Origin of the sequence: Bacillus sp. FSL R7-0685 (assembly GCF_038002425.1) — a bacterium.
Lineage (GTDB): Bacteria > Bacillota > Bacilli > Bacillales > Bacillaceae > Bacillus > Bacillus subtilis.
This window is the reverse complement of record NZ_JBBOCN010000001.1, coordinates 3,082,672-3,140,342: the sequence shown is the minus strand read 5'-3', so window position 1 is coordinate 3,140,342 and position 57,671 is coordinate 3,082,672. Positions and strand designations below refer to the sequence as shown.

The following is a 57,671-nucleotide window of genomic DNA, read 5'->3' as shown; positions in this document are numbered from 1 at the left end:
GGCAGGGCATATTACGATGCATAATTTATGCGTAGATGGCGGCGCGACCTTAGGCGTGTAACTGAATTTAAAGGAGGTTCATGAGAATGTTGGATCAAAACGTTATAACAGAAACAAAAGCGGAGCATTTGCTTCATGAATATCAGCCGGGCGCCTTTTTCTTAGCGTCTCCTCATCGTGTACTGTTAGCGAAAGGTATATGTGAAATCGTACCGGAGGCAGACGGGCAAAACCAAATGGAAACCCTTTCTGGCCGAATTGCAGAGGCGTTACGTCAGGCAAAACAATCAGGGCAAAGCCGGCCGCTTGTTGTCGGGGCCGTTCCTTTTGATCAAGTAAAAGCAGCGCGGCTCGTTGTACCTGAAGAAGTGCGCTGGTCAGGACCGCTTCAATTTGATCATGAGGAAGAGGAACAGCAGGCTGGGCATACATACCACATAAAGCCTGTTCCTGAACCTGAGGATTATAAAAATGGTGTTGAACAAGGGCTGGCACGCATTGCCGATGGAACACTCAGCAAAATCGTTCTGTCCAGGTCGCTGCATTTGACATCGCCTGAACCGATTCAGACGGATGAATTGCTTCGCCATCTGGCTCAGCATAACTCGCATGGCTACACGTTTGCCGCAGACGTGTCCAGTCAGGAGGAAACGTCTCCCCACCGAACATTGCTCGGAGCAAGTCCGGAGCTTCTCGTTTCAAGGATGGGAACACAGGTCGTTTCCAACCCATTAGCCGGCTCAAGGCCGCGCAGTAATGATCCTGTTGAAGACCAGCGCCGGGCAGCTGAATTGCTTTCTTCCGCAAAGGATCTTCATGAGCACGCGGTTGTCGCTGACGCGGTTGCGGCAGCGCTGAGACCTTTCTGCCGGACGCTGGAGGTTCCGGAGAAGCCTTCACTGATCAAAACGGAAACGATGTGGCACCTGTCCAGCGTGATTAAGGGAGAGCTTTCCGACCCGTCTGTAACCGCACTTGAATTGGCGGCGGCGCTCCACCCGACGCCAGCCGTCTGCGGAACACCGACTGATCTTGCAAGAGAAGCGATTCTCAGCATTGAACCATTTGACCGCGGTTTCTTTACCGGCATGGTCGGATGGTGTGACGATGCCGGTGACGGAGAATGGATCGTGACCATCCGTTGTGCAGAAGCAGAAGAACGCTCACTCCGCCTGTATGCTGGAGCTGGTGTTGTGGCCGGTTCAAAGCCCGAGGACGAGCTTCAGGAGACGTCCGCAAAGTTTCGGACAATGCTGCGGGCAATGGGCGTGGATCACATATGAACAGAATGAATTGCTGGAGGGATACAACATGCTGAAAGGATTTACGCCTTGGCCTGATGAGTTAGCTGAGACCTATCGAAAGAACGGTTGCTGGGCCGGTGAGACGTTTGGAGATTTGTTAAGGGACCGGGCAGCCAAATATGGTGATCACATTGCCATTACATGCGGAAACACCCATTGGAGCTATCGAGAGCTGGACACAAGGGCTGATCGCCTGGCTGCCGGATTTCAAAAGCTCGGCATTCAACAGATGGATCGTGTTGTGGTGCAGCTGCCAAATATCAAAGAGTTTTTTGAAGTCATTTTCGCGCTTTTCCGTCTGGGGGCGCTTCCAGTCTTCGCACTGCCTTCTCATCGAAGCAGTGAAATTACATATTTTTGCGAGTTTGCTGAAGCGGCTGCATATATCATTCCCGACGCTTATTCCGGTTTTGACTACCGTTCGCTTGCCAGACAGGTTCAAAGCAAGCTGCCGACTTTGAAAAACATCATTGTCGCAGGTGAGGCAGAGGAATTTTTACCGCTGGAGGATTTGCATGCAGAACCTGTAAAACTGCCTGAAGTCAAATCATCGGATGTGGCGTTCCTCCAGCTTTCTGGCGGGAGCACCGGGCTATCGAAACTGATTCCGAGGACCCACGATGACTACATATACAGCCTGAAGCGGAGTGTGGAGGTCTGCTGGCTCGACCACAGCACGGTGTACTTGGCCGCGCTGCCGATGGCACACAATTATCCGCTGAGCTCACCCGGCGTTCTCGGCGTATTATACGCTGGAGGAAGAGTGGTATTATCTCCTTCTCCAAGTCCAGATGACGCATTTCCTTTAATTGAACGGGAAAAGGTCACGATAACCGCTCTTGTTCCGCCTCTTGCGATGGTATGGATGGATGCGGCATCCTCACGCCGTGATGATTTATCCAGCCTTCAAGTGCTGCAGGTCGGCGGTGCCAAGTTTAGTGCTGAAGCCGCGCGCAGGGTAAAAGCTGTTTTCGGCTGCACGCTGCAGCAGGTGTTCGGAATGGCAGAGGGTCTCGTCAATTATACGAGATTGGATGATCCTGAGGAGATCATTGTCAACACCCAAGGAAAACCGATGTCTCCATATGATGAAATGCGTGTTTGGGATGATCATGATCGCGACGTAAAACCTGGTGAAACAGGCCATCTGCTGACGCGGGGGCCGTATACAATTCGAGGTTACTATAAGGCAGAAGAGCATAACGCCGCTTCATTTACTGAGGACGGTTTTTACCGTACGGGTGATATCGTCAGGCTGACACGAGACGGCTATATTGTCGTTGAAGGCCGGGCGAAGGATCAAATTAACCGTGGAGGAGAAAAGGTTGCGGCTGAAGAGGTAGAAAATCATCTGCTGGCGCATCCGGCTGTCCATGATGCGGCAATGGTCTCCATGCCTGATCAATTTCTTGGCGAAAGATCTTGTGTGTTCATTATTCCCCGGGATGAAGCCCCAAAAGCCGCAGAGCTTAAAGCATTTTTGAGAGAGCGCGGACTGGCGGCATATAAAATCCCTGATCGAGTTGAATTTGTCGAATCCTTCCCGCAGACAGGAGTAGGAAAAGTCAGCAAAAAAGCGCTCCGTGAAGCCATTTCCGAGAAGCTTCTTGCAGGATTTAAAAAATAAAACAACAATTTGAGAGGAAGTGTTCATATGGCTATACCTGCCATTCAGCCGTATCAAATGCCGACAGCATCTGATATGCCGCAAAACAAAGTATCATGGGTGCCTGATCCGAATCGGGCTGTCTTGTTAATACACGATATGCAAAACTATTTTGTTGATGCTTTCACAGCGGGAGCGTCTCCGGTAACAGAGCTTTCAGCGAATATACGAAAGCTGAAGAATCAATGTGTTCAGCTTGGGATTCCTGTTGTCTATACCGCACAGCCGGGAAGCCAAAATCCGGATGACCGTGCGCTGCTGACAGACTTTTGGGGCCCGGGATTAAACAGCGGTCCTTATGAGGAGAAAATTATAACCGAGCTGGCACCAGAGGATGATGATCTTGTGCTGACAAAATGGAGATACAGCGCGTTTAAGAGAACGAATCTGCTTGAAATGATGCGCAAAGAGGGACGCGATCAGCTGATCATTACAGGAATTTACGCCCATATCGGCTGTCTTGTTACAGCATGTGAAGCATTTATGGAGGATATTAAAGCCTTTTTTGTGGGAGATGCAGTTGCTGATTTTTCATTAGAAAAACATCAAATGGCGCTGGAATATGCGGCTGGACGCTGTGCGTTTACCGTGATGACTGACAGTCTTCTTGATCAGCTGCAGAATGCGCCGGCAGACGTTCAAAAAACGTCAGCAAACACTGGCAAAAAGAACGTGTTTACATGTGAGAATATCCGTAAACAAATTGCTGAGCTTCTACAAGAAACACCAGAAGACATCACAGATCAAGAGGATTTGCTCGATCGTGGTCTTGATTCGGTAAGGATCATGACATTGGTGGAACAATGGCGCCGTGAAGGGGCAGAGGTGACTTTCGTGGAATTGGCTGAACGCCCAACGATCGAAGAATGGCAGAAATTGCTCACAACCCGCAGCCAGCAAGTGCTGCCAAACGCGGATTATTTATAAAAGGAGGGTAAACAAACGGATGCCTGATACAAAAGATCTTCAATATTCTTTGACCGGGGCGCAAACTGGCATATGGTTTGCTCAGCAGCTTGATCCGGACAATCCAATCTACAATACAGCGGAATATATAGAAATCAATGGACCAATCAATATTGCTCTTTTTGAAGAAGCTTTGCGGCACGTGATCAAGGAAGCGGAATCGCTGCATGTCCGCTTCGGTGAAAATATGGACGGGCCTTGGCAGATGATAAACCCGTCTCCGGATGTACAGCTGCACGTCATTGACGTCAGCTCTGAGCCTGATCCGGAAAAAACAGCATTAAACTGGATGAAAGCTGATTTAGCAAAGCCGGTTGATTTAGGGTATGACCCTTTGTTCAATGAAGCTCTGTTTATTGCCGGGCCTGATCGTTTCTTTTGGTATCAGCGCATTCACCATATAGCGATCGACGGCTTCGGTTTTTCCCTGATAGCCCAGCGTGTGGCAAGTACATATACTGCGCTTATAAAAGGACAAACAGCTAAAGGCCGTTCCTTTGGGTCTCTCCAGGCCATTTTGGAGGAGGATACAGATTATCGCGGATCAGAGCAGTATGAGAAGGATCGTCAATTCTGGCTGGACCGTTTTGCAGATGCACCTGAAGTTGTGAGCTTGGCTGATCGGGCGCCAAGAACATCTAACAGTTTTCTTCGTCATACGGCATATCTGCCTCCGTCTGATGTAAACGCGTTAAAAGAAGCGGCGCGCTATTTCTCAGGAAGCTGGCATGAAGTCATGATTGCGGTGTCAGCTGTTTATGTGCACCGTATGACCGGCTCTGAGGATGTTGTGCTCGGCCTGCCCATGATGGGTCGGATAGGGTCCGCGTCACTGAATGTACCGGCTATGGTGATGAACCTTCTCCCGCTCCGGCTGACGGTAAGCTCTTCGATGAGCTTTTCTGAACTGATTCAGCAAATTTCCCGGGAAATCCGCAGTATTCGGCGACATCATAAGTATCGCCATGAAGAGCTTCGGCGCGATCTGAAATTGATAGGAGAAAATCATAGATTATTTGGCCCTCAAATCAATCTTATGCCGTTTGATTACGGTCTCGACTTTGCCGGCGCCCGGGGCACAACGCATAATCTTTCAGCAGGTCCTGTTGATGATCTATCAATCAATGTATATGACAGAACAGACGGCAGCGGGCTGCGAATTGATGTTGATGCGAATCCCGAGGTATACAGTGAGTCTGATATTAAGCTTCATCAGCAGCGTATCCTGCAGCTGCTGCAAACGGCTTCTGCCGGAGAGGACATGCTGATTGGGCAAATGGAGCTTCTGTTGCCAGAGGAGAAAGAAAAAGTCATTTCTAAATGGAATGAGACGGCAAAATCCGAGAAGCTGGTCAGCCTTCAGGACATGTTCGAAAAGCAGGCAGTTCTTACGCCAGAACGTATCGCTCTCATGTGTGATGACATTCAAGTCAACTATCGAAAGCTCAATGAAGAGGCAAACCGCCTCGCGCGTCTGTTGATCGAAAAAGGGATTGGTCCGGAGCAGTTTGTCGCTTTGGCGCTGCCGCGTTCCCCTGAGATGGTGGCCTCAATGCTTGGTGTGCTCAAGACTGGTGCGGCGTATCTCCCCCTTGATCCGGAGTTTCCAGCCGACCGCATTTCTTACATGCTGGAGGATGCGAAACCTTCATGCATCATAACGACTGAGGAAATAGCAGCCAGTCTGCCTGATAACCTGGCTGTACCGGAGCTTGTGCTTGATCAGGCTGTTACACAGGAGATTATAAAACGCTATTCGCCGGAAAATCCGGATGTATCGGTTTCTCTTGACCATCCTGCGTATATCATCTATACCTCAGGATCAACAGGAAGACCGAAGGGAGTCGTTGTGACACAGAAAAGCTTAAGCAATTTTCTGCTGTCCATGCAGGAGGCATTTTCTCTAGGAGAAGAAGACAGGCTGTTGGCTGTGACGACTGTCGCTTTTGATATTTCAGCATTGGAGTTATATCTTCCGCTGATTAGCGGAGCGCAAATCGTGATCGCAAAGAAAGAAACGATCCGTGAGCCGCAGGCATTAGCTCAAATGATTGAAAATTTCGATATTAACATCATGCAGGCGACACCGACACTGTGGCACGCTTTGGTAACGAGTGAACCTGAGAAACTTCGGGGGCTTAGAGTGCTTGTAGGAGGCGAGGCGCTGCCGAGCGGTCTTTTGCAGGCGCTTCAAGATCTTCATTGTTCAGTCACGAACTTATACGGTCCCACTGAAACAACGATTTGGTCTGCCGCAGCTTTTCTTGAAGAAGGGTTGCAGGGCGTTCCTCCGATTGGGAAACCGATTTGGAACACGCAGGTGTATGTGCTTGATAATGGATTGCAGCCGGTGCCGCCGGGCGTTGTCGGAGAGCTTTATATTGCAGGCACCGGCTTGGCCAGAGGTTATTTCCATCGCCCTGATTTAACGGCGGAGCGCTTCGTTGCAGATCCATACGGACCGCCGGGAACTAGGATGTATCGGACCGGAGACCAGGCCCGCTGGCGTGCCGATGGGTCTTTGGATTATATCGGGCGGGCGGATCATCAAATCAAAATTCGCGGATTCCGAATTGAACTTGGAGAAATTGATGCCGTGCTTGCCAATCACCCGCACATTGAACAGGCCGCGGTTGTCGTACGGGAAGATCAGCCGGGAGACAAACGATTGGCGGCTTATGTAGTCGCTGATGCTGCTATTGATACTGCAGAGCTTCGTCGTTATATGGGGGCCAGTCTTCCTGATTATATGGTACCGGCGGCGTTTGTGGAGATGGACGAGCTGCCGTTAACACCTAATGGCAAGCTTGACCGGAAAGCACTGCCGGCACCAGACTTCAGCACATCTGTCAGTGATCGGGCCCCGCGGACTCCTCATGAAGAGATATTGTGTGACTTGTTTGCAGAGGTTCTCGGTTTGGCACGCGTCGGTATCGATGACAGTTTCTTCGAGCTTGGGGGCCATTCTCTCCTTGCAGCCCGTCTGATGAGCCGCATTCGCGAGGTAATGGGAGCCGAACTTGGTATCGCCAAGCTCTTTGACGAACCGACAGTAGCCGGACTCGCTGCCCATCTTGATTTGGCGCAGAGTGCACGTCCCGCTTTGCAGAGAGCTGAGCGGCCTGAAAAGATCCCGCTATCATTTGCCCAGCGCCGGCTATGGTTCCTGCATTGTCTGGAAGGACCGAGTCCTACTTATAATATTCCGGTTGCTGTCCGTTTGTCAGGTGAGTTGGATCAAGGATTGCTGAAAGCGGCACTTTATGACCTCGTCTGCCGTCATGAAAGCCTTCGGACGATCTTCCCTGAATCACAGGGGACATCCTATCAGCATATTTTAGATGCCGATCAAGCCCATCCTGAGTTACATGTTACTGAAATTGCTGAGAAGGAGCTTTCTGATCGGCTTGCCGAAGCTGTACGCTACAGCTTTGATCTTGCAGCTGAACCTGCTTTTCGTGCCGAGCTTTTTGTGATCGGTCCTGACGAGTACGTGCTGCTTCTTCTCGTACATCATATTGTCGGGGACGGCTGGTCCTTAACACCGCTGACCCGAGACCTTGGGACGGCTTATGCGGCTCGCTGCCACGGACGATCTCCCGAATGGGCGCCTCTTGCTGTGCAGTATGCAGACTATGCGCTTTGGCAGCAAGAACTGCTTGGAAACGAGGATAATCCAAATAGCTTGATTGCCGGTCAGCTTGCTTTCTGGAAAGAAACCTTGAAAAACCTGCCTGATCAGCTTGAACTGCCAACCGATTATTCACGTCCGGCTGAGCCGAGTCATGATGGAGATACGATTCATTTTCGTATTGAGCCCGAGTTTCACAAGCGATTGCAGGAGCTGGCTCGCGCAAATAGGGTGAGCCTGTTTATGGTGCTTCAATCCGGTCTTGCCGCTTTATTGACAAGGCTCGGGGCGGGCACCGACATTCCGATCGGCAGTCCGATCGCGGGACGGAATGATGATGCGCTGGGCGATCTTGTAGGGCTGTTTATTAATACATTGGTGCTCAGAACTGATACGTCCGGTGACCCAAGCTTTCGTGAGCTTCTAGACAGAGTACGGAAAGTGAACCTGGCCGCCTATGACAATCAGGATCTGCCGTTTGAGAGACTTGTAGAGGTGCTCAATCCGGCTCGTTCGCGTGCGACGCATCCTTTATTCCAAATCATGCTTGCGTTCCAAAACACACCGGACGCTGAACTGCATCTTCCTGATATGGAGAGCAGCCTGCGAATCAACAGTGTCGGTTCTGCCAAGTTTGATTTGACGCTGGAAATCAGTGAAGATCGCCTTGCTGACGGGACACCAAACGGGATGGAAGGACTGCTTGAATACAGCACTGATCTTTTCAAGCGGGAAACTGCTCAGGCTCTTGCTGACCGATTGATGCGCCTGTTGGAGGCTGCCGAGTCTGATCCTGACGAGCAAATCGGAAATCTGGATATTCTTGCACCAGAGGAACGCAGCAGCATGGTGACAGATTGGCAAAGTGTATCTGAAAAGATTCCGCACGCAAGTTTGCCAGAGCAGTTTGAGAAGCAGGCTGCTTTACGTCCTGATGCTATTGCCGTTATATATGAAGATCAGGCACTGAGCTATGCAGAGCTGAATGAAAGAGCAAACCGGCTTTCCCGATTCCTAATTAGTGAAGGTGTCGGGCCGGAGCAATTTGTGGCATTGGCACTGCCCCGATCGTTGGAAATGGCTGTCGGCCTATTGGCGGTGCTAAAGGCCGGGGCAGCTTATCTCCCTCTTGATCCGGATTATCCGGCTGATCGAATTGCTATTATGCTAAAAGATGCCCAGCCTGCGTTTATCATGACGAACACTAAAGCTGCAAATCACATTCCGCCAGTTGAAAACGTGCCGAAAATCGTGCTGGATGATCCCGAGCTGGCAGAGAAACTAAACACGTACCCTGCAGAGAATCCAAAAAATAAGGATAGGACTCAGCCGCTTTCGCCTTTGAATACGGCATATGTCATTTATACATCCGGCTCAACAGGTGTTCCAAAAGGTGTGATGATTCCTCACCAAAATGTAACACGTTTATTTGCAGCGACCGAGCACTGGTTCCGTTTCAGCTCAGACGATATCTGGACCATGTTCCATTCCTATGCGTTTGATTTTTCGGTGTGGGAGATCTGGGGTCCTCTGCTGCATGGCGGACGTCTTGTGATCGTGCCTCACCACGTCAGCAGATCGCCAGAAGCGTTTCTGCGCCTGCTTGTCAAAGAGGGTGTGACTGTTCTGAACCAGACACCGTCTGCTTTCTATCAGTTTATGCAGGCGGAACGGGAACAGCCGGATCTCGGACAGGCACTCAGTCTGCGCTATGTCATTTTTGGCGGAGAAGCGCTAGAACTCAGCCGTTTAGAGGATTGGTATAACCGCCACCCTGAAAATAGACCGCAGCTTATCAATATGTATGGTATTACAGAAACGACGGTGCATGTGAGCTATATCGAATTAGACCGAAGCATGGCAGCTTTACGGGCAAACAGCTTGATCGGCTGCGGCATTCCCGATCTTGGTGTATACGTGCTGGATGAACGCCTGCAGCCGGTTCCGCCGGGTGTTGCCGGAGAGCTGTATGTATCAGGAGCGGGGTTAGCACGAGGTTATCTAGGCCGGCCTGGTTTAACATCTGAACGCTTCATAGCTGATCCGTTCGGTCCTCCAGGCACCCGGATGTACCGCACTGGGGATGTGGCCCGCCTCCGCGCTGACGGTTCCCTCGACTATGTCGGCCGTGCAGACCATCAAGTGAAAATTCGGGGATTCCGAATTGAATTGGGAGAAATTGAAGCCGCACTTGTTCAGCATCCGCAGCTTGAAGATGCGGCAGTGATCGTTCGTGAGGATCAGCCGGGAGATAAACGGTTGGCAGCTTATGTCATCCCTTCGGAAGAAACATTTGATACGGCGGAACTGCGCAAATATGCTGCGGAGAGACTGCCGGATTACATGGTGCCTGCTGCCTTTATGACGATGAAAGAATTGCCGCTGACACCGAATGGAAAGCTTGATCGTAAAGCGCTGCCCGCTCCGGATTTCGCAGCGGCAGTGACAGGACGAGGACCGAGAACGCCGCAGGAAGAAATTCTCTGTGACCTCTTTATGGAGGTGCTTCACTTGCCGCGTGTCGGCATTGATGACCGTTTCTTTGATTTAGGCGGACATTCCTTGCTTGCTGTACAGCTCATGAGCCGCATTCGTGAAGCGCTCGGCGTTGAACTCAGCATCGGCAACTTGTTCGAAGCACCTACTGTAGCCGGGCTCGCTGAAAGACTTGAAATGGGATCAAGCCAAAGCGCTCTTGACGTTCTGCTGCCGCTCCGAACAAGCGGAGACAAGCCTCCTTTATTCTGTGTTCATCCGGCAGGGGGGCTCAGCTGGTGTTATGCCGGTTTGATGACCAATATAGGAACAGATTATCCGATCTACGGCTTGCAGGCACGGGGAATCGGGCAGCGCGAGGAGCTTCCGAAAACACTTGATGGCATGGCTGCTGATTACATTAAACAAATCCGAACGGTTCAGCCGAAAGGCCCGTACCATCTGCTAGGCTGGTCTCTGGGCGGGAATGTCGTTCAAGCGATGGCGACCCAGCTGCAAAATCAAGGAGAAGAAGTTTCCCTATTGGTGATGCTGGATGCCTATCCAAACCACTTCCTTCCTATAAAAGAGGCGCCGGATGATGAGGAAGCGCTTATTGCCCTTCTGGCGTTAGGCGGGTATGATCCAGACAGCTTAGGGGAAAAACCGCTAGATTTTGAAGCGGCGATTGAGATTCTTCGCCGTGACGGCAGTGCGCTTGCGAGCCTGGATGAAACGGTCATTTTAAATTTGAAGAATACGTATGTCAATTCTGTCGGCATTTTAGGTTCCTATAAGCCGAAAACCTTCCGCGGAAATGTTTTGTTTTTCAGATCAACAATCATTCCTGAATGGTTTGACCCGATTGAACCTGACTCGTGGAAGCCTTATATTAACGGACAGATTGAACAAATCGACATCGACTGCCGTCATAAAGATTTATGTCAGCCGGAACCTCTGGCTCAAATCGGCAAGGTTCTCGCTGTCAAATTGGAAGAGTTGAATAAATAAGGGAGGAGAAATAGAATGGCAAATCCTTTTGAAAATGCGGATGGCACATATTTGGTGCTGGTCAATGAAGAAGGCCAATATTCCCTATGGCCGGGTTTTATAGATGTGCCGAGCGGCTGGACAGTCGTTCATGAGCAAAAAGGGCGTGAAGCTTGTTTGGACTATATCCAATCGCATTGGAGCGATATGAGGCCAAACAGCCTAAAGACTGTTGAAAATGTGTAATCGTATCAAAAAGAGACTGCTCGCCGCAGTCTCTTTTTCTAATCTTACGCAGACGTTTGGGTATGATCACAATCTCTGACCGGGTTTCCGTTTTCATCGGTACACCAAGATTGGGATAAAAACGCTAAAAACACAGCGGCCCACTGATCTGCAAACTGAATCAGAATACCCCCGTCATGCCAAGAGCCGTTGTCTTTTTTCCAGCGCGTATCCATTGCATTCCCTTGATTCATATGGATATTGTGCATTCCGTTAGTCGGGGTAAAGCCGAATATTTTATCTGCAGCCTGTTCAGGGCCGAATTTTGAACCGAATATATAAACCGGCGCTTTCTCATCTTGTGCTTTCTTCATATAGGTTTCAATAAAATCATTTAAATCATTATCAGGTCCTGTGATTTCATGAGGCAAAGGCTTCATTTCCCGCGGGTCAAACAAATTGCCCCGCACATAATCCAGTGCCACTTCACGGTTTGCTTCATTGATCCTTGTATATCCATACGGCATGTTCGGAAGGATGGTAATTGAGCCCGAATCAAACTGATCGTCAGCCAAATACAATACTTCAGATTCCTCAGAACTGGACATCACATTGATGGCGCACCTGTAATACGTATTCTCTTCACCGAGCATTTTGACTTGGAAATGAGGACTGTCATCATCTGTTTCCCGCTTCATGTCTAAGACTATGCCTTTTAACACGCCATATTGCTGAACAGCCATATGAATCCTCCTTTATGATCAACTTCATAGTCATAATTCGTGAAATGGTCTCTTTTTTCCTTTTAAAAAATAAAAAAGCCTGCAGAAATCTTTCTGCAAGCTCATTGTGAATTAAGCACCCGCCACAGATGATTCATCCTGTAAAGCTTTCTCGGCAGGAACATACTCATAGCCCAGATCTCTTGCTACAGCTTCATAGGTCACGTGTCCGTTTGCGGTGTTTAAACCCGCTCTCAGTGCCGCATTGTCTGCGAGCGCTTTTACTGCCCCTTTGTTCGCGATTTGCAGTGCGTATGGAACAGTAACGTTAGTCAGGGCGATTGTTGACGTACGAGGGACTGCGCCCGGCATGTTCGCTACAGCATAATGCACAACCCCGTGTTTTTCATATGTTGGCTGATCATGTGTTGTGATATGGTCGACAGTTTCGACGATGCCGCCTTGGTCGATCGCTACATCAACAATGACTGAACCAGGTTTCATTTGTTTTACCATTTCCTCAGTGACAAGAGTCGGAGCTTTAGCACCCGGAATTAATACCGCGCAAATGAGGAGATCCGCTTCCGCCACAGCATCAGCAATATTGACCGGATTAGAAATTAACGTTTTAATCTGATGGCCGAAGATGTCATCCAGCTGGCGCAAGCGGTCTGCGTTTAAGTCAATGATCGTCACATCTGCACCGAGGCCGACAGCCATTTTCGCCGCGTTTGTCCCGACAACGCCGCCGCCGATAATCGTTACTTTTCCGCGAGAAACGCCCGGCACTCCGGCAAGCAGAATGCCTTTTCCGCCTTTAGGCTTTTCTAAGAATTGAGCGCCGATTTGCGCCGCCATTCTGCCCGCAACCTCTGACATTGGCGTCAGAAGAGGCAATGTCCGGCCTTCACTGACCGTTTCATATGCGATGGCAGTTACTCCTTTATCCTTCAAGGCCTGTGCAAGCTCAGGCTCAGCTGCTAAATGAAGGTACGTAAACAGCACAAGTCCTTTGCGGAAATAAACATATTCTTCCGGCAGCGGTTCTTTTACCTTCATGACCATTTCGGCGTCCCAGACCTGTTTCGGATCAGCAATGATTTCCGCTCCTGCTGACTCATAGGCTTCATTTTCAAATCCGCTTCCAAGGCCCGCGCCTGTCTCAACCAGCACCCGGTGGCCGTTTGAAATGAGCTGAGAAACGCCCCCGGGTGTTAATGCGACACGGTTTTCATTGTTTTTTATCTCTTTAGGAACCCCTATGATCATATCTGTCTCCTCCTGTATCCTGTGATATTTTTAGTGTAGCTTGATATTTTGGAAAATTCTTTGTTTGATTAAGAAAATAAAAAAACATGAATTTGTGAAATTTCACAAATCCATGTGCCGAAGTTTGATATCTAAATAGATGGTGAATTTTTGATTCACATTTTTCAAATCAATTTCAGCGATCTGGCTGATCCGCTTGAGGCGGTAATTCAACGTATTAACGTGTATATTTAACAGCTTAGAAGCGGTATTCACGTTGCTGTCTGCTTCAATAAAGCGCTCTAGTGTTTCTACCATATTTGACTGGTGATCCCGGTCATATTGTTCCAGTTTGGAAAGCGAGTAATTATAATGGCCCGCCTGTTTCCGTTTTTCATATAAGACATCTAAGTATTGATAAATGCCTAACTCAGAAAAGCTGAAAAGATGTTTGGTCTCTTCAGTGAACCGTTCCTTCGTTTTTAAGACGGACAATGCTTCCTGATAGGAGCGGGAGACAAAAGAAATAGAGTTGTATATTCCGCCAAAAGCGATAGAAACGTCTTCTATTTTATACCGCTCCTTCAGCTGTTTTTGCGTACTTAAAGCAAACTGTTTTAAATCTTGAAAAGGATGATCTGTTTTGGGTGAGGTTAATATAATAAGTTCATTGGAATCTACGGTCGCCAGCAGCACGTAAACCTGCTGGGTCGTTTCCTGTAAATATTGCAGCTGCTGTTCGATTTTTTCAGTCAGCTCACCATTTATGCGGATGATCATAACGGAAAACTCTGAAGGAGCGGCCATTCCAAGCTTATGGAACCCATCCGCCATATCATCCTCCTGATGGATGTGTCCGGTCAGCATTTTCCAGAAAAATTCTTGGCTGCGTTCTTCATTTTTCGTTTTTCTGATTTGAAGTTTGAGAAGCTTGTTTTTCACTGCTTTTGCTGCCATTTGCAATGTCAGCAGATCTTCATCGGACAATGTTTTTTGGATCTCAAGCGCCCATATGAAGCCAAGTACTTGCTTGTTTTTCCAAATCGAAATAGCGACGCGATTGCTCAGCCCGACTTCATCAATTTGCTTGACTCTGATCGGCTGGTCCGTTTTTAAGAGAGCTGGAATTGTCCCGTCTTTCCACAGCTTGTTAATCACCTTCTCCGGTACCCTTCTGCCAATAATGGTAGACGTCCGGGCAGGGTCTGTGCAGTCGCTGTGTGTACTGTAGGCAAGCAGTTTGTGGTTAACATCCTCTATGGTGATCGGGCACCGCAGAACGTCGCTGATATGATCAGCCACATCTTCAAGTCTGTCAAAACTATATTTAAACGGATCATTCGGCATGGTCATAAATCTCCCTACTTTTCGTGCTTGATTTCTCTTTGACATCTCATCCCCTTCCTTTTATTATGATTGTTGTTGTTTGTGAAAATCAACAACAAAGAACAGAAGCAAAAAAACAATTTCATGAGAGAAACGTTCTATATACATTTGGCGGTGTAATCGCCTTTTTGCAGGACAGTTGTATGCCTCATATAACGACAGCTTATCCTATTAATCTTCTAAGAAAGTCATCGGAGGCGAGACTAATTAAGGAAAGAAAAAACTGAACCTTTCAGAAATGGTGCTGTAGCATCAAATTTTCTGAAAGGTTTTTTTTGGGAGTTGGAGAGTTATTTGGGTCTTTTGGATTATTCGGAGAATGAAGAGAAGATTAAGAAAATAAACCTATTTACTTTACATTATATGTCATTTTTAAGGGATTCGGTGTAAACCATTGGACTCATTTTGTAAAATTAAAACATATTTGTTTGACTATGCCGAAAAACTGTTTTTATAATAATGACGTTCTAAAAATAAGTGAATTAGCCCATATTTAGGCTGATGGCACAGGAGGTAATGAGGAATATGGCAGGATTAATTCGTGTCACACCCGAAGAGCTAAGAGCGATGGCGAAGCAATACGGCGTTGAAAGCCAAGAAGTATTAAATCAGGTTGATCGTTTAAACCGAATGATCTCTGATTTGAAAAGCATGTGGGAAGGTGCTTCAAGCGAAGCGTTCGCAGATCAATACGAGCAGCTCAAACCTTCATTTATCAAAATGTCAGATTTGCTTCAAGATGTGAATCAGCAGCTTGATCAAACAGCAAATACACTTGAGTCTACTGACCAAGACATCGCAAATCAAATCCGCGGATAACAGTATGAAAGGGAAGGAGCGCCTGATTCAAAAGAAGACGGCGCTCTTTCTATGTAAGGGTGATCCTAAATGTATATTGATATTACAATAGATTTGAAACATTATAACGGCAGTGTCTTTGATCTCAGATTGTCAGATTACCACCCGGTGAAAAAAGTAATTGATATTGCTTGGCAGGCCCAAAGCGTATCTATGCCTCCGCGCGAAGGGCACTGGATCAGAGTGGTGAACAAGGATAAGGTGTTTTCCGGAGAATGCAAGCTGTCTGATTGCGGCATTACAAACGGAGACCGGCTTGAAATATTATGAAAGGATCTGGTTGAATGTCAGGTAAACAAAAATCATATTTAGAAAACCAATTAGAAGCTGTTGCCGAGAAAACAGATGCCGGCTATACATTTACCTTTCAACGGGAAAAAATAAAGCTTCTCGACGGTCTTGAAGCTAACGTGATCAAAGATATAAATCCATTTTTTCATAAAGAAATCGATGTGACGGATGATGAAGTAATCATCACAATCCAACCTCCCTCCTCCTATAAAGCATTCCGCTTCATGAAAGCTAAGGATAAAAAAAGTAAATGGCAGTTTGCCTATCAGCTTGTTCAAGCCGTACAGCAGCACAATCTGTCGAGGCTGAATTTGATTGTCGCTCCTGAAAACATTGTATTCGATAAAGGGCTTACGCCTTATTTTCTCCATTATGGAGTAAAAGAAAGCATTCCTCCTTACGAGCGTGATGAGGAAAGAGTATGGCAGGAGCTGAAAGCGGCAGCGGCTTTGGCAGTTGACGGCGCTTTTGCGTTTGAAGACTACCTGAAATTCAATGAAACGCTGACGTTTTCCGCAGAGGCAAAGGCGATATTAGATGCTGAATCCTATGATGATTTGCTCGAGCTGATTCAAACCCATATTGATGAGCTCGAAGCCAAAGCAAAAACATACATACATATCCCGAGAAAGAAGTGGAACATCCAGCGATATATCGGCCTGGGGCTCATTGTTTTGCTTGTACCGGCACTTATTTATTCGATGTACGCCTTATTTTTCGCGCAGCCAAAGCACCAGGCGATAGTGGACAGCAACCGTGCGTTCTTAAACAAGCAGTACAGTGAAGTCATCAGCACACTGTCCAAGTACGATGCGGAAAGCCTGCCTGAATCGGTGCAGTATCAGCTGGCGACGTCCTATGTTGAGGTCGAAAACCTGGGGAGTGCAAAAACCAAAAATATAGAAAATAATTTAGTCACCCTTCAATCAGACCCTCAGCATTTCTTATATTGGATTGATTATGGTCGAGGAGAATACAAAGAAGCGATCAGTATCGGCCGCAAGCTGGAATACAATGATTATATTTACTTTGCCCTAGCTAAATATAAACAGCAGCTTTTATCTGAGGATACAAATGATGAAGATATACAAAAAGAACTTGATTCAGTAAATAGTGAGCTTGAAAAAGCCCAAAAAGAACGTCAAGAAAATAAACAGTCTAATTCTGAAACATCGTTAGTCGATACAAGCGAAGAACAGACACAAACAGACGAAGAAAAACAAGCAGAAGAGAAAGCGGCGGAAGAAAAAGCCACAGCCCAGGAAAAAGCGAAAAAAGAAGAACAGAAGAAAAAAGAAGACGAGAAAAAAGAAACAGAAAAGAAAGATGAGAAAAAAGATGACAAATAACGTGAGACATGAAGCACAGGTCATCGCATGCTGCCATTCGGCCGTAAGGGGGTTCGCCATTTGAGTCTATTATGGGTTTTTTACCAAAATAACGTTCAAAAATTAAATCTGTCTAACCTCCCGTCGTCTCATCCGGTGACTATAGGGCCTGATGTGAAGGATTCCGTTACGATCAGCTCCATTCCATTTAATAGCGGAGTGGTTTCTCTTAAAAGAAAGGAATCCGGCGGCAAATACGAAGTTTTCCTGGGAAATGATTGTCTCGGCACGATTGAGACGGATATATCATTTACTCTCCAAATGGATCAGCAGGATATACGCTTGATATTGACGGGCAGTGAACCTGAGAAATCCGTTTATTTTACGGGAAATCGGGATGAAATTGTATGTTCCTCAGAAAAAACGAATGCAGATATTTATCTGAATCCGCAAGATTTTGCATTTGCAGAACAAAGCACGTTTTCTTTGCTTCGTGCAGGCGGCAGCTGGTCGGTCCGCCCTGAAAGCGGAACGATCTTCTTGAACGGAGAGAAAATCAACGCCAATACGCCGCTCAAGCCGGGGGATGAAATATTCTGGAACTTCACGCAAATGAGGGTGACGGAACAAGACCTTTTAGAAATTGTTCATTATGCCCAGTTTGAAACAGCGTTAACAGAAACGGTCAAACCGAGTACAGAGATGCAGAAAAAATATCCGCAGTACAGAAGAACGCCGCGGATGGTATACGATCTGCCGGATGACCGCGTTTCTTTCAGTTTTCCCTCTCAGGAGAGCGATCAAACCAACAGAGGGCTGTGGCTCGTCATCCTGCCTCCGCTTGTGATGCTGATCGTGATGGGCGTAGTTGCCATCATCCAGCCGCGCGGCATATTTATACTCGTTTCTTTGGCCATGTTTATGATGACTCTCATTACCTCGACAGTGCAATATTTCCGGGATAAAAACCAGCGGAAAAAACGCGAGGAAAAACGGGAGCGTGTATATAAGCTTTACTTAGACAATAAGCGGAAAGAGCTTCAGGCACTTGCTGAAAAGCAAAAGCAGGTTCTTGAATTTCACTTTCCTTCATTTGAACAAATGAAATACTTAACAAGTGAAATCAGTGACCGGATCTGGGAAAAATCACTTGAAAGCAAGGATTATCTCCAGCTGCGGCTTGGGACGGGAACAGTTCCGTCAAGCTATGAAATCAATATGAGCGGCGGAGACTTGGCGAATCGTGATATCGATGACCTCATGGAGAAATCGCAGCACATGCAGCGCGTCTATAAAGATATCCGCAATGCGCCGGTGACGGTCGATTTGGCAGAAGGTCCGATGGGGCTTGTCGGTAAATCGCAAATTGTGAAAAATGAGATTCACCAGCTGATCGGACAGCTGTCGTTCTTTAACAGCTATCACGATTTGCGTTTTGTATTTATTTTTCATGAAGAAGAGTATAAAGACTGGGAGTGGATGAAGTGGCTTCCGCAATTTCAAATGCCCCATATTTATGCAAAAGGATTTATTTATAATGAGCAAACCCGAGATCAGCTCCTGTCTTCACTTTACGAATTGATCAGAGAGCGTGATCTCGAAGATGACAAAGAAAAACTGCAGTTCAAACCGCATTTTGTATTTGTCATCACGAATCAGCAGCTGATCTCCGAGCATGTCATTCTCGAATATTTAGAAGGACAGCATGAGCATCTGGGCACCTCGACAATTGTCGCTGCGGAAACAAAGGAAAGCTTGTCGGAAAACATTACGACTCTTGTCCGCTACATTAATGAGCATGAAGGCGACATTTTAATACAAAAGAAAAAAGCGGTAAGAATACCGTTCCGTCTCGATCATCATCAGCGTGAGGACAACGAACGGTTTTCACGCACACTGCGGACGCTGAACCACCAGGTCGGCATTACGAATTCCATTCCGGAAACGGTATCGTTCCTGGAGCTTTTTCATGCGAAGGAAGTAAAAGAAATCGGCATTCAGCAAAGATGGCTGACAAGTGAATCGTCGAAGTCGCTGTCAGTGCCGATCGGTTATAAAGGGAAAGATGACATTGTGTATCTGAACCTTCACGAAAAAGCACACGGTCCGCACGGCTTGCTTGCGGGGACAACGGGATCAGGGAAAAGTGAATTTCTCCAGACCTACATCTTGTCACTTGCAGTGCATTTTCATCCGCATGAAGCGGCTTTCTTACTAATTGACTATAAAGGCGGAGGAATGGCGCAGCCGTTCCGCAACATTCCCCACCTCCTCGGCACGATCACAAATATTGAAGGAAGCAAAAACTTCAGTATGCGTGCGCTTGCTTCCATTAAAAGCGAGCTGAAAAAAAGGCAGCGCCTGTTTGACCAGTATCAAGTCAATCACATCAATGACTATACAAAGCTGTACAAGCAAGGGAAAGCAGAAGTGGCGATGCCTCACTTGTTCTTAATTTCTGATGAGTTTGCCGAGCTGAAAAGCGAGGAGCCTGATTTTATCAGGGAGCTTGTCAGTGCCGCGCGTATCGGACGAAGCCTCGGCGTTCATTTGATTTTGGCGACACAGAAGCCAGGCGGCATCATCGACGACCAGATCTGGAGTAACTCGCGCTTTAAAGTAGCGCTCAAGGTCCAGGATGCCACCGACAGTAAAGAAATTTTGAAAAACAGCGATGCCGCAAACATTACCGTAACAGGCCGCGGCTATTTGCAGGTCGGAAACAATGAAGTGTATGAGCTTTTCCAATCTGCATGGAGCGGGGCGCCTTACTTAGAGGAAGTCTACGGTACCGAGGATGAAATCGCGATCGTTACAGATACGGGTCTGATCCCGCTTTCTGAGGTTGATACCGAAGATAACGCGAAAAAAGACGTTCAAACCGAAATCGAAGCTGTAGTTGACGAAATTGAACGCATCCAAGATGAAATGGGAATCGAGAAGCTGCCAAGCCCTTGGCTTCCGCCGCTTGCGGAACGTATTCCGCGCACTCTTTTCCCTTCAAACGAAAAAGACCATTTCCACTTTGCGTATGTCGATGAACCTGATCTGCAAAGACAAGCGCCAATTGCTTATAAGATGATGGAAGATGGAAATATCGGCATCTTCGGCTCTTCGGGCTACGGAAAATCGATTGCAGCCGCAACGTTCCTGATGAGTTTTGCGGACGTATACACACCTGAAGAGCTTCATGTCTATATCTTTGATTTCGGAAACGGAACGCTGCTGCCATTAGCGAAGCTCCCGCATACCGCGGATTACTTCCTGATGGACCAGTCAAGAAAAATTGAAAAGTTCATGATTCGCATCAAAGAAGAAATTGACCGCCGTAAACGTTTGTTCCGGGAAAAAGAAATCAGCCACATCAAAATGTACAATGCGCTGAGCGAAGAAGAGCTTCCATTCATTTTTATCACCATTGACAACTTTGACATTGTCAAGGATGAGATGCATGAGCTTGAATCGGAATTTGTCCAGCTTTCCAGAGACGGACAAAGCTTGGGTATCTACTTTATGCTGACAGCAACGCGGGTGAATGCTGTCCGCCAGTCATTGTTAAATAACTTGAAAACAAAGGTTGTCCATTATCTCATGGATCAATCAGAAGGATATTCCATTTACGGCCGTCCGAAATTCAATCTTGAGCCGATTCCGGGACGCGTCATCATTCAAAAGGAAGAGCTTTATTTCGCGCAAATGTTCCTGCCTGTTGACGCCGATGATGATATCGGCATGTTCAACGAGCTGAAATCAGACGTACAGAAACTTCAAGGGCGATTTGCTTCATTGGAGCAGCCGGCACCGATTCCGATGCTGCCTGAGAGCCTGACAACGAGAGAATTTTCTCTCCGCTTCAAGCTGGAACGCAAGCCTTTATCTGTACCGATCGGGCTTCATGAAGAAACAGTCAGCCCAGTCTATTTTGATTTGGGCAAGCATAAGCACTGCCTGATTTTAGGCCAGACTCAGCGCGGGAAAACAAACGTCCTAAAAGTCATGCTCGAACATCTGATTGATGATGAAACCGAAATGATCGGCCTGTTTGACTCGATTGACCGCGGCTTATCTCATTATGCGAAGGAATCAGATGTTTCATATTTGGAAACGAAAGAAGATATTGAGCAGTGGATTGAAACAGCAGAAGACATTTTCAAAACAAGAGAAGCCATGTATGTAGAAGCCGTCCGCCAAGGAGACGCGCAAAATCTTCGATTCTCACAAGTGGTGCTGATGATTGACGGGATAACGAGATTCCAGCAGACGATTGATACGAGAATACAAGACCGTCTCGCTAACTTCATGAAATCATACGCTCATCTTGGCTTCAGTTTTATCCCGGGTGGTAACCACAGCGAATTCTCAAAAGGCTATGACTCCTTGACGACTGAGATGAAGCAAATCCGCCACGCGATTCTGCTGATGAAAAAGTCTGAGCAAAATGTCATTCCTCTCCCGTACCAAAGACAGGAGCCGGAGATTCAGCCGGGCTTCGGATATGTTGTGGAAAACGGGAAGGAGCAAAAAGTTCAAATTCCTTTATGTTCTGCTGAAAGGGAGAGTGCTAGATGACAGAACAACGAAAAAGCTTGATCAAGTTAATATCCGCCGTCATCATCATTTTGCTGCTGCCGGTGTTGTTTTTCCGATTTATCGGAGACGATCCGACGAAAAAAGCAGTCAATTCCACCCGGCAAATCGCGGTGGTGAATGAAGACACAGGCGTATTGAGTGATGAGGTAAAGTCTGATGAAGAGGACAAATCCGCCCAGTTCGGCAAGGAAGTAGCGGCTGTTCTGGGTGAACGTCCTGATTATTCGTGGACGGTCGTAAACCGAAGCGCGGCCGAGACCGGTCTCGCTTCAAAGAAATATGATGCGATCGTCTACATTCCCTCAGACTTCTCAAAAAACATTTTGAGCTATGACAAAGACCATCCTCAAAAAGCAACGCTCGAATTCAGCATTCAAGATAACCTGAATGCGGTTAACAAAGAAAAAGTTCAGCGGGAGCTTGAGGATGCCCAAAAGACAATGAACAAAAAAATGTCGGCCTTATACTGGAACTTTGTTTCGCAAAAAGTGGACAACATCAGAGGAGAATTTGACAAGATCGTCAATAAAGAATCTGAATTCCAGAATGTCATGTACAACTTTTACAAACCAAGCTCTAATGATTTAGCAGGTGAAATCAAACAGCAAAAAGACTTAATCGATGAGCTGAAGAAATCAATGAATGAAGCGCAAGGCACGACAAAAGAAAAAGCTACTACGGCGGAGGAAGCCAAAAACACGCTGAAAGAATTCATTGATACAGTTGAAAGGTACAAAGAATATCAAGAGAATCAGAAAAAGCTGCTTTTGGCAGCCCAGGATTCAACACAGCAGCAAATCCGGACAGGTCTGGATGCCATCCAGGCACAGCAAAAGGCGAATCAGTTCAGCGAACGCATGAGCGGGTTGGCAACCGGGATCGGCCAAGCGAAGACACAGCTCGGACAAACCAGTAATGTGCTGGCAAACGCCCAGCAAATTAGGGAAGGGCAAGTGTCCCAGCAGGAACTTGGCATGGCAAAAATCCAAAGTGATTTAATCGAACAATATCAGGCCGCATCAAGACAGGCTGCACTAAATCAGGTGTATGAACTGCTTGTTTTGACGCGTCCGGCGCTAACTGTTGAGAAAGGGGACGACCCAGTCATAGACGATGGCTCTGACAACAATGATAAAGATAAAGACCCTAAAGAAGATGATCCTGAAGAACTCAAAATTGATCTTGAAAAACAGCGTGAAGAACTGAAAAATATCGCTGCTGATATTCAGGATATTTCAGACAATCTGAAGGAGCCTGAAAAAGAGGACCCTACTCCAGAGCCGGATACAAATTCCGGAAATAATGATGGAGACGGGACGATTCCAAATGATCAAAATGATAATTCTGGAGAAGACAATAACAGCAGTGATACCGGAAATGACGGACAAACGGACGGCAGTACTCAGGATCAAGACCAGCAGAAGGGAACAGACGGTCAGGAGCAGCCCAGCGATGCGTCAGACAGCGGAAAAACTGAAACGGGCACATCTGCCGAACAGACTGCTTCATCTGACTCAGCCCTTCAATTTATCAAGCTGGCAAATGAAGACGGTACCGGAGATTCAGGAGATACCGGCAGCGGCGGAGATACGACGGAGCCCGGGGACCAAGATCAACCAGGAAACGGCGACATTTCTGATATCGCCAAAGCAAAAGAACAGCTCAGCAAAGCGTCTGAGCGAATCAAGCAAATTGAAGAAGAGCTCAAAGAAAAAGAAACTGCTCATAATGAAGAGTTGAAAAAGAAGTTAGAGGAACTAACAGAGCAAATGAATGGTCTCACTGATGAAATTGATGACCTGAAAGACAAAGTGAAAAAGCTCGAAGGTAAACTTGAAAATCTCGAAGCGAAACGGAAGCGGGAGTTTGAAGGGATTTACAGTGCGATTCGCGAGCTTGAAAATAAAGATCAGCTTCAATTTTCAGGAGAAATCAATACAGAAAGCATCTCCGCTTTAATGAGATACTATAAATATTTGTCTGTTTATGACTCTGTATTATCCGGTACGATTGACAGTGCTGCGAAAACCAATGCCATTGAAGGCCAGCAGGGCAACGTCAAATCAGTCCTGGCTCTCACACCTGAAGAATCAGCCAGCTGGGAAGCTCTCAAAAACAACACGATGCAAACTGATGAAGATATTAACAGCTTCATCGACGGCATGACCAAATTTGCGGACGACTACAGCGGCTATATCCGTGACTCTCAAGCAGGTGTTCTCGACGAACTGACGAAAATCTCTGAAAGTGCCGCAAAAGCGTCAGAACAGCTTGTAACGGGCGCAACACAGGAATCTGCGACATTCAGCAACGATGGGCTGTCTGGCACCATGGCACTGAGTGTCCAAGATACGGTCGGCCAGGAAGTGCTGCAAATGTCAGACATGATGGGTTCATTGTCTGATCGCCAGTCAGGCATCATTGATTACACAACCAACATGCAGCAAAGCGTCAATGATGTTCAAGCGAAAGCCGACACCTTAAACAACAACTGGGGGAAAAATGTCGCCTCCACGAAACTCGTGCGAAATGACGTATACGGCATACTCGGAAATACATTAGTAGACGGGCAAAACAATGGCTATGTATATGATTACTTAGCGAATCCGCTTAAAATCAGCGGAGAGGTTCCGGAAGAAAAAATTCAGACGGTACCTCCGGTTGTCATCCTTGTCATTGTGTTGATCAGCAGTCTGTTAATCGGCTATTTCAGCTCGTATTACCAAAACGCACCGCTTCTCGTCAAAGGAGCGTTATTCGGAATTCTGAATATCCTTGTCGGACTTATGATCAGCTTGTTCGGTTTGAATATTTATTCACTGCCGGACGATCAGACGATTAAGTGGTCGGTGTTTACGATTCTATTGCTGGTCGCAAGCTCTGCCTTCATCCGGACGGCATTCAGATTCGGATCAATCCCTGGCTGGGTTGCTTCAGCGGCAATGATCCTATTCTATGTCGCACCGCTTATTGATTTGATCATGCCGAACTTTACATTTGAAGATCCGGTTTCGAAAGTATATATCGACATCCAGTACGGTACTGGGCACTTGTTTACAATGGGAATAACAGTTCTGCTGATCATTACGGTGATTGCCGCGGCTCTGCCGCTGATTATCCGGCTGATGGCTGAACACACAGCAGAAAGCGATGAAACGTATGAAGCGTGATCGCAGCATGGAAAAGGGGATCATGATTTGTATGCTCTCCTTTTCCCTTTTCATACCCTCTGCAGCTGCTGCCCAAACTGAAGAAAATACAGATGTCGCGCCAAACCAGTATGAGAAAAAAGACATCGAAATCGATACGAATTATTTGCATGAAGATACCTACTATGAAGAAAAAACAGAACTGCCTGAGGAACAAAAGGATATCACTTTTGATAAACCGAAGGACAAGGACGCCGAGCTGATAAAAGATTTGTTTACATCAACAAATGCCGAGGATTCCAACACGATTGCGGCCCAGTCGAAACAGCTTGGAATTACATTTGCAGAAAAACCAATAACAAAGACATCATCAACGGAAACAGAAGATGAACAAGAAACATCATCATTGCTGCTGCCGATGATCTATGTCGTACTGATCCTGCTCGGAATTGCAGGCATCGTGTTCCTCATCCCAAAAGTCACAGCGCAGGAAAACAAGAAGGCGTAGGCCGCGTGCTTGTGTTGTGTAAAAGCGGTGCCGTACAATAATAACGGAAAAGGAGGTTTCCAATGGAACTTTATATCATCACCGGAGCGTCAAAAGGGCTGGGTCAAGCCATTGCATTACAGGCTTTAGAAAAGGGGCATGAAGTCCATGCCTTATCCAGAACGAAAACAGATGTCTCTCACAAAAAACTAACGCAGCATCAAATAGACCTCATCAATCTCGAAGAAGTTGAACAGCAATTTGAAACATTGCTCTCATCCATCGATCCATATCGTTATTCTGGTATTACCCTGGTCAATAACGCCGGAATGGTAACGCCGATCAAACGTGCCGGCGAAGCGTCTCTTGACGAGCTTCAGCGCCATTATCAGCTGAACCTGACTGCGCCCGTGCTTTTGAGTCAGCTGTTTACAAAACGGTTTGCTCCATACAGCGGCAAAAAGACGGTTGTCAACATTACTTCAGGAGCCGCCAAAAATCCATATAAGGGATGGAGCGCGTATTGCAGTTCAAAAGCCGGGCTCGACATGTTTACGAGGACATTCGGATTTGAACAGGAGGATGAAGAGCTGCCGGTGAACATGATTTCGTTCTCACCTGGAGTGATGGACACTGAGATGCAGGCAGTCATCCGTTCTTCATCGAAAAAGGATTTCCACCACATTGAACGATTCCGGAAATTAAATGAAACAGGAAGCCTTCGCAGTCCGGACTTTATTGCCGGCACGCTGCTTTCTTTACTAGAAAAAGGGACGGAAAACGGCCGCATTTATGATATTAAAGAGTTTTTGTAGAGCAGATATTTTCTGCTCTTTTTTTTATACAAAAGGCTACAGCCAGCGCATTTTATTGAACAGCCGCATATACTGACTGAAACGTTGCTTTTAGGGTATAACAATGATGATAAGAAGATCAAAATGATGTGACATAAGAATTGAGTTTCTCTGCAAATTATGTTAGGATTCTAAAAATATCTAAAGGAGGGGTTTCCATGAGAAAGGTTACATTAATGGATGTTTTCACCCATCCAATTGCACAAAAATATCTTCAGCGTTCCGGCGTGGCACATGCGATTGCCTGCGCTTATCATGCATACAGGCTGTCTGTGAAGGCTGACATTAATCCTGATTTAGCAGCAAAAGCGGCACTGCTTCATGACATTGGCCATTATGAATGGTATACAGACGGAAAGTGGGATTATGAGAAATACAAAAGAAATGACATTCATGCCATTAAAGGGGCGGAACGGGCGCATAAACTTCTGATTCGGCTTGGCGAGGAACCGAAAGCAGCAAAAGAGATTGCACTAGCCATTTTGCTTCATACAGATTCCTATTTGCCTGAAGGCGAATTAGATAAAAATACACTGCAGCAGATTGTCAAAAAAGCGGACGAACTGGATGAAGAGCCGGGCGGCCACCATCATTACCGCCAAATTGATCCTTCAACCGCACGAAAAAAAATAGAAAAGCTGGACCAATTAATCGACCAAGCCCAGGCATCCGTGATAAAGCCTGTATAAGTACGGAACAGCGCCAGCTTTCTTCGCTGTCTCCGCTTCATCGATACTTCCTTTACACCCGCTTCCAAACGTATTCTCCTAAAATCTCCGCACCCCTTTGTTTTATCAGGTAAGCCTGTGTCATTATCCATAAGCGCGGCATAAGCTGAGATAAAACACACAAAGGGGATAAAAGTATGGTCAACCAAGGTAGTCCGCAACTGGTCTCTTTAGTCGATCCTTATGTCTATCAGACCATTAAAAAGCTCATCGGCTCAAGGTTCGTTATACAGACAGTACGAGATACGGTCAGAGGCAGACTGATTGATGTAAAACCTGACCATATCACAATTGAAGGAGCCCGAAATTCTGTTTGTTTGATCAGAATCCAGCACATGATTTCCGTCACCCCAGATTACAGTGAGCGGGTCTAACAGTGCTTGCGCATGAAAAATAGGCGTACACCGGGACGTCCTATTTTTCAGTTAAGCGCTGTAAAAACGCACTATGATACATTGTTCCATCAAGGTCAAAGCCGGCAAATTCCTGATCGTCACCATCTGAAAAACAGAAAGTGACACCGTACACCGTATAGCAGGAACGGACTGAAGCATGCTGGCAGACCCGAAAATGATAACCGTCTGAAACTTTTACATATAGCCGGTATTTCCCGGCAAATGGGGCACAGAGGTGTGCTGCCTCACCAAAACATTCGAATCCGGCAATTTTGCCGTCTTGGTCGATATCCAGCAGGATACAATCATTGACTTTAAGCTCCTCAGACCGTATATTCCTGTTCCTTTTCGGAGGAAGAACATAGATATAAGCCAGTTCTGAATCTGTATCGTATGTCATGGCCTTCATCACCAACACTCCTTTCATTATATTAAGAGTTCTGATATGGGTTCATTTTTGTTACAATGATGGGGTATAAGTTCTTTTATCTGACAGACAAAGAAAAACTAGGAGGAACAAAGCTTGTTGAAATCAAAAGTCCATTTTTGGACATTGCAGATTTTATTTGTTTTGCTGATTATTTATGTAGCAACAAAAGTTTCATTTGTATTTCAGCCGTTTATTGTTTTTATCTCGACATTGTTTTTCCCGATGCTGATTGCGGGAATTTTGTATTTCATATTTAATCCGGTCGTCCGCCTGCTTGAGAAAAAAATTCCGCGGACATTATCCATCCTATTGATCTATTTACTGTTTATCGGTTTGCTTGCCTTTATTTCAGCGTCAGTCGGACCTATCATCACCTCACAGGTGACAGGGCTGTTTAACAACCTTCCTGATTATATAAAACAGATTCAGGCGCTGACAAAGGATTTGTCCCATTCTCAATGGTTTACCTGGATGATGAACCAGGATTATGTATCGATATCAAAAATTGAACAGTCATTGACAAGTTTTCTCCAAAACCTGCCGCAAAATATCACGTCCAGTTTATCTGCGGTGTTTGGTGTCGTGACAAACATCACGCTTGTTATTATTACTGTTCCATTTATCCTTTTTTACATGCTGAAAGACGGACACCGCTTTCCACATTTGGCAGTAAAAATTCTACCGGCTTCTTATCGGACAGAAGGCTTAAAGATTTTTAAAGATTTATCCGATACGCTTGCGGCATATTTCCAGGGGCAGCTGTTAATCTGTCTTTTTGTCGGAACAGCGTGTTTTATCGGCTATTTAATTGCCGGACTGCCGTATGCCCTGATTCTTGGGATTGTCATGGCGATTACCAATATCATTCCCTATGTCGGGCCTTTTCTCGGTGCCGCGCCGGCTGTCATTGTCGGTTTTATGGACTCGCCGGCCAAAGCGCTGTTTGCGATTATTGTGGTCGTCATCGTTCAGCAGCTGGACGGAAACCTGCTGTCTCCTCTTGTGATCGGAAAGCGGCTGAATACCCATCCGCTTACGATTATTTTGCTATTAATCGGAGCGGGAAGCTTCGGCGGAATTCTCGGCATGATTTTAGCGGTGCCGGTTTATGCGGTAGTGAAGGCGTTCTTCCTGAATATTGTCCGCTTGATCAAGCTGCGCCAGCGGTCACGACTCGAGGAAAACGCAAAGCCAGCTGAATAGGCGGGCACCATTATCGGCTCCTTGCATATGATGCTGTAAATCAATGCGGAGGTGGGGAAATGCCTGCAATTGTGGGGCCGATTTATATCATGTCAGTTACGGGTAATGCCGCGGCAAGCTTTGGAGACGTATTTGCGATTTCGCCCAAAAGCGTCGCTCATTCAGGGGCGGGGTCAGGCACATTTCAGCTTGGTGATTTTGTGAAGATTAACAACCAAACGAGTAAAACTCTCTTCAAAGATGCCGATATCACTGATGAAACAGTTTCGTTTAACGGGTAACAGCCTTTTCACAAGAGGCTGTTGCTTTTTTATTGTATAATATGGGTAGTCTTTAAATAGAGAGGTCATGTTATGAAAATCAGAAAAGCAAATATCAATACGCAAACCGGAATGATCACGGACGTGTATCTGCATGAAAACAGAAAAGAACTGCGCACGCTTGTAGCGGTACCGCAGCTGGAGTGGAGCACGATCATTTCCTATGAAGAAGATAAAGCAACTCTGCCTGAACGGCTGGAAGCGTCGTTGCGCCGGCATACAGAGGAAACCCCTGCTGGTGAGCTGGCCAAAAAAATCATTCATTGGGTAACAGAAATGTAAACGGCGCTTGAAAGTTTAGCTCCTGCCTGATCAGGTGATAATGAAGACAAACAAGACGGGAGGACAGGCTTTTGAGTGAAGATAAAATGGATCTCTATTTGCAGCAAGGAATGTATGGGCCTTTGGAGACAAAGCCTGACGAGCGCCATTTGTTTTTAGGCTCTTTAAGAGAAAGAGTCGTTTTGGCACTGACGAAAGGACAGGTGCTTAGAAGCAAACCGTATAAAGAGGCGGAGCACGAGCTGAAAAACAGCCATAACGTCACCCTTTTGATTAATGGAGAGCTTCAATACCAGTCTTACTCTCCTTATATCCAAATGGCGAACCGGTACGGAGTGCCCTTCAAGATTGTATCTGATCTTCAGTTTCATACGCCTTTAGGCATCGTCATTGCGGCTGACATCGCTGTGAATCGTGAATTGATATATATTCAGGACGACATTTATAATCGGTCAGTGCTGAAATCGTAAGAGACAAACGGACCGTTTGTCTTTTTGTTCATGGCAATTCACTTACAACTGGAGATAAGATATAATGTTCTCATACTGATGGCGGGGAGGCCGGCTATGAAAAAAGCACTTATTTGTATTGATTATACGAATGATTTTGTGGCGAGTGACGGAAAATTGACCTGCGGGGAGCCCGGCAGAATGATTGAAGAGGCAATCGTCAATTTAACTGAAGAATTCATCACAAACGGTGATTACGTCGTATTAGCAGTAGATTCTCATGATGAAGGGGATCAATATCACCCTGAAACCTGTCTTTTTCCTCCGCATAATATAAAAGGCACGGAAGGAAAAGATCTGTACGGAAAGCTTTTGCCTCTATATCAGAAACATGAACATGAATCTAATGTTTACTACATGGAAAAAACGAGATATTCTGCTTTTGCGGGAACTGATTTAGAGCTCAAACTCAGAGAGCGGCAGATTGGCGAACTGCATCTTGCCGGTGTCTGCACAGATATTTGTGTGTTGCATACAGCTGTTGACGCATACAACAAAGGTTTTCGGATTGTTGTGCATAAACAAGCTGTTGCCAGCTTTAATCAGGAGGGGCACGCATGGGCTCTTTCCCATTTTGCAAACAGCATCGGAGCGCAAGTGGCAGAGTAAGGAAGGGGAAAAACAGTGTTAGAGTACGGATTTAAAGATGACAGCCTGTCATTACATACAGACCTTTATCAGATCAATATGGCGGAAACGTACTGGAGAGACGGCATTCATGAAAAGAAAGCGATTTTTGAGCTGTTTTTCAGAAGGCTTCCGTTTGAAAATGGCTATGCCGTATTTGCGGGCTTGGAAAAAGCCATTGAATACTTGGAAAATTTCAAGTTTACGGATAGCGATTTGAGTTATTTACAGGATGAACTCGGGTATCATGAAGATTTTATTGAATATTTGCGCGGCTTATCTTTTACAGGTTCACTTTACTCCATGAAAGAAGGAGAGCTCGTTTTTAACAATGAGCCGATTATGAGGGTGGAGGCACCCCTGGTAGAAGCGCAGCTGATTGAAACAGCTTTGCTCAACATTGTGAACTATCAAACATTAATCGCAACAAAGGCTGCCCGGATTAAAGGCGTCATTGGTGATGAAGTTGCGCTTGAATTCGGAACAAGACGGGCGCACGAAATGGATGCGGCCATGTGGGGAGCGAGAGCAGCCTTAATCGGCGGCTTTAGCGCGACAAGCAATGTAAGAGCCGGAAAGCGCTTTAATATCCCGGTTTCCGGCACACATGCGCATGCGCTTGTGCAGGCTTACCGCGATGAATATACAGCTTTCAAAAAATACGCGGAAACACATAAGGATTGCGTCTTCTTAGTTGACACGTATGACACGCTTCGTTCAGGCATGCCGAACGCGATTAGGGTTGCCAAGGAATTCGGCGACCGCATTAATTTCATTGGCATCCGTCTGGACAGCGGCGATTTGGCGTACCTGTCAAAAAAAGCCCGGAAAATGCTTGATGAAGCAGGATTTACAGATGCGAAGGTGATTGCTTCAAGCGATTTGGATGAGCACACCATTATGAATTTAAAGGCTCAGGGAGCGCGCATTGATGTCTGGGGTGTCGGTACGAAGCTGATCACTGCCTATGACCAGCCGGCTCTCGGCGCAGTTTATAAACTCGTTGCCATTGAAGAAGACGGGAAAATGGTCGACACGATCAAAATTTCGTCCAATCCTGAAAAAGTGACGACACCGGGCAGAAAGAAAGTCTACCGCATTATTAATCAGTCCAACCATCATTCTGAAGGCGACTATATTGCGCTTTATGATGAGCAGGTGAATGATCAGAAGCGGCTCAGAATGTTCCACCCGGTTCATACATTCATCAGCAAATTTGTCACGAATTTTTATGCGAAGGATCTTCATGAGCTGATTTTTGAGAAAGGTATTCTTTGCTACCAAAACCCTGAGATTTCAGACATACAGCAGTATGTGCAGGATAACCTCAGCCTGCTCTGGGAGGAATATAAGAGAATCAGCAAGCCGGAGGAATACCCGGTTGATTTAAGCGAGGACTGCTGGAGCAATAAAATGCAGCGGATCCACGAAGTGAAAAGCAGAATTGAAGAAGAGCTTGAGGAAGAATAAAGAAAAACTGGCCTTTCATTCGCGAAGGGCCAGTTTTCTTTATGTATATATTATTTTTCATGTTTAGACAATTTTCGTCAAATTATTTGATATACTTAGGGGTGAAAGCCGCGCGTATTGTAAGGGGGATAAATCAATGAGGGTGTTTGTTGCAAGACAGCCTATTTTTAATAGAAAAGAACAGGTTGTTGCTTATGAACTGCTGTATAGAGAAAGCGAAGAGAACGTGTATAGCGCTAAAGACGGCGATCAGGCAACAACAGATTTGGTGATCAACAGCTTTTTAAACATCGGAATTGAGAAGCTGACGGAAGGGAAACGCTGTTTTGTTAATTTTACGGAAAGCCTGATGTTTTCGAATCTTCCCACCTCCTTCAATCCGAAACAGCTTGTCATTGAAATCCTTGAAGATATACCGATCACGCCGGCCCTCATTTCTAGATGCAAAGAATTGAAAAAAATGGGGTATATGCTGGCGCTTGATGATTTTTATGCAATAAATCCGCAAGATGAGGACTTACTGGAAAAACTCATGAGCTATATTGATATATTGAAAATTGATTTTCTCAAAACAACACGAATGGAACGCAGAACAATTTTGCAAACCTACGGCTGCCGCGGCCTGATTTTTTTAGCGGAAAAAGTAGAGACCCGAAAAGAATATAAACAGGCGGTCCAAGACGGATTTCAATTATTCCAAGGCTACTTTTTCAGCGAGCCGCGCATCATCAGCGGGCATGACCTATCGACTCATTTCTATTCTTACTATGAACTGCTTAACGAACTGAGCAAAGAGCAGCCTAACATAAAGCGTGTGACAGAGTACATAGAGCGGGATTTATCACTGTCCTATCAAATTTTAAAATTTTTAAACTCATCCCACAGCCGTTTGAGCCAGAAAATTGAAAGCATTCAACAGGCCATTATGCTGCTGGGATTTAATGAAATCAAACGGTGGATATATATTCTTTCCTTTAAGGATTTAAGCAGGAAAGGGCATTCCAGCAAGCACGAAATCATTAAGATTTCTTTGATAAGAGCAAAGCTTTGCGAACTGCTGGCGAGAAAGACATCCCGGCCGCAGCCAGCTTCTTATATGCTGATCGGAATGTTTTCTCTCATAGACACCCTCCTGCATAGAGAAATAGAGGAAATTGTTCAAGAATTGCCTTTAAAAGATGAAGTCGGGCAAGCATTATTAGGCCATCAAAACGACTACTACCAAATGCTTGAGCTTGTGAAATTAATTGAAAGCAACAACTGGGACACTTGCTCGGAATTAGGCAATCAACTCGACAAAGAAGAAGCGTATGAATGTTATCTTGAGGCTCTGGAATGGTGTCATAATCTTATGGACGCAAAATGATTGCGGTCCTCTGACCACCGCAAAGCAAGAATGATTCGGCTTTGCGTTCCGATAAGGCTGATATAGATGCCGTCGGGATTAAAGACCGTATCCACTTCATGCCGGACGCCCATTTGTTTGATCAGGCGCTTGATGGTTTGTTTATCGGACTGCTCGGCTGCGGTCAGAATGCGGCGCGAGAGCTCCCGCGAGCCCGCAATGCGGCCGAGAACGAGCTGGGCATCCGCAAATATCCCTGCGGCCTGCTTCGCTGAACGGATAAAGGTATCAATATTGTTGGCAGGAGCGGGCGGACGGCGTACCTCATACGGATACACGTAAAACCAGGGATAACGATATCTCATGGGAGCACCTCACAAAAAAGGGATGTTTCTATATGTATAGATCCCTAATTGCCGAATATGACAAAGCGAAAAGGCCACAACTTTAGCGTTGCGGTCTTTTTCGGTGTTTGTCGGTCAGGAAACGCCAAGAATCGCATATTCAATTTTGAAAATACGGTATGAAGGACTATAGTCTTACTTAGTAAAAATGCGAAACACGTTAAAATCAAGGGAATTAAGAATCTTTCTCAATTTCAGCACATATAAACGCTCTTTCGCATAGAAAGATAGTCCCGTTCTTGTTGTGATTCCTTTGAGTATAAGGACCTATTGAGATTTGCGGTGTCACGCAGGACTTTTTTGTATACTTTTCGGTGAAAAATAAGCCGAAAGCAGATACACTATTAGTAACAGATCAAATACCTAGGACTCGTTCACCATACACAATTCATTGATCTTTCAAAAAAAGGAGTGTGGAAACGATGGAAAAGAAACTTGAAGAAGTAAAACAATTGTTATTCCGACTCGAACTTGATATTAAAGAAACGACAGATTCATTACGAAACATTAACAAAAGCATTGATCAACTCGATAAATACAATTATGCAATGAAAATTTCGTGAAAAAGACTTGGAAACAAGTCTTTTTTTTCGTTCTACCGATACAATAAATGGATAAAGTATTATATGATTGTTAAAAAACGAAAAACCTGCTGTCCTTTAAATGTCCCATTTAGTAAAATGGAATGGGAGGGGGGAAGTCGTTATTGAGCAGATATGTTTAGATTCTGTCCGGATCAAGGAGAAAATGAAGGAGATTGTGAAGCAAAACATATCTAACAAAGATTTGTCACAACTTCTTTGCTCATTTATTGATTCTAAAGAAACATTCTCCTTTGCTGAATCTGCAATCTTACATTATGTTGTTTTTGGAGGAGAGAATTTAGATGTTGCAACATGGCTTGGTGCGGGAATAGAAATACTTATTCTTTCATCAGATATTATGGATGATCTTGAAGATGAAGATAATCACCATGCTTTATGGATGAAAATTAATCGCTCAGAGTCTTTAAATGCAGCTCTTTCCTTGTATACAGTAGGATTAACGAGTATTTATTCATTAAATATCAATCCTTTAATTTTTAAATATGTTTTAAGATACGTAAACGAAGCCATGCAAGGTCAACATGACGATATCACTAATAAATCTAAAACAGAAGATGAAAGTTTAGAAGTAATTAGATTAAAATGTGGAAGTTTGATTGCACTAGCAAATGTAGCAGGTGTTTTATTGGCTACAGGAGAATATAATGAAACAGTTGAAAGATATTCCTATTATAAAGGGATTGTAGCTCAAATTTCTGGAGATTATCATGTTCTTTTATCTGGGAATCGCAGTGATATTGAAAAAAACAAACAAACACTGATTTACTTATATCTTAAGCGATTGTTTAATAATGCTTCGGAAGAATTATTATATTTATTTTCACATAAAGACTTATATTATAAAGCATTATTAGATAGGGAGAAATTCGAAGAAAAATTAATTCAGGCAGGAGTTACTCAATACATTTCGGTATTATTGGAGATATACAAACAAAAATGTTTTTCTACTATAGAACAATTAAATTTAGATAAAGAAAAAAAAGAGTTAATAAAGGAAAGCTTACTAAGTTATAAAAAGGGGGATACAAGGTGCAAGACCTAATTAACTACTTTTTAAATTATCCTGAGGCTTTAAAAAAATTGAAAAATAAAGAAGCCTGCCTTATTGGTTTTGATGTGCAAGAAACTGAAACAATAATTAAAGCTTATAATGATTATTATCGGGCTGATCCAATAACCCGTCAATGGGGTGATTAATAGGTGGATTTGCATTGAAGAACTTGATAAAAAAATTCACAATAGCTGTAATTGTTTTGAGTATCCTCTATATAAGCTATACAACTTATATTAGTATGAATGGGATTATTATTGGGACTAAGGTTCAAAAAAATGATAAAAGTCAATTTGTAATAGAAGAAATATCAAAATCTTCATATGGACAATTTGTTGGTCTGAGACAGGGAGATATCATATTAAAAATCAATGAAGAAAAACCTTCAGACAAACATTTGAAATGGGGATATTTGAGTCATATTAACAGTTTGGATATTTTAAGAAGTGGAAAAAAGATTCATCTCAAAGATTTTGATTTAGTTACTCTAAATAGATCTTATAGTTTTTTTCTGTTCGTACTTCCTTTGGTTTTTTACTTTTTAAGCATAATATGCATTTTTTATATATTTAAGGTAAATAAAAAAAGGAGATCATTTGCTGCCTATATTCTTATTCTATTGTTATTAGACATTTCGATAGCATATATAAGTGCAGGTGGACCATTTAGAGGACATATAATCAATCGGTATATTAACTTGTTTACTTTTATATCTTCTCCTATTCTTTATCTTCAATTTATACAAACATATCTTGGAGAAATAGGAAAAACTTTTTTGAATAGAATCTCCTTTCTTTATATCATACCAATATTTAATCTTGGAATTGAGTTTTTTCAAGACTATTTACAAGTAGATATTGATTTTTTAGCGACTGTTAACTTGGTTTCTTTTGCAATTTTGACTCTATTTTCTTTTTCAGCGATATATTTTCATCTTAATAAATATAAATATGCTGAGCATTCGTTTATTCTTAAATTACTAATTTTAACAAACACTTTATCATTTGCGCCTTTTTTGATATTTTTTGTTCTTCCAATAATATTTACAGGTAATTATATTTTCCCGGCATTAGCTTCGGCGTCATTACTAGTACTAATTCCGTTCGGGTTAGTATACCAATTTGTAGCCAATAAGATGTTTGATATAGAGTTTATCTTAGGAAGAATGAGATACTATGCTCTACTTGCCATGATACCAACTCTTCTTATAGTTGGTGCATTAGTTCTGTTTGATGTAATGGAAATACAGATGAATCCTTTACGCCAAACGGTATTTTTTTTCGTTGTCATGTTCGCTGTCTTTTATTTTAAAGAGGTCATAGATTTTAAATTTCGGTTAAAACGTTTCTCTGAAAAATTCAACTATCAGGACAGTATCTTTAAATATACTCAGCTAATGAGAGGTGTAACTTCTCTTCAACAAGTCTTTAAAGAACTGAAAAAAACTATTTTGGATGTTTTACATGTAAGCAAAGCTTATACCTTTGAGGTAACTCCTGATCACAAAGTGATATTTTTAGATAAGCATGAAATCGAACCGGAATGGCATCTTTATAAAGAGGAGTTTGAAAACGTAACATCAGAAATCGGGAAAATTATAGAAGTCAATCAAGGCTTTCTTATGAAAGTTGGTGAACGAGGTGGAAGTTCTTATGTTCTGCTTTGTTTATCTAATATTAACACTCCCCGGCTAACACGTGATGAAATATCGTGGCTGAAAACACTGTCTTTTTATACAAGTGTGTCCATGGAAAATGTTCTGCATATTGAGGAGCTCATGGAACATTTGAAGGACTTAAAGCAAGAGGGAACCAACCCGATATGGCTGAAAAAGCTAATGTTTGCAATCGAAGAAAAACAGCGTTCAGGACTCGCCCGTGATCTCCACGATTCGGTTCTTCAGGATTTGATTTCCTTAAAACGCCAGTGTGAGCTGTTTTTGGGTGATTTCAAGAAGGATGATAATCCGTGCCGTGAAGAGGTGCAGGACAAGCTTGTACAGATGAATGAGCAGATGTCTGATGTGATTTCGATGACGAGGGAGACGTGTCATGAGCTGCGGCCGCAGCTTCTGTATGATCTTGGATTGGTGAAGGCGCTGTCGAAGCTGGTGGCGCAGCAGCAGGAGCGGGTTCCGTTTCATATCCGTTTAAATACCGGGAGATTTACGGCTTCCCTTGATCTGGATTCGCAGCTGAATTTGTACCGGATCATTCAAGAGTTTCTGTCTAATGCGGTCAAGCACTCTCAGGCGACGGATGTGCTGATTATGCTCATCAGTATTCAAAACAAAATCGTTCTTCATTATGAGGACGATGGCGTTGGGTTTGATCAGGAAAAGAATACTGAGCATTCCATGAGCATGGGGCTTTCTGGCATTAAGGAGAGAGTCAGGGCTTTAGATGGGCGCCTTCGGATTGAAACAAGTGAAGGAAAGGGCTTTAAGGCTGATATTGAAATCGAATTGTAATGGATTTATAACGGAAACGACTTGGCACAGGCCAAGTCTTTTTTATAAAATGGAAAAGAGTGAGTAAAAGGGAGGAAAACATGAAAAAGATACTAGTGATTGATGACCATCCGGCTGTCATGGAAGGCACCAAGACAATTTTGGAAACGGATTCGAATTTGTCTGTTGATTGTCTCAGTCCTGAACCGAGTGAACAGTTTATCAAGCAGCATGATTTCTCGTCATATGATCTCATTTTAATGGATCTGAATTTAGGCGGCGAGGTCAATGGGATGGAGCTTTCTAAACAGATTTTACAAGAGAATCCTCATTGTAAAATTATCGTGTATACCGGTTATGAGGTCGAGGATTATTTCGAGGAAGCGATTCGTGCGGGTCTGCACGGTGCCATCAGCAAAACGGAATCTAAAGAAAAGATCACCCAATACATATACCACGTACTCAACGGAGAAATTTTAGTCGATTTTGCTTACTTTAAACAGCTGATGACTCAGCAAAAAACAAAGCCGGCTCCTTCCTCTCAAAAAGAACAAGATGTGCTCACACCTAGAGAATGCCTGATTCTTCAAGAAGTTGAAAAGGGATTTACAAACCAAGAAATCGCAGATGCCCTTCATTTAAGCAAGCGGTCCATTGAATACAGCTTGACATCGATTTTCAATAAGCTGAATGTCGGTTCACGGACGGAAGCGGTTTTGATTGCGAAATCAGACGGTGTACTTTAAATGTTGGGGGTGTAGATGATGGATACGAAACACACATTGCTTGAAGCGCTTGGTATAGAGATTGTTGAAAACACAGCGGAACGATGCGTTGCGGTCATGCCGGTGGATCATCGGACGGTTCAGCCGTTCGGATATTTGCATGGGGGCGCTTCAGTGGCCTTGGCGGAAACAGCGGCGAGCGCAGGTGCACAGAACCTGATTGATCATTCAACACAGGCTTGTGTCGGTTTGGAGATTAACGCCAACCATTTAAAATCTGTAAAGGAAGGAACGGTAAAGGCGATAGCCGAGCCCGTTCATATCGGCAGAACGACGATTGTCTATCACATTCACATATATGACGAGCAAGAGAGGCTGATCTGTATATCCAGATGCACGCTGGCTGTCATCAAGAAATAAAAAAACAGCCGGAACTCTGCCTGTCCGGCTGCTATTATTTTTATAGATAAGAATCCTCTTTTCGTTTAATCACAAAGTTTCTGATTCCGTTATAGTCATCCTGTACGCTTCTCTCATCAAGCTTGACGCCGGAGTTATACGCAGCACGGCAGATCAAGTGCCCGCCGATAGGCGACGTAATAAAGATAAAGAGAATCCCAAGCAGGATTTTAGCGGAGAGCTCCCCCGTCACAAACCACAAATAGAAGAAGACACCGAGCAGTATCATATTGACACCTAATGTTGAGCCTTTAGAAGCAGCATGAGCGCGTGTAAACACATCGGGAAGGCGAAGTACGCCAAATGAAGCAATGAGGCATATAAGAGCACCCAGCAATATGAATACAGCCACAACGACTTTAGCGGTTTCGATCATTTTCGATAATCTCTCCTTTCTCCAGGAACTTGGAAAATGCGATCGTTCCGATAAACGATAAAATCCCCAGCAACAAAATAATATCTAAAAACGCACTTGTTTTCAGCAAGATGGAGACAAGCGCCGTGATTGCGATCAGATTGATGCCGATTGCATCCAGAGCCACGACCCGGTCAGGCACAGTCGGCCCTTTAATGACACGAATGACATACAAAAAGGTAGACACTGCCATAATGCCGAGCGCGATTTGCAGGATCAGCGTAAACATCACCGGCTCACCTCCTGTATGGCTTTTTCAAATGACTCCCGAATGTCAAAAATCGCTTTTTCCGCATCCTCGATATCCATTGCATGAATATAAAGTATTGTTCTGTCATCTGAAATATCCATCACCAAGGTTCCCGGCGTTAATGTAATGAGCAGAGAAAGCAGGGTGATTTCCCAGTCCTTCGTCAGTTCAGTTTTAAAAGCAAAAATACCCGGTCTGATATTCAGTTTTGGAGATAAGACTGATTTCATCACACTGACATTGGCAAGGTACAGTTCCTTTATAAAAATGAAACAGAGCTTGATGATAGAAATCAATTTCCATAGATAAAACTGGCGAGTGAAAAAGCGCCGGAAGAAAAAGAGAGAGAGCATGCCCAGAATATAGCCTGTAATGAATCCTGCGGCGCTTGGACTGTTGCTCAAGAACATCCAGCAAAAAGCGAGAAACACATTTAATAAAATTTGAAATGCCATGCGATCTACTCCTTCAGAACAGCTTCGATATATTTTTCCGGATTCAGCAGCGTCTCGGCCGCTTGATCAACGTAAGGCGACACCCATTCTGTACCCAACCCGAAGAGAAGAGACAGCAAGAGAAAAATAGCTGCCGGATAAAGAAGTCCTTTAGCTGTTCGATGATTTGGTTTTGGCGTTTCTTTTTCTTCGCCCCAAAACGCATGTATAAAGATCCTCAGCACAGAGTACAGTACGAGCAGACTTGAAAGCAGAATCAGCATGGATATCGTAAATTCACCTTCTGCGAAGCCGCCCTCCGCAATTTTAAATTTGCCGACAAATCCGCTCAGTGGCGGAATGCCTGCAAGAGAAATAGCGGAAATGAAAAACATCCATCCAAGAACAGGATAGCGTTTGATCAGCCCGCCCATTTTATGCAGGCTCGCGGTTCCAGTCAATGCGATCAGCGTACCTGCCAGCATAAACAAAGCGCCCTTAATCAGCATATCGTGAATCAGATAGTAGATCGCGCCCTGAATAGATGCGGGGGTGTGTACTGCAACACCGAACAAAATCACGCCGACAGCGGTAATAATGTTATAGATCACAATTTTCATGACATTCGAATAAGCGAGTGAACCGATGACACCAAAAATCACAGTCAGCGCCGCCAGCCAAATCATCAGCTGATGGGTAAAGGCTGTATCGTGAATAAAAATCAATGTGAAAACCCTCGCAATCGCATATAACCCGACTTTTGTCAGCAAAGCGCCGAACAACGCGGAGATTGCTGCCGGTGGCGCGTAATAAGAGCCTGGAAGCCAAAAGTAGAGGGGGAAGATTCCGCCCTTCATGCCAAATACCAAAAGCAGCAGGACACCAATCACAGTGATCAGCCCGGTTTGTCCTGATTCGCTGATTTTCACGCTAAGATCCGCCATGTTTAACGTGCCGGTTACAGCGTATAAAAAGCCGACCCCTATGACAAACAGGGCAGACGATACGATATTAAACACAATATATTTAAGGGATTCCCGCAGCTGAATTTTTGTGCCGCCTAATACAATCAGCATATAGGAAGCAATAAGCAGAAGCTCAAAAAATACGTACATATTAAATAAATCGCCTGTTAAAAACGCTCCGCTGACGCCGGCAAGCAAGAACTGAACGCCAGAGTAGTAAAAGGAGCGTTCCCGTTTTTCACCGACAGAACGGAAGGAATAAAGCCCAACCAATAAACCGATGACCGCTGTTGTGAGAACGAGAAGGCTGGCGAATTGGTCTGCGGCAAGCACAATGCCGTACGGCGCATTCCATCCGCCTAGGCTGAGTGTCTGGATGCCTTTTGTGAAGACAGTCTGTACAAGTATGCCGCTAATCACAATCCCGATGGCCGATGCCGCCGTGCTGAAGATTCTCATGAGCATAAGATTCTTCGTCATGAAAATCAGAAGAATAGCCGACAAAAGCGGGATCAGGATTGGCAAAATAACAAAATTATTCATGTTGATCATTTCCCCTCATTTGATCCATATCGTCCGATTTCAATTCCTGATAAGCGCGAAAGGCCATGACGAGGATGAATGACGTAACGCCAAAAGAAATGACAATTGCGGTCAAAATCAGGGCTTGCGGAAGCGGATCGACAAATGATTTGGCATGCTCGCTCAAAATCGGAGCGGCGCCTTTCTTTAATCCTCCCATAGTCAAAAGCATTAAATGAACGCCATGGCTTAACAGTGCTGTTCCGATAATGACGCGAAGCAGGCTTTTAGACAGCAGCAAATACGTAGCAGCCATAAAAATAATACCGGCTAATACAGCCATTAAGATTTCCATTATTCTTCCTCTCCAATCGTTTGAATAATGGTCATCGTTATGCCTACGACAACAAGATAAACGCCTAAATCAAATATCGTCGCTGTGGCGAGCTCCGTTTTCCCAAGGATCGGCAGCTGAAAGTATCCGAATGTGTGGGTTAAAAAAGGAGCCCCGAAGACAAAGGAGCCAACGCCTGTTAATACAGCGAGCAGAAGGCCGGCTCCCGCGACATAAATGAAATTGACCGGCAAAAGGGAACGCACGGTTTTTAAATCATACGCCAAGAGCAAGAGAACGATGGAAGAGGACGTGATCAGTCCGCCGACAAAGCCTCCTCCGGGCGCGTTATGCCCTGATAAAAATAAATAGAAAGAGAAAAGCAAAATGATAAAGGATACAAGCTTTGTCGCGGTTTGAAGAATCAAGTCATTTGTTTTTTGTTCATTCACCGCTTTTCCCCTCCTCTTTTACTTTTGTTTTAATCATGCTGTAAATGCCGAGAGCGGCTATCGTTAATACCGTAATTTCAAACATTGTATCAAATCCCCTGAAATCAACGAGAATGACATTGACGACATTATCCCCTCCGCCGAGATCGTGGCTGTGTTTGACAAAGAAGGACGCAATGCTGTCTTTTGTCCGCTGGCTTGAGGATGCGATGCCGAGCAGAGTAACGATAACACCGACGCCTAAAGAAATGATAAAATTCGTCATCCGGAACGTTCTCGTTTTTGTTTTCAGCCTCAGTTTCGGCAAATGGTAGAAGCAAAGCAGAAACAGTGCCACAGAAATCGTTTCAATGACGAGCTGAGTCAATGCCAAGTCCGGCGCTCTGAAAATGACAAAAAACAATGCAAGCGTATAACCGACAACACCGAGTGCAATGATCGCCGTCAGTCTTGACCTAGCAAAAACAGTCGCCACTGTGGCGCTGATCATGACAAGCGTCAAAATGATTTCGTATACACCGATTTTAGCCATGCCTTCCGTTTTAAATGAAAATCCGCCTTTAATGGCAAAAGCTCCGCCTATCAGAATGATGAAACCAGCGAAGATATACAGCAAATAATCTCTTAAAAACCCGGTCATATATTGTTTTGTGACCCGGTAAGAGCCTTTCTCCATCAGAGTCAAAAGCTTATCATATAACCGGTTGAGTGTGAGTTTCGAAGGAAACAGTTTATAGATTCCCTTCCACTTATTCAGCGACAAATAACCAATTGTTCCGATCACAACAATACCCGCAGTCATGAGCAATTCCGTTGTAACCCCATGCCACTGTGAAATGTGAACGTGGAATTTCTCATGGCCTGCAAGCAGTGTCGGATAGATTGAGTTCATCGCAGGCTCTATCAGGCTGTACGACAATATATTCGGGAAAAAGAAGAGACTGACAGCCAAAGCGACAAGAATGACTGGTGGTACGAGCATGCCGACAGGCGCCTCGTGAGCCGGTTTTTCAAGCTGCTCAGGCTGGTAATTTCCTCTGAATGTTTTAAACAGCAATTTCATGCTGTAGATAAACGTAAATACACTTCCGATCCAGGCGAAAAGAGGGAACAGAACGCCCCATGTCTGCACGTTGAACAGGTCAAAATGTGTCACGCGAAGCATGCTTGTGAAAAACATTTCTTTACTCAAAAATCCGTTAAACGGCGGTAAGCCGGCCATTGAAAATGTCCCGATTAAGGAAATGGTAAATGTAATCGGCATAATCGCCATCAGGCCGCCTAGCTTCCGGATATCCCGTGTGCCTGTTTCGTGATCGATAATCCCGACTGCCATAAACAAGCTTCCTTTAAAGGTTGCGTGGTTGATTAAATGGAAAATGGCAGCCATAGCGGCAACTGTATAATATTCTGTATGGCCGTAATGAAGGGCCGCAGCACTGACTCCGAGCATGGAGATGATCATGCCGAGCTGGCTGACGGTTGAAAACGCCAAAATCGATTTTAAATCAGTTTGTTTCACGGCATGGAATGAACCCCAAACCATCGTAAAGAGGCCAACGAGGGACACGATCCAAAACCACTGAGCTGAAAAGGCGAAAATAGGACTGAATCTCGCAATCACATAAATGCCGGCTTTTACCATAGTAGCTGAATGGAGATAAGCGCTGACAGGCGTCGGAGCTTCCATCGCGTCAGGGAGCCAGATGTAAAAAGGAAATTGCGCTGATTTCGTAAAAGCCCCTAATAAAATGAGAATCATAGCCGGGATAAACAATTCGTGGCCGGCAATTAATTGAACCTGATGAACCATCTCTCTAATGCTGAAGGAATCCGTTATCAAATAAAGGAGAATAAATCCGCCGAGCATGCACAGCCCGCCGCTGACCGTAATCAAAAGTGATTTGGCTGCGCCATAGCGCGACTTTTCCCGCTTATACCAATAGCCGATCAGCAAAAAGGATGAAAGGCTTGTAAGCTCCCAGAACATGTAGAGAACCATGACATTGTCTACTAGAACGACGCCGAGCATGGCGCCCATGAACATCAATAAGTAGACATAAAAGGGCCCAAGCTGTTCTTTTTCTTTCGATAAATAAAAAATGCTGTAAAGAGTGACCAAAGAGCCAATGCCTGTGATCAGTAAAGCGAATAATAACCCGAGGCCGTCTATATAAACGGTAAAGTTAATGCCGAGTGACGGAATCCACTCTAATACCGATCGAAGTGTTTCTCCAGATTGTGTCATCCTGATCATTGGGAGAAAGTATATAAACAGCAAGACGGGCAGGATCAACACAAACCAGCCCGTATGCACTCTTTTTGCGTATTTTGCCAAGAAGGGAATGATAAAAGCAAATAAAAAAGGCGATAAAATAGCAAGATGTAAGAGCTGCAAAGATAAGACCTCCTTTTCTCGTTCTCAATTGAAAAATGCGCTATGTATGAAATATACGGTCAAACGACCTAGTCCAAATTATATCGCACTTTTCTGCAAGCTGCCACGCTTCGAACTGCTATAATGGGTTTTTATGAGTTCTTTTGACCTCAAAATAAGTCTAACAAAAAAGAGGTTATTTGTATATTTAAAATCAATCCTGATCAAGCTGAAGGTAAGGAGCTGGTCATGTGAAAAGAAAAGTCGTGATGTGCTCAGGTTTATTCTGCTCAGTATTTGCAGGGGCATTCATGTTGAATCAATATGACGGGCGCAGCGGTGTGGCGGCTAGTGATGAGTGGGAGCTGTATTTACTGGAGCACCACCTGTCAGCCAGAATGAGTGAGATGGAATCAAAGGATCTGCCGTTTGGTCCCCGAGAGTATATTCGGATTGTGAATAAATAAAAAAAGAGTTCCGCATAAAACGGAACTCTTTCTGTTTATGAAGTGAAAAAACGAAGCAGCACTGTCGCGCAAATAACTGTGCCTGCACCGCCGAGACGGGTTGAAATTTGGGCAAACGGCATAAGGCCCATTCTTCCTGATGCCGATAAAATGGCAACATCACCCGTTCCGCCGAGGCCGCTGTGGCAGCAGGTAACGATTGCGGATTCAACCGGATACATGTTCATCAGCTTGCCTACAAAATATCCAGAACCAATCATCGCGATAACAACTGAAATACAGATGATGACAAACGGAATAGAAATCACAGACGCTACGTCATCCAACGGAATAAAGAGGATGCCGAGACCGACCATCAGCGGCCATGTAAAGCTTGAAGAAATAAACTTATAAAGCTGGTAAGCGCCTTCTTCCATTTTTTTCGGAAGAATATTCGCATACTTGACAGCCGCAGCTGAAATAATCATTAAGATCGCGCCCGGGATGAAGATGAATTTCTCCAATAACCCGCCAAAAATAAAGAATGTACACGCGAGCAGAACTCCCGCTCCCATTAGTTTAAAATCAATTTTTGCTTCGGCTTCTTTTTGATTGAAAATCTCATTTGCTTTTTTAGATTTTACGAGACGTCCGTTCCCATTTAGATCTGGACGCTTGTCGCCAAGCTTTTTCATTAAGGCTGCACATATGATAGCAAAAACGTTTCCTATAATTGCGGCTGGCACCAGCTGAGACACAAATACATCGGCGGATGAGCCCAGTATTTGTGAATAGGCGATTGAAAGCGGCAAAATCCCTTCACCTATTCCCCCGGCAATAATCGGGACAACAACAAAGAAAAAGGAATCATAGGCACTATAGCCAAAAATAAATCCGACAAGGATGCCGGCTGCAACGGCCGTGATCGTTCCTGCAACCAGTGGAACGAACATTCTGATAAACCCCTGTATTAAAACAATTCTGTTCATACCGAGGATACTTCCCACAACAAGGCACGCGATATAGAAATAAAGGAAGTTAGACGTTTTCATCAAGTTGGTTACAGCGTCTAAAGATGTTGAATTCAGTACATTGTAAAAGACTAAAAATGAAGGAACAAACAAAGATAAAATAGCAGGGCCGCCAATATCCTTCAATATCGGTATGCGTTGGCCTATGTCTCCGAGAAACACACCAAGAATCATAATGATGGCAAACCCGCCAAGCATATTTGCCGGCAGCTCATTGTAATATGCTGCAAGAATAATAATAACAGCTAATACTGTGTATAATGGCAAAGGAATCACACCGATTTCCCAAGACCAAATTTTTTGAAACAGGTTTTTCTCCTGTGAGTCTTTTTGCTCAGGTGAAATTGTCCCCGTTTTTGGAATTGCTCCCATGTCATACACCCCCATGTATTGTTTGTTACAGTCTACAAGAAAGCGTTAACACTTCATATTTTTTTAAGTTAAAAAACTAATAAACAATTAAATTAAGAGGGTCTTTTGGATTAGAAAAAAAACCCTGAGAATCGTCTTCCCAGGGGAGAATGTTTTATCTTTTTCCTTTAATATAAGGCACGCCATTGGCTTTTGGCGCATCTGCCCGCCCGATAAAGCCGGTTAAAGCGAGAATCGTTAAGACATAAGGAGCCATCAGCATATACACATTTGGTATGTCTTTAAAAAGAGGGAGCAGCGATCCAATGATGCTTAAGCTTTGGGCGAATCCGAAAAACAGGGCGGCCCCCAGTGCTCCGATCGGATGCCATTTTCCGAATACAAGCGCTGCCAGGGCGATAAAGCCTTGCCCGGAGATGGTAGAGTGCGTGAAATCAAGCGCAATTGTGGAGGCATATACGCCGCCGCCGAGACCGCCGAACAATCCGCTGATCATCACGCCGACGTAGCGCATTTTATATACGTTGATTCCCATCGTATCGGCCGCCATCGGATGCTCACCGACAGAACGAATACGAAGGCCGAACGGCGTTTTGAACAAGATAAACCAGGAAATAAAGGCAAGTGCTATTGCAAGAATAGACGTATAATAGACATCCGAAAAGAAGATCTTTCCCAAGACGGGAATATCGCCCAAACCGGGGATTTTCGTCTTATAAAAAGGCTCTGGAATTTTGTCTGTCTGCGCTTTGCCGTAGATCAGTTTGACGATAAATAAAGTTGCCCCAAGCGCCAGCATGTTAATGGCGACACCGCTGACTGTCTGGTCGGCGCGAAACGAAATCGCCGCTGCCGCGTGAATCAGTGAAAACAGGGCGCCTGCTGCCATGGCGGCAAGGAGCGAAAGCCAAGGTGCGGCGGCACCTAATTCCGGACCAAAAAATAAATTAAATAACACGCTGGTGAACGCCCCGATAATCATGAGGCCTTCTAAGCCGATATTCACCACACCTGATCTCTCGGAAAACACGCCGCCGAGAGCAGTTAAAATAAGCGGGGCCGCATAGACGAGTGTGGCAGGGACAATGATAGATAAAATCTGCACAATGTCCACTTAGTTCGCCCCCTTTTTCTTCAATTTGCCCATGACGAAACGAATCGCATAGCTTGAAGCCACAAATAGAATAATAATGGCAATCACAATATCAACGACCTCTGATGGAACGCCTGATTCAATCGGCATATTTAATGCGCCGATTTTCAGCCCGCCAAGCAGGCATGCTGCCAGTACAACGCCTACGGCTGTGTTTCCCCCGAGAAGAGCGACAGCGATACCGTCAAAGCCTACGCCGGTAAATGCGCCTTTCACTGCTGCGTATTCGAATGTCCCTAGGCCCTCCATGGCTCCGGCAAGACCTGCAAAAGCGCCGGAGATAAGCATGGAGGTCATGATATTCTTCCGCACGCTCATGCCGGCATACTGGGAAGCGTGCTGGTTAAACCCGACCGCCCGGAGCTCAAATCCTTTTGTAGTTTTGTTGATGATAAACCACATGATAACTGCTGCGAGAAGGGCAACGATGATTCCCAAATGCAGCCGTGAGTAATCGGTGATCTGTTCAAGAAAAGGAGAGCGGAGGGAGGCGGATTCGTGAATTTTCCCCGTCTTGTCCTGATGATCTGTCAAGACGTTTGAAATGATGTAATTGGTCATGTGCAGCGCGATATAATTCATCATAATGGTGACAATGACTTCATGAACGTAAAATCGCGCTTTCAAAATGCCGGGAATAAACCCCCATAATCCTCCTGCAGCTGCCGCTGTAATCAATGCGAGCGGCAAGTGAATATATGCCGGTCCGTCAAACGCCGTACCGACCCAAACCGCTGCTGTCCAGCCGACGAGCAGCTGTCCCTCGACGCCGATATTAAAGAGTCCGGTTCGGAATGCAAAGGCGACAGCCAATCCGGATAAAATATAAGGCGTAATTTGCCGGATTGTTTCTCCGACATAATAGATTTCTCCGAATATCCCATTCCACAAAGCCGAATATCCGCTAGCCACACTGTAGCCGCTCACAAGCATAATCAACGCGCCGGCCGCAAGACCAAGTATGATTGCGATGAGCGGCACGAGTAAATGAGAGAGTCGTTTAACCATTTGCTTTCCCCGCTTCCTTTTGCGTGCTTCCTGCCATCAAGAGACCAAGCTCCTGTTCAGTGGTTTCCTGCGGATTAACGCTGGCGATAATGCGTCCTTCAAAAATAACGGCGATTCTGTCACTGAGATTCATAATTTCTTCAAGCTCAAACGAGAGGAGAAGAACGGCTTTCCCGGCATCACGCTGCTCAATGAGCTTTTTATGGACAAATTCAATCGCTCCGACATCAAGGCCGCGAGTCGGCTGGGCGGCAATTAATAAATCAGGATTTCGGTCTATTTCCCGCCCGATAATCGCTTTTTGCTGGTTTCCGCCTGACAATGCCCGAGCGTGTGTATATTCATCCGGCGTTCTGACGTCGTACTCGCTGATCAGGCTGCGTGCTTTTTTGTACATTTCGCCTTTATGTAAAACGCCCAATGCTGAATACGGCTTTTTGTAATAGCTTTGCAGCAGGATATTCTCTCCGATTGGAAAATCAAGGACGAGACCGTGTTTATGGCGATCCTGAGGAATATGCCCGATCCCGGATTCAGTGATTTTTCTTGGCGTCAGGTTTTGGATCTGTTTTCCGTTTAAGGTGATTGTTCCTGAATCTGTTTTGCGGAGTCCTGTCACCGCTTCGATCAGCTCTGATTGCCCGTTTCCGTCGACGCCTGCTATGCCGACTATTTCTCCCGCTTTGACAGAAAGAGACAAATCTCTGACTGTCTCTATTCCGCGGGTATCCTTTACAGTTATGCCGTCAATCGCAAGCACTTCCGCTCCCGGCTGAGCAGCTCTCTTTTCAGTTTTGAACGATACCTCGCGGCCGACCATTAGACTGGCGAGTTCGTCTTGGTTTGTATCACGGACATCAAGGGTTTTGATGCCTTTTCCTTTACGGATAACCGTAACGCGGTCACAAATCTCCATAATCTCTTTCAGCTTATGGGTGATTAAGATGATGGACTTCCCTTCTTTGACCAGGTTCTTCATAATTTGCATCAGTTCCTTAATTTCATGAGGCGTCAAAACAGCCGTCGGTTCATCAAAAATCAGAATGTCGGCACCGCGGTAGAGGGTTTTTAATATTTCTGCGCGCTGCTGCATACCGACTGATATGTCAGCTGCTTTTGCTTCAGGATGGATCTGCAGGCCGTATCGATCGGAAATGTCCTGCACCTCTTGGCCAGCACGCTTCCGGTCAATTCTGCCAAACTTCTTTGGCTCCTTCCCGAGAATAATATTTTCAGCAACTGTAAAGGTGTCAACAAGCATAAAGTGCTGGTGCACCATTCCAATTCCAAGGTCATTCGCTTTGTTCGGGCTGTTGATGTGCACCTTCTCGCCGCGCACCCGAATTTCACCCCGCTCCGGCTGATACAGCCCGAAAAGGACATTCATCAACGTTGATTTCCCCGCTCCGTTTTCACCGAGCAACGCGTGTATTTCGCCTTTTTTGACTTGAAGATTGATATTGTCATTGGCGACGATACCTGGAAACGCCTTGCGGATATTGAGCATTTCAATGACATATTCCATTGATTGACCGCTCCTTTATTTCAAAATAAAAGAAAAACAAGGGATAAGGGCTCGACCTCCTTATCCCTGCGATTCTTATTCAGCTTTGAAGGTTTTCAGCTCTTTCTCAGTTGCCGGGATTTCCAATCCGTCGATGATTTTTTTCTTCCATTTATCGACCGCTTTGATCACATCATCCGATAGATTTTGTTTAGATGGAGAAATGCCGACTCCGTCTTGATCAAGCCCGTAGGTAAGTGTTTCGCCGCCCGGGAACTTTCCGTCACTCGCTTTTTTCGTTACATCTTCAACGACTGTATCTACTTTTTTCACCATGGAAGTGAGGGTGACGTTATCATCTGTTCCTTCTACCTGGCCTTCTGCGTATTGGTCTTTATCGACACCGATGACCCAGACATCGCGTTTTGGATCTTCTTTTTTCAGGTTTTTCGCTTCAGTAAAGACGCCTGTGCCAGTGGCGCCCGCAGAGTGATAAATAACATCTACGCCTGATTTATACATGCTTTCGGCGGTTGCTTTACCGACATCGGCTTTATCGAAACCCCCTGCGTATTTCACTTCTACAACGGCTTTAGGGTTAACTGCTTGCACGCCGGCACGGAAGCCGACCTCGAATTTTTTGATTAACTCTGATTCCATGCCGCCTACAAAGCCGATTTTTCCTGATTTGCTTGATAGGGCTGCGGCCACTCCGACGAGAAATGAGCCTTCCTGCTCTTTAAACGTAATACTTGCGACGTTGTCTTTATCGACAACAGCATCTATAATCGCAAAGTTTGTATTTTTACGCTGGTCAGCAATTTCGCTGATTGAATCCTCCATTAAGTAGCCGACGCCGTAAATTAAGTCAAAATTCTCACGCGCCAATTTATTTAAGTTCGTTGTATAGTCTGCATCTGATTTGGATTGAAGATAGTCGTAACCGTTTTTGCCTTTTTTCAGCCCATTCTCTTTCCCAAAGGCTTGGATGCCTTCCCAGGCTGATTGGTTGAAGGATTTGTCATCCACTCCGCCTACGTCAGTAACCATCGCCACACTGAATTTGTTTTTGCCTTCGCCGGAGCCGCTGCTTTTTTCGCTGTTTCCGCATGCTCCTAATATGGTGCCTGCTGCGATCACAAGTGACATCGCCAATCCGATTTTTCGTTTATTCAAGATATAACCCCCCCAGAAAAATTTGGTTCAAAGCTGATCCGGCCAGTCATATGATGGGCTGTCCTGAACAATTTCTTAGAATCGATAAAATTTTCTGATAATAACAAATGGAATGCGCTGAGACAGTTCTATTCTTCCCTGAATAAGCGTGGTGTGAGTATTTCCTTCGAAAGGCGGGGAAGAGAAGGATGCGGAAGGCGTTCCGGGCGGAAAACCGTGACATCGTTTTCTGAAGTAAGACTTATGACTTAGTTTTTCGGGATCAACTTACCAATCATAATTTATCATTTAACTAATAAGAAATAAATAGAATTTCGCATAATTTTTTAAAAAGTATCTATTTTTAGAATTGTTTGCTTAAAAATGTGAAAGGCCCTTTGTTATTCTTGTATAACTTATCAACAATAGAATCAAGCATCTTGGCAAGAGATATGACAGAAAAACGCACTGCTCAAAGCAAGCAGTGCGTTTTCTTATAGATATTGCTTTATTCCGTTAAGGTTACTGTTGTTGACGTTGTACTGAAACACAGGTCTTCCGATCGTTCCGTACGCCATTTCTACATTCAGAACTTGTATATCTTCAAGAAACTTTAAGTATTTTCGTATGGATACTTGAGAGATTTCTGTGTGCTTTGCCAAGTCTTCTGTCGTAAAAGATTCATTTTCAAATGACTGGATACTGGACCAGATCAGCTTCAGCGTGCTTTTTGTCAGGCCTTTAGGAAGCTGCACTTTTTCTGTTGCTTCTTTCTTTTGAAAAAGCTCGGCGTCCAGTTCTTTTTGGCTCATGTTGCGATGGGTTGAATACACCTTTTGTTTTCGTCTGTAATCAGACAAAGCCGTTTGGAAACGTTCAAATTCAAACGGTTTGATTAAATAATCGACAGCTCCGTACCGAAGTGTTTTCTTGATTACGTCAAGCTCGCTGGCCGCTGAGATGACAATCACGTCAACCGCTTCATTTTGGGCTCTCAATTCCGTCAGCAGTTCCAGCCCGTTTTTTCCCGGCATATAAATATCAAGCAAAATGAGGTCGATATGGTGCTCGCCTAAAATATGCAGAGCGCTTTGAAAGGAAGAAGCGATGCCTTTCAGCTGAAAGCCATCTATTTGGCTTAAGTATCGTTTATTTAATTCACCCACCATGGGGTCATCTTCAACTATTAGTACATTAATCATGATTTTCCTCCTTCGGTTCGTACGGGATGCGAATACTGAATGTCGTTCCTTCATTCTTTTCGCTTGTGAGGATCATTTGGCCTTTTAAATTTTCGATGCTTTGCTGTGTGAAATAAAGGCCGAATCCCCGGTTTTTGCCCTTTGTTGAATAGCCTTGTTCAAATACTTTGGCTTGGTCTTCTTCAGACATGCCTGCTCCAGTATCGGTAATTTCAATATCAAGTATGCTGTTATGGAAGCGCATGGACATGGTGATTTGTTTTTTCGGCATATCGGCAACGGCGTCTAAGCCATTGTTGATGAGATTTCCGATGATTGTAATAAGTTCATGGATGACAGAAGGGTCTGCCGCGTTCGGGATGACACCGTTGCATTCAATATCAAGATTTGCGCCCTGCTCACGTATAAAGCTTTGCTTTCCGAGCAGAAAACCGGCCAGTACGGAGCTTTTGACATCATTTATAATTTCACTTGTTTCTGATTTTTGCTGTATGGCTATATCTTTAATATAATCTCCAAGATCATCATACTCTTTCAGCTGGACGAGACCTAATATCACATGCAGTTTGTTCATAAATTCATGAGACTGCGCTCTCAGTGCGTTTGCATACATTTTAACACCGGAAAGCTGTTCAGCTAAATGTTTTACCTCGGTCTTGTCGCGGAATGTTGCAATCGCTCCGACAGTTTGTCCTTTCAGCTGGATAGGAACTTCATTAAACACAAGCTCCAGCCCGTTAATGCGGACGTCTCTGTCTTGAAGAGGTTTTTTTGTCTCAATGACCTTTTTCAAGCGGCTTTTCGGCAAGATGTCATCTACATCCTGATCAATGGGATTTGTGTTGATGCCCATTTTGACGAATAGGCGTTTTGCTTCCGCGTTGGCAAGTTTAATTTTGCCATGTTCATCGACAGCGAGTATTCCTTCCTTCGTCGATTCCAGCATCGCGCTCCGTTCTTCAAGCAGAGTCGCAATTTCATAAGGTTCAAGTCCGTACATGATATTTTTCACTGTACGGGCGACGATAACGGCTCCGATCACACCGACGAAGATGCTGACGCAAATAATAAAGTAAAGCGGCCGTAAGCTATGGCTGATCACTTCATCAATTTCATTTACGGTGATGCCGACCGCGACTGCACCGACCTGTTTTCCATTCTCCGCGTAGACAGGGACGAACGCTCTCTGCGATTTCCCGAGCGTGCCAGAGGCTGTGCTGATATGGACATGCCCTTTTAATACCTCGGACTCATCACCGCCCCTGAATTTTTTCCCGATTTTGCTCGGGTCAGGATGAGTTTTGCGGATACCGTTCATATCCATGACGACAACAAATTCCGTGCCGGTGATTTTCTGAACCCGCTTTGTGTAGCTCTGCAGTTCCTTTTGTTTTTTTCCGCTTTCTAAAGCAGCGGCTGTCATCGGCGCTTCAGCTACCATTTCAGCAGTCTGCAGCGCAGTGGCCTTTTCCTGATCTCTAATTCGTTTGGTGGTTTGGGCACCGACTGTAAAAAACGTAATGAGCAATGCGATTAATACAACGATACAAACAAATATGGTGAGTCTGGTTTGCAGTTTTAATGTTTTTTTCATATAAAACTTCCTTACGTTTTATGATTCCTGCGTACTACTTTACTCTCAAAATGCTGCTTTGTGAAGATTTGGGACCGTAATTCGTAAAAAGGAGAAAAAATGGAATAATTTATCTTGTCAATGTGTTTTAAGTCCTCCATAATAAATGAGGTAGATTATAGAAAGGGACTTTTTTATATGAAAAATACTTATTTGACAGGATATTTTCCGCTGATTGCGATCCTGCTTTTTAGTTCGTCCTTATCCATCTCAACTTCACTTTATGCGTTGAAGATGCTGTCTTCATTTGGAATGTATGATGGAATGCTCGATTATTTTTCAGAGAAAGGAATCAGGCTTGCGTTATTTGCTGCCTTTGCACTTTTATATTTTATGGTTCTGTCCGCTCTGAAATTAATTGCAAATACCGTGACCGAGCTGTCATTGCTGTTTTTTGCTAATGATCCGGAAGGGAACAACCTGAAAAAACTCAGAATGGGTTCCATGATTTATTTGGGCGGCGGGATTTTATCCTTTGTGCTCTTGCAAAATGTCATTTGGATTGTGATCTGGTTTGCGGTCGTCACGCTCGCTTACTTTGTGTTTACCGTGTACCGGATTTATTCGACGCTTTCTCTCATGTCATTAGTCGGGTTCATTCTATTGGAACTGCTGTTTTGGTTTACCTTTGTTATCGGTATTCTGTTCATATTTATCAAGCTTTATAATAGCATAATGGCTAGCTTACCTGTGTAAGCTAGCCATTTCAGCGTTTGGTGGTCAGATTTGCGCTTCGTGCTCTATACGCAATAAAACGGCGGCTAGATTCTCAGGTTTCCGCCGTTTCACAACTTCAAAAGTTTTCAATCACGCTGAAAAGATGACAAAATCCTAAAACGAAGCCGTTTTAGGATTTTGTCAACAATCTGTGATGGCTAGCTTCCTAGCCATTTTTTATTTACGGTAAAAATCTTTTTTTAATAGAAGGGGAGGGGAGCATACATTCATTTTTTTTGCCAAACCACTTATAGCGGTTGTTGGCAATGAAAGAATAGACCATATCTCTGACAGGCTTCGGCACTGCGAAAAAAAGGACGAAGAGCCGCCATGGGCCTCGCAGATGCCTGAAAACCTTAATGGTTGCAGTTGACTTTGTGTACACTTGGCCGTCTTCAATAAAGACAAAGCTGTCAAACCGATCAGTCGGAAGCCCGCTTTTTTTCAGCAGGCTCTGTCCTGTTTCCGACTGCAGCGATGTGAAAGAAATCAATCCGTCCGGATCACGTTTAATGATAAATTGCACGGCGCCATTGCATAAATTGCAGACACCGTCAAACAGCAAAACGCGATTTGGAATTTGTTCTGAAGTCACCCCATATCCCCTCCGATCCTTTAATAAGCAGCTTGCAGCGTTCCTTTCCAGATGGAAAGCTGAGGGCTGATGCTGTGAAGATATTCAACGCTGGTCGGTGTATCCTTTCCGACCCAGACACCCATTGTATACGTATCAGTCAGGCCGACAAACCACATATCGTGATAATCATTTGATGTTCCGGTTTTACCGCCGATGTAAGGCGCATTGAAATATGCTTTTTTCCCTGTTCCGCTTTTCACAACGGAAGACATCAGTTTTTTCAGCTGCATGTTCGTGCGGACGCTGAATATTTGAGTCGCTTTATCATTCCATTTATAAAGTGTTTCTCCTTTAAGGTCTGTCACCTTTGTAATCGCATGGCTCGGCGTATAGCTTCCGCTGTTGCCGAATGTCGTATAAGCCTTTGTCATCTCAAGAGGCGTCATGCCGTTTGTAAATCCGCCAAGCGCCGCCGGAAGAAGATAGTCACTGTCGACAAGTTTGGCAAAATGATACGGCTCAATATAACTGAATGCCTTTTGGATGCCGACGCGGTCGAGCATTCTAATAGCCGGTGTATTATATGAATTTTTAAACGCCGTATCAAGCGTCACTGTGCCGTAAGTGCGGTTATTGTAGTTTTGCGGACAGTAGTCTTTGCTGCAAAACTTGCTGGCATCAATGGTGCTGCTTGTTGTCGCGCCGGTCTGTTCAATATAAGGGCCGTAATCAAGAAGCGGCTTAATGGATGAACCCGGCTGCCTGTACGCCTGGTAGGCGCGGTTAAAGTCATATTTTTGATAGTTTTTCCCGCCGGATAGAGCGATGATTTGATGCGTCTGGTGATTAATCACAGCCGCTCCGCCCTGTACGTCCGCATACGGGAGCTTGGAATTCATTTGTGCCACAACTTGATTTTGCATATACGGATCAAGTGCAGTATAAATTTTCACACCGTCTTTCATCAGCGTGCTGACTCTTGCGGACAGCTCGTTTTCGATCTTTTCTTTTTGTTTTCCTGATGCTTTTTGAAGGCGTTTATCAAAGCCTTCTGATTCAGACACCAGCTGAGTGAATTCATCATTGACGTAGGAAACGTAGTCAGGATATTTGTCTTCTCTTTTTTCAACATCCAGTTTGATTTTTTGTTTTACGGCTTTTTTCAGCTCTTTGTCCGTAATGACCCCGGCATCTTTTAGCCCTTTAAGCAAACGTTCTTGACGGCTTTTCGTGTAGTCAAAATGCTTGAGAGGATCATATAATGTAGGGTTATTAGGTATAGCACAGATAAAAGCCATTTCTCCCACTGTGAGAGATTTCAGCGGTTTGCTGAAATAGAATTCAGCCGCTGAACCGACGCCATAAACACCATTGTTAAAATAAATGGTATTTAAGTAAGCTTCAAGAATTTCATTTTTCGTATATTTTTTCTCCAGCTGATAGGAATACGCGAGCTCTGTCAGCTTGCGGCTGAAGGAGCGTTCGTGGCTCAAATATAAGTTTCTTGAAAGCTGCTGTGTGATGGTGCTGGCACCCTGGTCAATTTTCTTGTCTTTTACGTTAGAAGCAGTAGCCCGCACCATTCCCATAAAGTCAAAGCCTTTATGCTCGTAAAAATGGCGGTCCTCAGATGTTAAGAAAATCTGTTTGACTTCCTCGGGAATCTTGTTAAATGGAACGAGCACACGGTTTTCGTGGTCGCTGACGATTTCCGAGACAAGGGAGCCGTCCCTGTCATACATGTAGCTGTTCTGAACAAGGCTGATATCTTTCAGATTAATATTTTTATCAAGCACCTGATCCAGGGACTTCATTTGTTTTACTTCTTTTCCGGAAGCGATAACTGTAAATGCAAACAATGGGATTATGCAAAGGAGCAAAATCCATCCGATTATTTTTCGTAACATGGTCACTCTCTTTTCTCCTAAATTCTAGCCATATCGTACCATTCT

The 57,671-nt window shown here is 44.8% G+C and carries 51 protein-coding genes and 1 pseudogene (1 of these 52 running past the window's edge); 30 read left to right on the top strand and 22 right to left on the bottom strand.

Annotated features, from left to right (window positions below):
- The 6 genes in view from MKY50_RS16415 to MKY50_RS16390 are tightly spaced (at most 28 nt apart) and all read left to right on the top strand, a layout consistent with a single transcriptional unit that may run on beyond the window.
- Positions 1–61, top strand: partial view of a 2,3-dihydro-2,3-dihydroxybenzoate dehydrogenase gene (locus MKY50_RS16415; RefSeq protein ID WP_029318477.1) — the 3' portion only. The gene continues 725 nt to the left of window position 1, outside the view; 61 of the gene's 786 nt are visible here — the last part of the coding sequence; its start codon lies beyond the left edge, outside the window; its stop codon occupies positions 59–61.
- Between the two features lie 25 nt (positions 62–86).
- Complete coding sequence (gene dhbC / locus MKY50_RS16410) at positions 87–1,283, top strand: isochorismate synthase DhbC (RefSeq protein WP_029318478.1); 1,197 nt, start codon at positions 87–89, stop codon at positions 1,281–1,283.
- 28 nt (positions 1,284–1,311) lie between these two features.
- The gene (locus MKY50_RS16405) at positions 1,312–2,931 is read left to right on the top strand and encodes a (2,3-dihydroxybenzoyl)adenylate synthase (RefSeq protein ID WP_341116946.1); all 1,620 of its coding nucleotides are present in this window, start codon (positions 1,312–1,314) and stop codon (positions 2,929–2,931) included.
- A gap of 27 nt (positions 2,932–2,958) precedes the next feature.
- Positions 2,959–3,897, top strand: a complete 939-nt coding sequence (locus MKY50_RS16400; protein WP_003228749.1) for an isochorismatase — start codon at positions 2,959–2,961, stop codon at positions 3,895–3,897.
- A gap of 19 nt (positions 3,898–3,916) precedes the next feature.
- The gene (dhbF, locus tag MKY50_RS16395) at positions 3,917–11,053 is read left to right on the top strand and encodes a non-ribosomal peptide synthetase DhbF (protein WP_341116945.1); all 7,137 of its coding nucleotides are present in this window, start codon (positions 3,917–3,919) and stop codon (positions 11,051–11,053) included.
- Positions 11,054–11,068: 15 nt separating this feature from the next.
- On the top strand, positions 11,069–11,278 hold the full coding sequence (locus MKY50_RS16390; protein WP_003243183.1) for an MbtH family protein: 210 nt from the start codon (positions 11,069–11,071) through the stop codon (positions 11,276–11,278).
- Between the two features lie 44 nt (positions 11,279–11,322).
- Here the strand turns inward: MKY50_RS16390 and MKY50_RS16385 are convergent, their stop codons facing one another.
- The 3 genes from MKY50_RS16385 to adeR form a co-directional block, all read right to left on the bottom strand.
- Complete coding sequence (locus MKY50_RS16385) at positions 11,323–12,000, bottom strand: YukJ family protein (RefSeq protein WP_003228755.1); 678 nt, start codon at positions 11,998–12,000, stop codon at positions 11,323–11,325.
- A 111-nt stretch (positions 12,001–12,111) separates the two neighbouring features.
- On the bottom strand, positions 12,112–13,248 hold the full coding sequence (gene ald, locus MKY50_RS16380) for an alanine dehydrogenase (protein ID WP_014480718.1): 1,137 nt from the start codon (positions 13,246–13,248) through the stop codon (positions 12,112–12,114).
- A 102-nt stretch (positions 13,249–13,350) separates the two neighbouring features.
- Entirely contained in the window at positions 13,351–14,619 is a 1,269-nt protein-coding gene (gene adeR, locus MKY50_RS16375; protein WP_341116942.1) for a sporulation transcriptional activator AdeR, read from the bottom strand.
- A gap of 519 nt (positions 14,620–15,138) precedes the next feature.
- Here adeR and MKY50_RS16370 point away from each other — a divergent pair.
- The 9 genes from MKY50_RS16370 (at position 15,139) to MKY50_RS16330 (ending at position 27,272) form a co-directional block, all read left to right on the top strand.
- Positions 15,139–15,432: a WXG100 family type VII secretion target gene (locus MKY50_RS16370; protein WP_003220661.1), complete on the top strand. Its 294-nt coding sequence runs from the start codon at positions 15,139–15,141 to the stop codon at positions 15,430–15,432.
- A gap of 69 nt (positions 15,433–15,501) precedes the next feature.
- Positions 15,502–15,741, top strand: a complete 240-nt coding sequence (gene yukD / locus MKY50_RS16365; protein WP_003228763.1) for an ESX secretion system protein YukD — start codon at positions 15,502–15,504, stop codon at positions 15,739–15,741.
- 14 nt (positions 15,742–15,755) lie between these two features.
- Entirely contained in the window at positions 15,756–17,111 is a 1,356-nt protein-coding gene (essB, locus tag MKY50_RS16360; protein ID WP_341116940.1) for a type VII secretion protein EssB, read from the top strand.
- A 60-nt stretch (positions 17,112–17,171) separates the two neighbouring features.
- Complete coding sequence (gene essC / locus MKY50_RS16355) at positions 17,172–21,659, top strand: type VII secretion protein EssC (protein ID WP_341116937.1); 4,488 nt, start codon at positions 17,172–17,174, stop codon at positions 21,657–21,659.
- Entirely contained in the window at positions 21,656–24,850 is a 3,195-nt protein-coding gene (esaA, locus tag MKY50_RS16350) for a type VII secretion protein EsaA (protein WP_341116935.1), read from the top strand. The genes essC and esaA overlap by 4 nt, the downstream gene beginning before the upstream one ends.
- 31 nt (positions 24,851–24,881) lie before the next feature.
- Complete coding sequence (essA, locus tag MKY50_RS16345; protein ID WP_015251327.1) at positions 24,882–25,337, top strand: type VII secretion protein EssA; 456 nt, start codon at positions 24,882–24,884, stop codon at positions 25,335–25,337.
- Between the two features lie 62 nt (positions 25,338–25,399).
- The gene (locus tag MKY50_RS16340; RefSeq protein WP_151262403.1) at positions 25,400–26,131 is read left to right on the top strand and encodes a (S)-benzoin forming benzil reductase; all 732 of its coding nucleotides are present in this window, start codon (positions 25,400–25,402) and stop codon (positions 26,129–26,131) included.
- A 197-nt stretch (positions 26,132–26,328) separates the two neighbouring features.
- Entirely contained in the window at positions 26,329–26,859 is a 531-nt protein-coding gene (locus MKY50_RS16335) for an HD domain-containing protein (RefSeq protein ID WP_003244444.1), read from the top strand.
- Positions 26,860–27,035: 176 nt separating this feature from the next.
- Positions 27,036–27,272 carry a YuzF family protein gene (locus MKY50_RS16330; RefSeq protein WP_003220677.1) on the top strand — a complete coding sequence of 79 codons (237 nt, stop codon included), beginning with the start codon at positions 27,036–27,038 and terminating at the stop codon, positions 27,270–27,272.
- Positions 27,273–27,312: 40 nt separating this feature from the next.
- Here MKY50_RS16330 and MKY50_RS16325 read toward each other — a convergent pair whose 3' ends face one another.
- Entirely contained in the window at positions 27,313–27,702 is a 390-nt protein-coding gene (locus tag MKY50_RS16325; RefSeq protein WP_341116933.1) for a DUF2283 domain-containing protein, read from the bottom strand.
- A gap of 114 nt (positions 27,703–27,816) precedes the next feature.
- Here MKY50_RS16325 and MKY50_RS16320 point away from each other — a divergent pair, with 114 nt between their 5' ends.
- The 7 genes from MKY50_RS16320 to pdeH all read left to right on the top strand — a co-directional run bounded on the left by MKY50_RS16320 (position 27,817) and on the right by pdeH (position 33,500).
- The gene (locus MKY50_RS16320) at positions 27,817–28,926 is read left to right on the top strand and encodes an AI-2E family transporter (protein ID WP_015483636.1); all 1,110 of its coding nucleotides are present in this window, start codon (positions 27,817–27,819) and stop codon (positions 28,924–28,926) included.
- Positions 28,927–28,985: 59 nt separating this feature from the next.
- Positions 28,986–29,207 carry a spore germination protein gene (locus MKY50_RS16315; protein WP_014477839.1) on the top strand — a complete coding sequence of 74 codons (222 nt, stop codon included), beginning with the start codon at positions 28,986–28,988 and terminating at the stop codon, positions 29,205–29,207.
- 72 nt (positions 29,208–29,279) lie between these two features.
- Positions 29,280–29,528, top strand: coding sequence for a YueH family protein (locus MKY50_RS16310; protein ID WP_003228783.1), 249 nt, complete (start codon positions 29,280–29,282; stop codon positions 29,526–29,528).
- A gap of 71 nt (positions 29,529–29,599) precedes the next feature.
- Positions 29,600–29,998 (top strand): YueI family protein, encoded by a 399-nt coding sequence (locus tag MKY50_RS16305; RefSeq protein WP_015251331.1) that lies wholly within the window; start codon positions 29,600–29,602, stop codon positions 29,996–29,998.
- A 96-nt stretch (positions 29,999–30,094) separates the two neighbouring features.
- Positions 30,095–30,646 carry a cysteine hydrolase family protein gene (locus MKY50_RS16300; RefSeq protein WP_341116930.1) on the top strand — a complete coding sequence of 184 codons (552 nt, stop codon included), beginning with the start codon at positions 30,095–30,097 and terminating at the stop codon, positions 30,644–30,646.
- A gap of 15 nt (positions 30,647–30,661) precedes the next feature.
- Positions 30,662–32,134: a nicotinate phosphoribosyltransferase gene (locus tag MKY50_RS16295; RefSeq protein ID WP_003228788.1), complete on the top strand. Its 1,473-nt coding sequence runs from the start codon at positions 30,662–30,664 to the stop codon at positions 32,132–32,134.
- A 136-nt stretch (positions 32,135–32,270) separates the two neighbouring features.
- Positions 32,271–33,500, top strand: coding sequence for a cyclic di-GMP phosphodiesterase (gene pdeH / locus MKY50_RS16290; RefSeq protein WP_003243525.1), 1,230 nt, complete (start codon positions 32,271–32,273; stop codon positions 33,498–33,500).
- On the opposite strand, the gene MKY50_RS16285 is transcribed toward pdeH, so the two are convergent.
- Together MKY50_RS16285 and MKY50_RS16280 are read right to left on the bottom strand one after the other, a co-directional pair.
- The gene (locus MKY50_RS16285) at positions 33,476–33,844 is read right to left on the bottom strand and encodes a hypothetical protein (RefSeq protein ID WP_050258610.1); all 369 of its coding nucleotides are present in this window, start codon (positions 33,842–33,844) and stop codon (positions 33,476–33,478) included. The two genes, pdeH and MKY50_RS16285, sit on opposite strands and share 25 nt — an antisense overlap.
- Positions 33,845–34,021: 177 nt before the next feature.
- A pseudogene (locus tag MKY50_RS16280) lies at positions 34,022–34,084 on the bottom strand (hypothetical protein); the annotation flags it as partial.
- Positions 34,085–34,305: 221 nt separating this feature from the next.
- Here MKY50_RS16280 and degQ point away from each other — a divergent pair.
- The 6 genes from degQ to MKY50_RS16250 all read left to right on the top strand — a co-directional run bounded on the left by degQ (position 34,306) and on the right by MKY50_RS16250 (position 39,133).
- A complete protein-coding gene (gene degQ / locus MKY50_RS16275) occupies positions 34,306–34,446 on the top strand; it encodes a degradation enzyme regulation protein DegQ (RefSeq protein WP_003220708.1) in 141 nt (46 codons plus the stop codon).
- A gap of 184 nt (positions 34,447–34,630) precedes the next feature.
- On the top strand, positions 34,631–35,530 hold the full coding sequence (locus MKY50_RS16270; protein WP_038828674.1) for a polyprenyl synthetase family protein: 900 nt from the start codon (positions 34,631–34,633) through the stop codon (positions 35,528–35,530).
- Positions 35,518–35,685, top strand: a complete 168-nt coding sequence (comX, locus tag MKY50_RS16265) for a competence pheromone ComX (RefSeq protein WP_038828676.1) — start codon at positions 35,518–35,520, stop codon at positions 35,683–35,685. The genes MKY50_RS16270 and comX overlap by 13 nt, the downstream gene beginning before the upstream one ends.
- Before the next feature lie 14 nt (positions 35,686–35,699).
- A complete protein-coding gene (gene comP / locus MKY50_RS16260) occupies positions 35,700–38,009 on the top strand; it encodes a two-component system sensor histidine kinase ComP (protein WP_038828679.1) in 2,310 nt (769 codons plus the stop codon).
- 80 nt (positions 38,010–38,089) lie between these two features.
- The gene (gene comA / locus MKY50_RS16255; protein WP_003220716.1) at positions 38,090–38,734 is read left to right on the top strand and encodes a two-component system response regulator ComA; all 645 of its coding nucleotides are present in this window, start codon (positions 38,090–38,092) and stop codon (positions 38,732–38,734) included.
- Between the two features lie 18 nt (positions 38,735–38,752).
- Positions 38,753–39,133 (top strand): hotdog fold thioesterase, encoded by a 381-nt coding sequence (locus tag MKY50_RS16250; protein WP_017695528.1) that lies wholly within the window; start codon positions 38,753–38,755, stop codon positions 39,131–39,133.
- Between the two features lie 40 nt (positions 39,134–39,173).
- Here MKY50_RS16250 and mnhG read toward each other — a convergent pair whose 3' ends face one another.
- Genes mnhG through MKY50_RS16215 form a run of 7 tightly spaced genes read right to left on the bottom strand, consistent with a single transcriptional unit; the run spans position 39,174 to position 44,942 of the window.
- Entirely contained in the window at positions 39,174–39,548 is a 375-nt protein-coding gene (gene mnhG, locus MKY50_RS16245) for a monovalent cation/H(+) antiporter subunit G (RefSeq protein ID WP_003244302.1), read from the bottom strand.
- A complete protein-coding gene (locus MKY50_RS16240; RefSeq protein ID WP_003228814.1) occupies positions 39,532–39,816 on the bottom strand; it encodes a Na(+)/H(+) antiporter subunit F1 in 285 nt (94 codons plus the stop codon). The genes mnhG and MKY50_RS16240 overlap by 17 nt, the downstream gene beginning before the upstream one ends.
- On the bottom strand, positions 39,816–40,292 hold the full coding sequence (locus tag MKY50_RS16235; RefSeq protein ID WP_003228815.1) for a Na+/H+ antiporter subunit E: 477 nt from the start codon (positions 40,290–40,292) through the stop codon (positions 39,816–39,818). The genes MKY50_RS16240 and MKY50_RS16235 overlap by 1 nt, the downstream gene beginning before the upstream one ends.
- A 5-nt stretch (positions 40,293–40,297) precedes the next feature.
- The gene (locus MKY50_RS16230; RefSeq protein WP_341116928.1) at positions 40,298–41,779 is read right to left on the bottom strand and encodes a Na+/H+ antiporter subunit D; all 1,482 of its coding nucleotides are present in this window, start codon (positions 41,777–41,779) and stop codon (positions 40,298–40,300) included.
- A complete protein-coding gene (locus MKY50_RS16225) occupies positions 41,772–42,113 on the bottom strand; it encodes a Na(+)/H(+) antiporter subunit C (RefSeq protein WP_003220730.1) in 342 nt (113 codons plus the stop codon). The genes MKY50_RS16230 and MKY50_RS16225 overlap by 8 nt, the downstream gene beginning before the upstream one ends.
- A complete protein-coding gene (locus MKY50_RS16220) occupies positions 42,113–42,544 on the bottom strand; it encodes a Na(+)/H(+) antiporter subunit B (RefSeq protein WP_003228819.1) in 432 nt (143 codons plus the stop codon). The genes MKY50_RS16225 and MKY50_RS16220 overlap by 1 nt, the downstream gene beginning before the upstream one ends.
- The gene (locus MKY50_RS16215) at positions 42,537–44,942 is read right to left on the bottom strand and encodes a Na+/H+ antiporter subunit A (protein ID WP_019712489.1); all 2,406 of its coding nucleotides are present in this window, start codon (positions 44,940–44,942) and stop codon (positions 42,537–42,539) included. Before MKY50_RS16215 ends, MKY50_RS16220 begins: the two co-directional genes overlap by 8 nt.
- Positions 44,943–45,172: 230 nt before the next feature.
- Here MKY50_RS16215 and MKY50_RS16210 point away from each other — a divergent pair, with 230 nt between their 5' ends.
- The gene (locus MKY50_RS16210; RefSeq protein ID WP_015251336.1) at positions 45,173–45,388 is read left to right on the top strand and encodes a hypothetical protein; all 216 of its coding nucleotides are present in this window, start codon (positions 45,173–45,175) and stop codon (positions 45,386–45,388) included.
- A gap of 35 nt (positions 45,389–45,423) precedes the next feature.
- On the opposite strand, the gene maeN is transcribed toward MKY50_RS16210, so the two are convergent.
- The 7 genes from maeN to maeL all read right to left on the bottom strand — a co-directional run bounded on the left by maeN (position 45,424) and on the right by maeL (position 54,386).
- On the bottom strand, positions 45,424–46,770 hold the full coding sequence (gene maeN, locus MKY50_RS16205) for a sodium/malate symporter MaeN (RefSeq protein ID WP_341116927.1): 1,347 nt from the start codon (positions 46,768–46,770) through the stop codon (positions 45,424–45,426).
- A gap of 154 nt (positions 46,771–46,924) precedes the next feature.
- Entirely contained in the window at positions 46,925–47,884 is a 960-nt protein-coding gene (gene nupQ, locus MKY50_RS16200; protein WP_029318494.1) for a guanosine ABC transporter permease NupQ, read from the bottom strand.
- Entirely contained in the window at positions 47,885–48,931 is a 1,047-nt protein-coding gene (gene nupP, locus MKY50_RS16195; RefSeq protein ID WP_015714618.1) for a guanosine ABC transporter permease NupP, read from the bottom strand.
- Complete coding sequence (gene nupO / locus MKY50_RS16190; protein ID WP_032722430.1) at positions 48,924–50,456, bottom strand: guanosine ABC transporter ATP-binding protein NupO; 1,533 nt, start codon at positions 50,454–50,456, stop codon at positions 48,924–48,926. Before nupO ends, nupP begins: the two co-directional genes overlap by 8 nt.
- Positions 50,457–50,531: 75 nt before the next feature.
- Positions 50,532–51,611 carry a guanosine ABC transporter substrate-binding protein NupN gene (gene nupN, locus MKY50_RS16185; RefSeq protein WP_003228831.1) on the bottom strand — a complete coding sequence of 360 codons (1,080 nt, stop codon included), beginning with the start codon at positions 51,609–51,611 and terminating at the stop codon, positions 50,532–50,534.
- A gap of 473 nt (positions 51,612–52,084) precedes the next feature.
- Complete coding sequence (gene maeM, locus MKY50_RS16180; protein ID WP_014477821.1) at positions 52,085–52,792, bottom strand: two-component system response regulator MaeM; 708 nt, start codon at positions 52,790–52,792, stop codon at positions 52,085–52,087.
- Positions 52,785–54,386 carry a two-component system sensor histidine kinase MaeL gene (gene maeL, locus MKY50_RS16175; protein WP_003228835.1) on the bottom strand — a complete coding sequence of 534 codons (1,602 nt, stop codon included), beginning with the start codon at positions 54,384–54,386 and terminating at the stop codon, positions 52,785–52,787. Before maeL ends, maeM begins: the two co-directional genes overlap by 8 nt.
- 177 nt (positions 54,387–54,563) lie before the next feature.
- Here maeL and MKY50_RS16170 point away from each other — a divergent pair, with 177 nt between their 5' ends.
- Positions 54,564–55,121, top strand: coding sequence for a YufK family protein (locus tag MKY50_RS16170; RefSeq protein WP_003228837.1), 558 nt, complete (start codon positions 54,564–54,566; stop codon positions 55,119–55,121).
- Between the two features lie 202 nt (positions 55,122–55,323).
- Here MKY50_RS16170 and MKY50_RS16165 read toward each other — a convergent pair whose 3' ends face one another.
- Positions 55,324–55,737: a thiol-disulfide oxidoreductase DCC family protein gene (locus MKY50_RS16165; RefSeq protein ID WP_341116925.1), complete on the bottom strand. Its 414-nt coding sequence runs from the start codon at positions 55,735–55,737 to the stop codon at positions 55,324–55,326.
- Positions 55,738–55,757: 20 nt separating this feature from the next.
- Positions 55,758–57,632: a transglycosylase domain-containing protein gene (locus MKY50_RS16160; RefSeq protein ID WP_080287629.1), complete on the bottom strand. Its 1,875-nt coding sequence runs from the start codon at positions 57,630–57,632 to the stop codon at positions 55,758–55,760.
- Positions 57,633–57,671: the final 39 nt, after the last annotated feature.

Coding starts and splice junctions, on each gene's coding strand:
- dhbC (WP_029318478.1), top strand. CDS start 87: ATGTTGGATCAAAACGTTATAACAGAAACAAAAGCGGAGCATTTGCTT.
- nupP (WP_015714618.1), bottom strand. CDS start 48,931: ATGGTTAAACGACTCTCTCATTTACTCGTGCCGCTCATCGCAATCATA.
- MKY50_RS16400 (WP_003228749.1), top strand. CDS start 2,959: ATGGCTATACCTGCCATTCAGCCGTATCAAATGCCGACAGCATCTGAT.
- MKY50_RS16390 (WP_003243183.1), top strand. CDS start 11,069: ATGGCAAATCCTTTTGAAAATGCGGATGGCACATATTTGGTGCTGGTC.
- maeL (WP_003228835.1), bottom strand. CDS start 54,386: ATGAAAAAAACATTAAAACTGCAAACCAGACTCACCATATTTGTTTGT.
- MKY50_RS16325 (WP_341116933.1), bottom strand. CDS start 27,702: ATGAAGGCCATGACATACGATACAGATTCAGAACTGGCTTATATCTAT.
- nupO (WP_032722430.1), bottom strand. CDS start 50,456: ATGGAATATGTCATTGAAATGCTCAATATCCGCAAGGCGTTTCCAGGT.
- dhbF (WP_341116945.1), top strand. CDS start 3,917: ATGCCTGATACAAAAGATCTTCAATATTCTTTGACCGGGGCGCAAACT.
- MKY50_RS16250 (WP_017695528.1), top strand. CDS start 38,753: ATGGATACGAAACACACATTGCTTGAAGCGCTTGGTATAGAGATTGTT.
- MKY50_RS16310 (WP_003228783.1), top strand. CDS start 29,280: ATGAAAATCAGAAAAGCAAATATCAATACGCAAACCGGAATGATCACG.
- essA (WP_015251327.1), top strand. CDS start 24,882: ATGCTCTCCTTTTCCCTTTTCATACCCTCTGCAGCTGCTGCCCAAACT.
- degQ (WP_003220708.1), top strand. CDS start 34,306: ATGGAAAAGAAACTTGAAGAAGTAAAACAATTGTTATTCCGACTCGAA.
- MKY50_RS16230 (WP_341116928.1), bottom strand. CDS start 41,779: ATGAATAATTTTGTTATTTTGCCAATCCTGATCCCGCTTTTGTCGGCT.
- ald (WP_014480718.1), bottom strand. CDS start 13,248: ATGATCATAGGGGTTCCTAAAGAGATAAAAAACAATGAAAACCGTGTC.
- MKY50_RS16315 (WP_014477839.1), top strand. CDS start 28,986: ATGCCTGCAATTGTGGGGCCGATTTATATCATGTCAGTTACGGGTAAT.
- MKY50_RS16385 (WP_003228755.1), bottom strand. CDS start 12,000: ATGGCTGTTCAGCAATATGGCGTGTTAAAAGGCATAGTCTTAGACATG.
- maeN (WP_341116927.1), bottom strand. CDS start 46,770: ATGGGAGCAATTCCAAAAACGGGGACAATTTCACCTGAGCAAAAAGAC.
- MKY50_RS16340 (WP_151262403.1), top strand. CDS start 25,400: ATGGAACTTTATATCATCACCGGAGCGTCAAAAGGGCTGGGTCAAGCC.
- MKY50_RS16240 (WP_003228814.1), bottom strand. CDS start 39,816: ATGTTTACGCTGATCCTGCAAATCGCGCTCGGCATTATGGCAGTGTCT.
- esaA (WP_341116935.1), top strand. CDS start 21,656: ATGACAGAACAACGAAAAAGCTTGATCAAGTTAATATCCGCCGTCATC.
- MKY50_RS16225 (WP_003220730.1), bottom strand. CDS start 42,113: ATGGAAATCTTAATGGCTGTATTAGCCGGTATTATTTTTATGGCTGCT.
- MKY50_RS16335 (WP_003244444.1), top strand. CDS start 26,329: ATGAGAAAGGTTACATTAATGGATGTTTTCACCCATCCAATTGCACAA.
- MKY50_RS16300 (WP_341116930.1), top strand. CDS start 30,095: ATGAAAAAAGCACTTATTTGTATTGATTATACGAATGATTTTGTGGCG.
- maeM (WP_014477821.1), bottom strand. CDS start 52,792: ATGATTAATGTACTAATAGTTGAAGATGACCCCATGGTGGGTGAATTA.
- comA (WP_003220716.1), top strand. CDS start 38,090: ATGAAAAAGATACTAGTGATTGATGACCATCCGGCTGTCATGGAAGGC.
- MKY50_RS16285 (WP_050258610.1), bottom strand. CDS start 33,844: ATGAGATATCGTTATCCCTGGTTTTACGTGTATCCGTATGAGGTACGC.
- mnhG (WP_003244302.1), bottom strand. CDS start 39,548: ATGATCGAAACCGCTAAAGTCGTTGTGGCTGTATTCATATTGCTGGGT.
- MKY50_RS16170 (WP_003228837.1), top strand. CDS start 54,564: ATGAAAAATACTTATTTGACAGGATATTTTCCGCTGATTGCGATCCTG.
- yukD (WP_003228763.1), top strand. CDS start 15,502: ATGTATATTGATATTACAATAGATTTGAAACATTATAACGGCAGTGTC.
- MKY50_RS16330 (WP_003220677.1), top strand. CDS start 27,036: ATGGTCAACCAAGGTAGTCCGCAACTGGTCTCTTTAGTCGATCCTTAT.
- pdeH (WP_003243525.1), top strand. CDS start 32,271: ATGAGGGTGTTTGTTGCAAGACAGCCTATTTTTAATAGAAAAGAACAG.
- MKY50_RS16370 (WP_003220661.1), top strand. CDS start 15,139: ATGGCAGGATTAATTCGTGTCACACCCGAAGAGCTAAGAGCGATGGCG.
- MKY50_RS16270 (WP_038828674.1), top strand. CDS start 34,631: ATGAAGGAGATTGTGAAGCAAAACATATCTAACAAAGATTTGTCACAA.
- MKY50_RS16405 (WP_341116946.1), top strand. CDS start 1,312: ATGCTGAAAGGATTTACGCCTTGGCCTGATGAGTTAGCTGAGACCTAT.
- MKY50_RS16235 (WP_003228815.1), bottom strand. CDS start 40,292: ATGGCATTTCAAATTTTATTAAATGTGTTTCTCGCTTTTTGCTGGATG.
- essB (WP_341116940.1), top strand. CDS start 15,756: ATGTCAGGTAAACAAAAATCATATTTAGAAAACCAATTAGAAGCTGTT.
- adeR (WP_341116942.1), bottom strand. CDS start 14,619: ATGTCAAAGAGAAATCAAGCACGAAAAGTAGGGAGATTTATGACCATG.